This is a genomic window from Pseudomonas sp. R3.Fl, assembly GCF_023516765.1.
In the GTDB taxonomy this organism is placed as follows: domain Bacteria; phylum Pseudomonadota; class Gammaproteobacteria; order Pseudomonadales; family Pseudomonadaceae; genus Pseudomonas; species Pseudomonas citronellolis.
This window is the reverse complement of sequence record NZ_JAMGSO010000001.1, coordinates 5,060,714-5,116,999: the sequence shown is the minus strand read 5'-3', so window position 1 is coordinate 5,116,999 and position 56,286 is coordinate 5,060,714. Positions and strand designations below refer to the sequence as shown.

Annotated in this window: 50 protein-coding genes (1 of these 50 running past the window's edge); 26 read left to right on the top strand and 24 right to left on the bottom strand. The window is 68.3% G+C overall.

Annotated features, from left to right (window positions below; genetic code table 11):
• The 6 genes from M8R19_RS22605 to M8R19_RS22580 all read right to left on the bottom strand — a co-directional run.
• Window positions 1-938, bottom strand: partial view of a molybdopterin molybdotransferase MoeA gene (locus M8R19_RS22605; RefSeq protein WP_249918976.1) — the 5' portion only. The gene continues 298 nt to the left of window position 1, outside the view; only the first 938 of its 1,236 coding nucleotides appear in the window; it begins with the start codon at window positions 936-938; its stop codon lies beyond the left edge, outside the window.
• Window positions 935-1,507 carry a molybdenum cofactor biosynthesis protein B gene (gene moaB / locus M8R19_RS22600; RefSeq protein ID WP_043273106.1) on the bottom strand — a complete coding sequence of 191 codons (573 nt, stop codon included), beginning with the start codon at window positions 1,505-1,507 and terminating at the stop codon, window positions 935-937. The genes M8R19_RS22605 and moaB overlap by 4 nt, the downstream gene beginning before the upstream one ends.
• A gap of 83 nt (window positions 1,508-1,590) precedes the next feature.
• A complete protein-coding gene (gene moaE, locus M8R19_RS22595) occupies window positions 1,591-2,043 on the bottom strand; it encodes a molybdopterin synthase catalytic subunit MoaE (RefSeq protein ID WP_249918975.1) in 453 nt (150 codons plus the stop codon).
• Between the two features lie 4 nt (window positions 2,044-2,047).
• On the bottom strand, window positions 2,048-2,296 hold the full coding sequence (locus M8R19_RS22590; protein ID WP_009616093.1) for a MoaD/ThiS family protein: 249 nt from the start codon (window positions 2,294-2,296) through the stop codon (window positions 2,048-2,050).
• Entirely contained in the window at window positions 2,293-2,769 is a 477-nt protein-coding gene (gene moaC, locus M8R19_RS22585; protein ID WP_009616092.1) for a cyclic pyranopterin monophosphate synthase MoaC, read from the bottom strand. The genes M8R19_RS22590 and moaC overlap by 4 nt, the downstream gene beginning before the upstream one ends.
• Before the next feature lie 508 nt (window positions 2,770-3,277).
• Window positions 3,278-4,669: a PhoH family protein gene (locus M8R19_RS22580; protein WP_009616091.1), complete on the bottom strand. Its 1,392-nt coding sequence runs from the start codon at window positions 4,667-4,669 to the stop codon at window positions 3,278-3,280.
• 407 nt (window positions 4,670-5,076) lie between these two features.
• Between M8R19_RS22580 and yaaA the strand changes: the two genes are divergently transcribed.
• From yaaA to M8R19_RS22515, 13 genes are all read left to right on the top strand, one after another.
• Window positions 5,077-5,856 carry a peroxide stress protein YaaA gene (gene yaaA, locus M8R19_RS22575; RefSeq protein WP_249918974.1) on the top strand — a complete coding sequence of 260 codons (780 nt, stop codon included), beginning with the start codon at window positions 5,077-5,079 and terminating at the stop codon, window positions 5,854-5,856.
• A gap of 822 nt (window positions 5,857-6,678) precedes the next feature.
• Window positions 6,679-7,989, top strand: a complete 1,311-nt coding sequence (gene algD, locus M8R19_RS22570; protein WP_074984571.1) for a GDP-mannose 6-dehydrogenase — start codon at window positions 6,679-6,681, stop codon at window positions 7,987-7,989.
• 144 nt (window positions 7,990-8,133) lie between these two features.
• Window positions 8,134-9,615: a mannuronan synthase gene (gene alg8, locus M8R19_RS22565; RefSeq protein ID WP_249918973.1), complete on the top strand. Its 1,482-nt coding sequence runs from the start codon at window positions 8,134-8,136 to the stop codon at window positions 9,613-9,615.
• A gap of 58 nt (window positions 9,616-9,673) precedes the next feature.
• A complete protein-coding gene (locus M8R19_RS22560) occupies window positions 9,674-10,843 on the top strand; it encodes an alginate biosynthesis protein Alg44 (RefSeq protein WP_249918972.1) in 1,170 nt (389 codons plus the stop codon).
• Window positions 10,844-10,853: 10 nt separating this feature from the next.
• The gene (algK, locus tag M8R19_RS22555) at window positions 10,854-12,251 is read left to right on the top strand and encodes an alginate biosynthesis TPR repeat lipoprotein AlgK (protein WP_074984579.1); all 1,398 of its coding nucleotides are present in this window, start codon (window positions 10,854-10,856) and stop codon (window positions 12,249-12,251) included.
• Window positions 12,252-12,334: 83 nt separating this feature from the next.
• Complete coding sequence (locus tag M8R19_RS22550; protein ID WP_436278227.1) at window positions 12,335-13,768, top strand: alginate export family protein; 1,434 nt, start codon at window positions 12,335-12,337, stop codon at window positions 13,766-13,768.
• Between the two features lie 185 nt (window positions 13,769-13,953).
• Window positions 13,954-15,564 carry a mannuronan 5-epimerase AlgG gene (algG, locus tag M8R19_RS22545; protein WP_074984581.1) on the top strand — a complete coding sequence of 537 codons (1,611 nt, stop codon included), beginning with the start codon at window positions 13,954-13,956 and terminating at the stop codon, window positions 15,562-15,564.
• Between the two features lie 11 nt (window positions 15,565-15,575).
• On the top strand, window positions 15,576-17,009 hold the full coding sequence (locus M8R19_RS22540) for an alginate O-acetyltransferase (RefSeq protein ID WP_249918971.1): 1,434 nt from the start codon (window positions 15,576-15,578) through the stop codon (window positions 17,007-17,009).
• A 57-nt stretch (window positions 17,010-17,066) separates the two neighbouring features.
• Window positions 17,067-18,140: a mannuronate-specific alginate lyase gene (locus M8R19_RS22535; protein ID WP_249920211.1), complete on the top strand. Its 1,074-nt coding sequence runs from the start codon at window positions 17,067-17,069 to the stop codon at window positions 18,138-18,140.
• A gap of 379 nt (window positions 18,141-18,519) precedes the next feature.
• Window positions 18,520-20,082 carry an MBOAT family O-acyltransferase gene (locus M8R19_RS22530; RefSeq protein ID WP_116422852.1) on the top strand — a complete coding sequence of 521 codons (1,563 nt, stop codon included), beginning with the start codon at window positions 18,520-18,522 and terminating at the stop codon, window positions 20,080-20,082.
• A gap of 13 nt (window positions 20,083-20,095) precedes the next feature.
• Window positions 20,096-21,286, top strand: a complete 1,191-nt coding sequence (locus tag M8R19_RS22525) for an alginate O-acetyltransferase (RefSeq protein ID WP_083426847.1) — start codon at window positions 20,096-20,098, stop codon at window positions 21,284-21,286.
• Between the two features lie 29 nt (window positions 21,287-21,315).
• Complete coding sequence (gene algF / locus M8R19_RS22520) at window positions 21,316-21,993, top strand: alginate O-acetyltransferase AlgF (RefSeq protein ID WP_099049081.1); 678 nt, start codon at window positions 21,316-21,318, stop codon at window positions 21,991-21,993.
• Window positions 21,994-22,338: 345 nt separating this feature from the next.
• Window positions 22,339-23,784, top strand: coding sequence for a mannose-1-phosphate guanylyltransferase/mannose-6-phosphate isomerase (locus M8R19_RS22515; protein ID WP_116422850.1), 1,446 nt, complete (start codon window positions 22,339-22,341; stop codon window positions 23,782-23,784).
• A gap of 717 nt (window positions 23,785-24,501) precedes the next feature.
• On the opposite strand, the gene codA is transcribed toward M8R19_RS22515, so the two are convergent.
• Genes codA through codB form a run of 3 tightly spaced genes read right to left on the bottom strand, consistent with a single transcriptional unit; the run spans window position 24,502 to window position 28,225 of the window.
• Window positions 24,502-25,743 carry a cytosine deaminase gene (codA, locus tag M8R19_RS22510; RefSeq protein ID WP_249918970.1) on the bottom strand — a complete coding sequence of 414 codons (1,242 nt, stop codon included), beginning with the start codon at window positions 25,741-25,743 and terminating at the stop codon, window positions 24,502-24,504.
• Window positions 25,743-26,969, bottom strand: coding sequence for a PucR family transcriptional regulator (locus M8R19_RS22505; RefSeq protein WP_249918969.1), 1,227 nt, complete (start codon window positions 26,967-26,969; stop codon window positions 25,743-25,745). Before M8R19_RS22505 ends, codA begins: the two co-directional genes overlap by 1 nt.
• Window positions 26,966-28,225: a cytosine permease gene (gene codB / locus M8R19_RS22500; RefSeq protein ID WP_249918968.1), complete on the bottom strand. Its 1,260-nt coding sequence runs from the start codon at window positions 28,223-28,225 to the stop codon at window positions 26,966-26,968. The genes M8R19_RS22505 and codB overlap by 4 nt, the downstream gene beginning before the upstream one ends.
• 312 nt (window positions 28,226-28,537) lie before the next feature.
• Between codB and M8R19_RS22495 the strand changes: the two genes are divergently transcribed.
• The 6 genes from M8R19_RS22495 to M8R19_RS22470 all read left to right on the top strand — a co-directional run bounded on the left by M8R19_RS22495 (window position 28,538) and on the right by M8R19_RS22470 (window position 32,294).
• Window positions 28,538-29,002, top strand: coding sequence for a multidrug transporter (locus tag M8R19_RS22495; protein WP_249918967.1), 465 nt, complete (start codon window positions 28,538-28,540; stop codon window positions 29,000-29,002).
• A 72-nt stretch (window positions 29,003-29,074) separates the two neighbouring features.
• Window positions 29,075-29,905, top strand: coding sequence for an SDR family oxidoreductase (locus M8R19_RS22490; protein WP_249918966.1), 831 nt, complete (start codon window positions 29,075-29,077; stop codon window positions 29,903-29,905).
• 2 nt (window positions 29,906-29,907) lie between these two features.
• Window positions 29,908-30,285: a hypothetical protein gene (locus M8R19_RS22485; RefSeq protein WP_249918965.1), complete on the top strand. Its 378-nt coding sequence runs from the start codon at window positions 29,908-29,910 to the stop codon at window positions 30,283-30,285.
• A gap of 97 nt (window positions 30,286-30,382) precedes the next feature.
• Window positions 30,383-31,063, top strand: coding sequence for a dual specificity protein phosphatase family protein (locus M8R19_RS22480; RefSeq protein WP_249918964.1), 681 nt, complete (start codon window positions 30,383-30,385; stop codon window positions 31,061-31,063).
• Window positions 31,064-31,126: 63 nt separating this feature from the next.
• Entirely contained in the window at window positions 31,127-32,014 is an 888-nt protein-coding gene (locus M8R19_RS22475) for a TIGR01459 family HAD-type hydrolase (RefSeq protein WP_249918963.1), read from the top strand.
• A gap of 31 nt (window positions 32,015-32,045) precedes the next feature.
• Window positions 32,046-32,294, top strand: a complete 249-nt coding sequence (locus M8R19_RS22470) for a hypothetical protein (protein ID WP_009616070.1) — start codon at window positions 32,046-32,048, stop codon at window positions 32,292-32,294.
• 146 nt (window positions 32,295-32,440) lie between these two features.
• Here M8R19_RS22470 and M8R19_RS22465 read toward each other — a convergent pair whose 3' ends face one another.
• The 7 genes from M8R19_RS22465 to M8R19_RS22435 all read right to left on the bottom strand — a co-directional run bounded on the left by M8R19_RS22465 (window position 32,441) and on the right by M8R19_RS22435 (window position 38,571).
• Window positions 32,441-32,656 (bottom strand): hypothetical protein, encoded by a 216-nt coding sequence (locus tag M8R19_RS22465; RefSeq protein WP_249918962.1) that lies wholly within the window; start codon window positions 32,654-32,656, stop codon window positions 32,441-32,443.
• Window positions 32,657-32,949: 293 nt separating this feature from the next.
• Window positions 32,950-33,909 (bottom strand): FecR domain-containing protein, encoded by a 960-nt coding sequence (locus M8R19_RS22460; protein WP_249918961.1) that lies wholly within the window; start codon window positions 33,907-33,909, stop codon window positions 32,950-32,952.
• Window positions 33,906-34,415: a sigma-70 family RNA polymerase sigma factor gene (locus M8R19_RS22455; protein WP_074984611.1), complete on the bottom strand. Its 510-nt coding sequence runs from the start codon at window positions 34,413-34,415 to the stop codon at window positions 33,906-33,908. The genes M8R19_RS22460 and M8R19_RS22455 overlap by 4 nt, the downstream gene beginning before the upstream one ends.
• Window positions 34,416-34,742: 327 nt before the next feature.
• The gene (locus tag M8R19_RS22450) at window positions 34,743-35,876 is read right to left on the bottom strand and encodes an ABC transporter permease (protein ID WP_069863458.1); all 1,134 of its coding nucleotides are present in this window, start codon (window positions 35,874-35,876) and stop codon (window positions 34,743-34,745) included.
• A gap of 9 nt (window positions 35,877-35,885) precedes the next feature.
• A complete protein-coding gene (locus M8R19_RS22445) occupies window positions 35,886-37,058 on the bottom strand; it encodes an ABC transporter permease (RefSeq protein WP_024128467.1) in 1,173 nt (390 codons plus the stop codon).
• Window positions 37,040-38,011, bottom strand: coding sequence for an HlyD family secretion protein (locus M8R19_RS22440; RefSeq protein ID WP_249918960.1), 972 nt, complete (start codon window positions 38,009-38,011; stop codon window positions 37,040-37,042). Before M8R19_RS22440 ends, M8R19_RS22445 begins: the two co-directional genes overlap by 19 nt.
• Before the next feature lie 86 nt (window positions 38,012-38,097).
• Window positions 38,098-38,571 carry a phosphate-starvation-inducible protein PsiE gene (locus M8R19_RS22435; RefSeq protein WP_009616066.1) on the bottom strand — a complete coding sequence of 158 codons (474 nt, stop codon included), beginning with the start codon at window positions 38,569-38,571 and terminating at the stop codon, window positions 38,098-38,100.
• A 168-nt stretch (window positions 38,572-38,739) separates the two neighbouring features.
• Between M8R19_RS22435 and M8R19_RS22430 the strand changes: the two genes are divergently transcribed.
• Window positions 38,740-39,018, top strand: coding sequence for a DUF3509 domain-containing protein (locus tag M8R19_RS22430; RefSeq protein WP_249918959.1), 279 nt, complete (start codon window positions 38,740-38,742; stop codon window positions 39,016-39,018).
• A 240-nt stretch (window positions 39,019-39,258) separates the two neighbouring features.
• A complete protein-coding gene (locus tag M8R19_RS22425; protein ID WP_009616064.1) occupies window positions 39,259-39,516 on the top strand; it encodes a YebG family protein in 258 nt (85 codons plus the stop codon).
• A 302-nt stretch (window positions 39,517-39,818) separates the two neighbouring features.
• Here M8R19_RS22425 and M8R19_RS22420 read toward each other — a convergent pair whose 3' ends face one another.
• Window positions 39,819-40,847, bottom strand: a complete 1,029-nt coding sequence (locus M8R19_RS22420) for a Glu/Leu/Phe/Val dehydrogenase family protein (RefSeq protein ID WP_043273133.1) — start codon at window positions 40,845-40,847, stop codon at window positions 39,819-39,821.
• A gap of 173 nt (window positions 40,848-41,020) precedes the next feature.
• Between M8R19_RS22420 and M8R19_RS22415 the strand changes: the two genes are divergently transcribed.
• Window positions 41,021-41,830, top strand: coding sequence for a SirB1 family protein (locus tag M8R19_RS22415; protein WP_249918958.1), 810 nt, complete (start codon window positions 41,021-41,023; stop codon window positions 41,828-41,830).
• Window positions 41,831-42,069: 239 nt separating this feature from the next.
• On the opposite strand, the gene M8R19_RS22410 is transcribed toward M8R19_RS22415, so the two are convergent.
• The 3 genes from M8R19_RS22410 to M8R19_RS22400 all read right to left on the bottom strand — a co-directional run bounded on the left by M8R19_RS22410 (window position 42,070) and on the right by M8R19_RS22400 (window position 47,899).
• Entirely contained in the window at window positions 42,070-44,589 is a 2,520-nt protein-coding gene (locus tag M8R19_RS22410) for a LuxR C-terminal-related transcriptional regulator (RefSeq protein ID WP_249918957.1), read from the bottom strand.
• Window positions 44,590-44,747: 158 nt separating this feature from the next.
• Window positions 44,748-46,118: a DUF1329 domain-containing protein gene (locus tag M8R19_RS22405; protein ID WP_074984631.1), complete on the bottom strand. Its 1,371-nt coding sequence runs from the start codon at window positions 46,116-46,118 to the stop codon at window positions 44,748-44,750.
• Window positions 46,119-46,141: 23 nt separating this feature from the next.
• The gene (locus tag M8R19_RS22400; protein WP_249918956.1) at window positions 46,142-47,899 is read right to left on the bottom strand and encodes a DUF1302 domain-containing protein; all 1,758 of its coding nucleotides are present in this window, start codon (window positions 47,897-47,899) and stop codon (window positions 46,142-46,144) included.
• A 228-nt stretch (window positions 47,900-48,127) separates the two neighbouring features.
• Between M8R19_RS22400 and M8R19_RS22395 the strand changes: the two genes are divergently transcribed.
• From M8R19_RS22395 to M8R19_RS22380, 4 genes are all read left to right on the top strand, one after another.
• A complete protein-coding gene (locus M8R19_RS22395) occupies window positions 48,128-48,934 on the top strand; it encodes an AraC family transcriptional regulator (RefSeq protein ID WP_043300115.1) in 807 nt (268 codons plus the stop codon).
• Window positions 48,935-49,158: 224 nt separating this feature from the next.
• A complete protein-coding gene (locus M8R19_RS22390; RefSeq protein WP_249918955.1) occupies window positions 49,159-50,580 on the top strand; it encodes an NAD(P)/FAD-dependent oxidoreductase in 1,422 nt (473 codons plus the stop codon).
• A 41-nt stretch (window positions 50,581-50,621) separates the two neighbouring features.
• Entirely contained in the window at window positions 50,622-50,966 is a 345-nt protein-coding gene (locus M8R19_RS22385) for a cupin domain-containing protein (RefSeq protein ID WP_009616056.1), read from the top strand.
• A 306-nt stretch (window positions 50,967-51,272) separates the two neighbouring features.
• Entirely contained in the window at window positions 51,273-52,415 is a 1,143-nt protein-coding gene (locus M8R19_RS22380) for an IS481 family transposase (RefSeq protein WP_116425595.1), read from the top strand.
• Window positions 52,416-52,578: 163 nt separating this feature from the next.
• Here M8R19_RS22380 and M8R19_RS22375 read toward each other — a convergent pair whose 3' ends face one another.
• From M8R19_RS22375 to M8R19_RS22360, 4 genes are all read right to left on the bottom strand, one after another.
• The gene (locus M8R19_RS22375; RefSeq protein ID WP_249918954.1) at window positions 52,579-53,346 is read right to left on the bottom strand and encodes a crotonase/enoyl-CoA hydratase family protein; all 768 of its coding nucleotides are present in this window, start codon (window positions 53,344-53,346) and stop codon (window positions 52,579-52,581) included.
• 115 nt (window positions 53,347-53,461) lie between these two features.
• Window positions 53,462-54,373, bottom strand: coding sequence for an SDR family oxidoreductase (locus M8R19_RS22370; protein WP_009616054.1), 912 nt, complete (start codon window positions 54,371-54,373; stop codon window positions 53,462-53,464).
• Window positions 54,374-54,494: 121 nt separating this feature from the next.
• The gene (locus M8R19_RS22365; RefSeq protein ID WP_249918953.1) at window positions 54,495-55,391 is read right to left on the bottom strand and encodes an alpha/beta fold hydrolase; all 897 of its coding nucleotides are present in this window, start codon (window positions 55,389-55,391) and stop codon (window positions 54,495-54,497) included.
• The gene (locus M8R19_RS22360) at window positions 55,391-56,167 is read right to left on the bottom strand and encodes a class II aldolase/adducin family protein (protein ID WP_249918952.1); all 777 of its coding nucleotides are present in this window, start codon (window positions 56,165-56,167) and stop codon (window positions 55,391-55,393) included. Before M8R19_RS22360 ends, M8R19_RS22365 begins: the two co-directional genes overlap by 1 nt.
• Window positions 56,168-56,286 lie beyond the last annotated feature (119 nt).

Genomic DNA, 56,286 nt, shown 5'->3' with positions numbered 1-56,286 from the left:
AGGGCGGTGACCAGCGCCGCCGCCGGGTTGCCCGGCAGGCCCAGCCAAGGCTTGCCGGCCACGCTGCCAAAGGCCAGCGGCTTGCCCGGCTGCATCGCCAGGCGCCACAGGTGCAGCTCGCCGAGGGCGCCGACCGCCTGCTTGAGGTGGTCGCGCTCGCCCACCGAGACGCCGCCGCTGCTGATCAGCACGTCGCACTCGGCGGCGGCCAACTCCAGGGCGTCGCGGCTGGCGGCCAGGGTGTCGACCAGCACTTCGTATTCCTGTACGTCCAGGCCCCATTGGCGCAACAGGGCGCCGAGGCTGAAGCGGTTGGCGTTGTAGATCTGCCCCGGCGCCAGCGCCTGGCCGGGCTCGCGCAGCTCGTCGCCGCTGCTCAGCAGGCACACGCGCAGGCGCCGGTACACCGGCACCCGGGCCTGGCCCACGGCGGCCAGCAGGCCCAGTTCCTGGGGCCGCAAACGGTACCCGGCGCGCAACAGCGGCGCGCCCTGGAGCAATTCCTCGCCACGGCGGCGCACATGGCTGCCCAGCGTGACCGCCGGCAACCACACGCGGTCGCCTTCGGCCCGGCAATCCTCCTGGGCCACCACGCTGTCGGCCCCCGGCGGCAAGGGCGCGCCGGTGAAAATGCGCACGGCGCAACCCGCCGGCAACGCCTGGTCGCCCGCCTCGCCGGCGGCGATGCAGCCGGCCAGCGCCAGGCTGCCGCCGCCCGCCGGCACGTCGGCCGCGCGCAGGGCGTAGCCGTCCATCGCGCTGTTGTCCCAGTGCGGCAGGTCGCAGGGGGCTACCAGGTCGCTGGCCAGCACCCGGCCGAGGGCATCGGCCAGGGCCACGGATTCCACCGCCGGCGGCGCCGGGGCGCGCGCCAGCAGCTCGGCCAGGGCCTCGTCCACCGGTTTCAGGCCGTGGCCGTCACAGCCGCAGCCGCTCATGACCGGCTGCCGCAGGCACAGGCGCCGCCGCCGCAGCCACCCTCGGGCCTGGGCGGGGTCTTCAGGTGCGGCACGAAGCTGCATGGCCGGGTGCGGCTGTCCAGCTGCGCGGCGAGGATTTCCCGCCAGGCGGTGCGGCAGGCGCCGGGCGAGCCGGGCAGGCAGCAGACCAGGGTGCCGTTGGTGACGCCGGCCAGGGCCCGCGACTGGATGCTGGAGGTGCCGATCTCGCCCAGGGAGACCTGGCGGAAGAGTTCGCCGAAGCCCTCGACGCGCCGCTCCAGCAGCGGCTCGACGGCCTGCGGGGTGTTGTCGCGGGCGGTGAAGCCGGTGCCGCCGGTGATCAGCCCGACCTGGATGCGTGGGTCGGCGATCCAGGCGCAGACCACCGCGCGGATCTGGTGGATGTCGTCCACCACCAGGCGCCGCTCGGCCAGCACGTGGCCAGCCTCGCGCAGGGCGTCGGCCAGGCTCTGGCCGGAGTCGTCGGTTTGCAGGGTGCGGGTGTCGCTGACGGTCAGCACGGCGATCTGCAGGCTCTGGAAGTCCTGCGTGGCCAGGTGGCTCATGGCTGCCTCCGGGGAAGGATGAGACTGCGGCCAGCCTGCGCCTCGGCGGCTGGCCTGCCCATTCCTCGGAAGAGGTAGCGCGACTATTTGTCCCAGCGTTGCGCCGCGGCCTGGTCGCTGCAGCGGCCTTCCACCCAGCGCGGGCCTTCGGCGGTGTCTTCCTTCTTCCAGAAGGGCGCGCGGGTCTTGAGGTAGTCCATGACGAAGTTGCAGGCGTCGAACGCCGCCTGGCGGTGGGCGCTGGCGGTGCCGACGAAGACGATGGGCTCGCCCGGCTCCAGGCGGCCGATGCGGTGGAGGATCTCCAGGCGCAGCAGCGGCCAGCGCTCCCGGGCTTCGTCGGCGATCTTCTCCAGGGCCCTCTCGGTCATGCCCGGGTAGTGTTCGAGGAACATGCCGCCGACCTCGCGGCCGTCGTTGAAGTCACGCACGTAGCCGACGAAGCCGACCACCGCGCCGATGCCGACGTTGGCGGCATGCAGCGCGTTGACCTCGGCGCCGGGGTCGAAGGGGCTTTCCTGGACGCGCACGGCCATGGCCTCAGCCTCCGGTGACGGTGGGGAAGAAGGCCACCTCGTCGCCATCGGCGAGGGGCTCGTCGAGGGCGCACAACTCCTGGTTGCGCGCGCACATCAGGTTCTGCTCGGCCAGCACCTGCCAGGCGCCGCCGCGTTGCAGCAGGTGCTCGCGCAGGCCGTCGACGCTGGCGAAGGCCTCGCTCCAGCCCAGCTGCTCGCCGTCCAGGCCGAGGGCCTCGCGGTAACGGGCGAAGTATTGCACGCGGATCATCGGCCCTCCTCCGCACGGTAGTGGCCGCTCTTGCCGCCGAGCTTCTCCAGCAGGCGCACGCCCTCGATGGTCATGCCCTTGTCCACGGCCTTGCACATGTCGTAGATGGTCAGCGCGGCGACGCTGGCGGCGGTCAGCGCTTCCATCTCCACGCCGGTCTGCCCGGCCAGCTTGCAGCGCGCCTCGATGCGCACGGCGTCCTCACCATCGGCCTGCAGCTCGACCTTGACGCTGGTGAGCAGCAGCGGGTGGCACAGCGGGATGAGTTCATGGGTGCGCTTGGCCGCCTGGATGCCGGCGATGCGCGCCACGGCGAAGACGTCGCCCTTGGGGTGGCCGCCGTCCTGGATCAGGCGCAGGGTCTCCGGGCGCATGCGCACCCGCGCTTCGGCCACGGCTTCACGGGAGGTCACCGCCTTGTCGGTGACGTCGACCATGTTGGCGCGGCCCTGGGAATCGAGATGGGTGAGCAAGGAAGGTCTCCGGGTAGAACGAGCGATGGCAACCAGTGTACGCCCTGGATGGGCCGTGGGGGGCCTGGCGGATGGTGAAAAAGGAGGGGGATTGTATACAGAAAGAGGTAGGGCGGGTTCGCGAGCAAGCTCGCTCCTACGAAGAGCGGGGGGATGGTGCTTTTTTGCTTGCGAATGGGAGTTGCCAGCTGTCCGTTACCCTCTCCCAGAGGGAGAGGGGGCCGTTCGGCGTGGACGGAAAGTTCGGCCTCAACCTGTAGGAGCGAGCTTGCTCGCGAACAGGACCCGCCGGCTGACTGCATGGCCTCCCGTTCTGCCCAACGGTCCCCTCTCCCGCTTGCGGGGGAGGGTTAGGGTGGGGGGGCGAGTTCAGGCCGAGCACTGGAGCAGCGGCGAAGTCCGTAACCCTCTCCCCAGCCCTCTCCCTGAAGGGAGAGGGGGTTGTCTGTGCATCGGGGAAGACTCGCGTACTCCGGCCAGCCCAGCAGGAGCCCAGCCGGGCCCGCGTTTACAGATGCGCCTCGGCGAACTCCGCCAGCACCGAGCGCGGTACCCCTTGCAGGGTCACGTGCACGCCGTGGGGGAAGTCCTTGAAGCGTTCGGTCAGGTAGGTCAGGCCGGAGCTGGTGGCCGACAGGTAGGGGGTGTCGATCTGCGCCAGGTTGCCCAGGCAGATCACCTTCGAGCCATTGCCCGCGCGGGTGATGATGGTCTTCATCTGGTGCGGGGTGAGGTTCTGGCACTCGTCGATGAGGATCAGGCTCTGCTGGAAGCTGCGGCCGCGGATGTAGTTCAGCGATTTGAACTGCAGCGGCACCTTGCTGAGGATGTAGTCGACGCTGCCGTGGGTGCATTCGTCGTCCGAATGCAGGGCTTCCAGGTTGTCGGTGATGGCCCCCAGCCAGGGCTCCATCTTCTCGGCCTCGGTGCCGGGCAGGAAGCCGATGTCCTCGTCCAGGCCCTGCACGCTGCGGGTGGCGATGATGCGCCGGTAGCGCTTGGTGACCATGGTCTGCTCGATGGCCGCGGCCAGGGCCAGGATGGTCTTGCCCGAGCCGGCGGCGCCGGACAGGTTGACCAGGTGGATGTCCGGGTCGAGCAGCGCGTACAGCGCCAGCGACTGGTACAGGTCGCGCGGGCGCAGGCCCCAGGCTTCCTGGTGCAGCAGCGGCTCCTGGTGCAGGTCGAGGATCAGCAGTTCGTCCTGCTGGATGCCCTTGATCCAGCCGACAAAGCCCTGCTCGTCGACGATGAACTCGTTGATGTGCACCGCCGGCAGGTTGTCGGTGAGCTGCACGCGGTGCCAGGTGCGGCCGTGGTCCTGGCGCGTCTCGACCTTGCTGACGCGGTCCCAGAACGAGCCGTTCAGCGAGTGGTAGCCGCGCGGCAGCAGGGCCACGTCGTCGATCAGCTGGTCGGTGTGGTAGTCCTCCGCCGCCACCCCGCAGGCGCGCGCCTTCAGGCGCATGTTGATGTCCTTGGTGACCAGCACCACCCGGCGGCTGCTGTTGCGGCTCTGCAGCTCGACCAGCTGGTTGATGATCTTGTTGTCGTTGAGGTGCTCCGGCAGCCAGGTGATCGGCTCGGCGCGCTTGCTCATGAGGATCGACAGGCTGCCGCAGGGGCCGCTCTTGCCACGCTGGATGGGAACGCCGTCCTCCACCTGCTCCGGGCTCGCCTCGCCCAGCACCTGGTCGATCAGGCGGATGGCCTGGCGGCATTCGGCGGCGACGGAGTGTTTACCGGTCTTGAGCTTGTCGAGTTCCTCCAGCACCGTCATCGGGATGGCGACGTGGTGTTCCTGGAAGTTGAGCAGGGCGTTGGGATCGTGGATCAGAACGTTGGTGTCGAGGACGTAGAAGATCGGCTGGGTGGTGCTGGAACGTCCGTGGTCATCCATACGCGTGTCACCTCATTCTGGGGGCGTTACGACGGAATGCCGTGACAGCGCTCCGCCGTGCGGTGAGACGCCGACTCTCGATGCCGGGGCTCGAGAGGGGTGCAAGCAAGGGACGGGCCGGGGCCGCCACCTGTCTGCAGGGTTCGGCGGTCTACGGCTCCAGAAATACAGGAAAAATTGTGACGGTAGAAAGTCTTTTTCCTTATCAGGCGAATTTTTTTCGCCGGCTGACGAAATACCTTGGCGCGGCTGCGTTACGGCGCTAATTTTATTAATCCGATCATCGGCTTATCCGCACCCGATCGCCCTCCCGCGCCCCGCCTCATTGGCCCCGCCTATCGTCCCCATGGGTGGAGCCGGCCCCGGCAACTCCCTACAATCGCCCGACGCTTCGAGGAGACCGCACGATGCTGATGGTGATTTCCCCCGCCAAGACCCTGGACTACGAGACCCCGCCGGTCACCGACCGCCACACCCTGCCGCTGCACCTGGACGATGCACAGGAGCTGATCGGCGTGCTGCGCGAGATGACCCCGGCGCAGATCGGCAGCCTGATGAGCCTGTCGGACAAGCTCGCCGGCCTGAACGCCGCGCGCTACGCCAGCTGGCACCCCGACTTCAGCCCGGCCAACGCCAAGCAGGCGCTGCTGGCCTTCAAGGGCGACGTCTACACCGGCCTTGCCGCCGAGGACTTCGACGCCGCCGACTTCGACTTCGCCCAGCGCCACCTGCGCATGCTCTCCGGCCTTTATGGCGTGCTGCGGCCGCTGGACCTGATGCAGCCCTACCGCCTGGAGATGGGCACCAGGCTGGCCAACGCCCGCGGCGCCAACCTCTATGAGTTCTGGGGCGAGCGCATCAGCGCCTGGCTGAATCAAGACCTCGCCGAGCAGGGCGACGCCGTGCTGCTCAACCTGGCCTCCAACGAATACTTCGGCGCGGTGAAGCGCAAGGCGCTGGACGCCCGCATCATCGACACCGAGTTCAAGGACCTGAAGAACGGCCAGTACAAGATCATCAGCTTCTACGCCAAGAAGGCCCGCGGCCTGATGGCGCGCTACGTGATCAAGGAGCGCCTGACCGACCCCGAGGGCCTGAAGGACTTCGACTACGCCGGCTACCGCTTCGATGCCAAAGCCTCCTCCGCCGACCGCCTGGTGTTCCTCCGCAACCACCCCGAAGCCTGACCTGCCCCGAAAAGCGGCGGCCGCCCGGCCGCCGCCCGCCCCGCTTCCCGCCTTCTTACCCACACGCCGAAAACGGGTACTGCTACCGTTCGTCGGCAACCGCGCTGGCTTTGCAAAAATTTTTCTCGCCCCCGCGCGCCATCACCACGGCAGAAAAGCGCCTTTTTTGCCATCGCGCATGTAATCCATTGGCCATTAAAAGCACCCCGCCATTACATGCAATTCACGATTGCAAGTTGCACGAAATACCTTGAAACACCCTCCCCGACATCCTGAACGGCAGCTGAACGAAGTGTAAAACGGCTGAATCACCGCGGAACTTTTTCCAATCCTTGCATTTTGCAAGTCCGCCAAAAACGACAATCGTGTTTCAGCTTGATATCAAAAGCGCCTTATTTGATGGCGATTGGATATTTAATTCCGATTACCCCTCAGGATGGGTGGCAGGAACTATCGAGCGGCCTCGAACATCCTACTTCCGCAACGCCCATCATGGGTTTGTTGCCCATAACCAGGTTTTTCGAAAACGCATCGAGCGCTGCTCGAGGGACTCGTTCAACCTGAATAATTTCAATGAGTTATGAAATTAATGCAGAACTCCAAGGCAAACTTTAGCGCATCAGAAGAGTGCAATTAGTTCTAACTTTGCAATCACCCTGAAACATTAAAGTGCATACCGCGGAATTCTGCCCGAATTGAGTGCAGAAAATTCGAGTCACTCACGGACTGCCTGAAGCGGCGCGCCTGACAGGGGCGCCGCAGCAAAAGGGAATTGGCCAGAAGGCCAACTTTTAACAGCTCGACAAAGCAGAGGTGAATACGATGCGTATCAGCATCTTTGGTCTTGGCTACGTCGGTGCAGTATGCGCCGGTTGCCTGTCCGCCCGTGGTCACGAAGTGATCGGCGTGGACGTTTCCACCACCAAGATCGACCTGATCAACCGCGGCAAGTCGCCCATCGTCGAACCGGGGCTGGAGCCCCTGCTGGAACAGGGCATCCGCACCTCGCGGCTGTCGGGCACCACCGACTTCAAGCAGGCGGTGCTGGACAGCGACGTCTCCTTCATCTGCGTCGGCACCCCGAGCAAGAAGAACGGCGACCTAGACCTGGGCTACATCGAGAGCGTCTGCCGCGAGATCGGCTACGCCATCCGCGAGAAGGCCGGCCGCCACACGGTGGTGGTGCGCAGCACCGTGCTGCCGGGCACCGTGAAGAACGTGGTGATCCCGATCATCGAGGACTGCTCGGGCAAGAAGGCCGGGGCCGACTTCGGCGTGGGCACCAACCCTGAGTTCCTGCGCGAGAGCACCGCGATCAAGGACTACGACTTCCCGCCCATGACCGTCATCGGCGAGCTGGACGCGCAGACCGGCGACCTGCTGGAGGAAATCTACCGCGAGCTGGACGCGCCGATCATCCGCAAGTCCATCGAAGTCGCGGAGATGATCAAGTACACCTGCAACGTCTGGCACGCCGCCAAGGTCACCTTCGCCAACGAGATCGGCAACATCGCCAAGGCTGTCGGCGTCGACGGCCGCGAGGTGATGGACGTGGTCTGCCAGGACCGCAAGCTGAACCTGTCGCGCTACTACATGAAGCCCGGCTTCGCCTTCGGCGGTTCCTGCCTGCCCAAGGACGTGCGCGCCCTCACCTACCGCGCCGGCCAGCTGGACGTCGAGCACCCGATGATCGGCTCGATCATGCGCAGCAACGCCTACCAGGTGCAGAAGGCCTTCGAGATCATCACCGCCCACGGCAGCCGCAAGGTCGGCCTGCTCGGCCTGTCGTTCAAGTCCGGCACCGACGACCTGCGCGAGAGCCCGCTGGTGGAGCTGGCCGAGATGCTCATCGGCAAGGGCTACGAGCTGCAGATCTTCGACCGCAACGTCGAGTACGCCCGCGTCCACGGCGCGAACAAGGAGTACATCGAGTCGAAGATCCCCCACGTCTCCTCGCTGCTGGTCTCCGACCTCGACCAGGTGGTGAAGACCTCCGACGTGCTGGTGCTGGGCAACGGCGACGAGCTGTTCGTCGACGTGGTGAACCAGGCGCCGCAGGGCAAGAAGGTGGTCGACCTGATCGGCTTCATGTCCCACGGCTCCGACGAGCGCGCCGAAGGCATCTGCTGGTAAGCGCTGCCGGCTCTTCGTAGGAGCGAGCTTGCTCGCGAACGCTCCTCCCGGCGGTACCGGTGCCGGGGCGGTTCGCGAGCAAGCTCGCTCCTACGGGAGCCCACCTGTTCCCACGAAGCCAAGACGCGACTGACGGACCTGACCATGGACGCATACAAACGAGCCCTCGGCGAAGCCACCGGCTGGCTGGCCTTCCTCTGCCTGCTGATGGGCCTGGCGCTGATCGTGCCCCCCACGGTGTTCGACCCCAATGCCCGCGACTTCCTGCTGATCATCGGCGCGGTGGGCATCTGGCGCTATTCCATGGGCGGTCTGCACTTCCTGCGCGGCATGCTCTTCCTGCACGTCGTCTACCCGCACTACAAGCGGCGCCTGCGCAAGCTCGGCAAGGCGGCGGACCCGTCCCACGTCTACCTGATGGTCACCAGTTTCCGCATCGACGCCATGACCACCTCCATGGTCTACCGCTCGGTGATCCAGGAGGCCATCGCCTGCGGCTACCCGACCACCGTGGTCTGCTCCATCGTCGAGATGTCCGACCAGGTGCTGATCAAGCAGCAGTGGCAGAAGCTCAACCCGCCCACCCACGTGAAGCTGGACTTCGTGCGCATCCCCGGCACCGGCAAGCGCGACGGCCTGGCCCACGGCTTCCGCGCCATCTCCCGGCACATGCCCGACGAAGGCTCGGTGGTGGCGGTGATCGACGGCGACACCGTGCTCGAACCCGGCGTGGTCCAGGCCACGGTGCGCTGGTTCAAGCTGTTCCCCCAGGTCGGCGGCCTGACCACCAACGAATTCTGCGAGGTGCAGGGCGGCTACGTGATGAGCCAGTGGCACAAGCTGCGCTTCGCCCAGCGCCACATCAACATGTGCTCCATGGCCCTGTCCAAGCGCGTGCTGACCATGACCGGGCGCATGTCGGTGTTCCGCGCCGCCGTGGTCACCGACCCCGACTTCATCGCCGACGTCGAGGCCGACCACCTGGACCACTGGCGCCTGGGGCGCTTCCAGTTCCTCACCGGCGACGACAAGTCCAGCTGGTACAGCCTGATGCGCCTGGGCTACGACACCTTCTACGTGCCGGACGCAGCCATCAACACCGTCGAGCACCCGCCGGAGAAGAGCTTCGTCAAGGCCAGCCGCAAGCTGATGTTCCGCTGGTACGGCAACAACCTGCGGCAGAACTCCCGCGCCCTGGGCCTGGGCCCGCGGCGCCTGGGCTGGTTCACCACGGTGGTGCTGTTCGACCAGCGCCTGTCCATGTGGACCTGCCTGCTGGGCCTGGTGGCGGCGATCATCGCCAGCATCAAGTACAGCATCACCTTCCTGCTGGTGTACCTGCTGTGGATCGGCATCACCCGCCTGATCCTCACCCTGCTGCTGTCGCTGTCCGGCCACCCGATCGGCCCGGCCTACCCGCTGATCCTCTATTACAACCAGATCGTCGGCGCCCTGGTGAAGATCTACGTGTTCTTCCGCCTCGACCAGCAGTCCTGGACGCGCCAGAGCACCAAGCTCGACCGCGGCCTGAACAGCTACCAGCGCTGGTTCAACACCTGGTCCTCGCGCGCCATGACCTTCTCTGCCGCCAGTGTGTTCGTCGCCGTACTCCTGACGATCGTATGACCCCTTGAGCAACCGGCCCGCGGCCGATCCGACCCGTTTCGAACATAGGACCGACTTCATGAATACCGCCGTCAACGTCAACGTCGTGCACGAATCCGAAGCCCAGCGCCAGCACGCGCGGGTCAAGCTGCCCGCGCGCATCCGCTACATCGGCGCCAACCGCGAGGGCGTCGACGCAAGGCTGCTGGACCTTTCCGCCGGCGGCTTCGCCTTCACTGCCAGCGGCGCGCCTATCCAGGTCGGCGACCTGCACAAGGGCAAGCTGCTGTTCCAAATCGACAGCATCAGCTTCGCCCTGGAAGTGGAGTTCCAGGTGCGCTCCTTCGACCCGGACAGCCGCCGCACCGGCTGCGAGTTCCAGCACCTGAAGCCGCGCGAGGTCGCCGCCCTGCGCTACCTGATCACCGCGTACCTGGCCGGCGAGGTGGTCAGCGTCGGCGACATGCTCAACACCCTGCAGCGCGAGAACTTCACCAAGGCCCGCAAGCACGGCGGCGCCGGCGGCGGCATGGGCTTCTTCGGGCGCATCCGCGCGGTGACCCTGAGCACCGCCATCTTCGTGGTCGGCGTCGGCGCCTTCGCCTTCATCCTCAACCAGCTGTACAACCTGTACTTCGTCACCCATGCCGACTCCGGCGTGGTCAACATCCCCGCCCAGCAGATCACCATGCCCCGCGAGGGCACCGTCGACAGCCTGGTGCAGATGGACGCCGAAGTGGCCAAGGGCGCGCCCATCGCCACCTTCTCCACCAGCCTGCTGGACCTGCTCAAGGGCAACCTGTCCGACGAGCAGCTCAACCCCGGCAACATCGAGAAGCTCTTCGGCCACCAGCTCAAGGGCACCCTCACCAGCCCCTGCGACTGCCGGGTGATCGAGCAGCGCGTCGCCAACGGCCAGTACGCCAACAAGGGCGACGTGATCTTCACCCTGGCCCCGCGCGAGGCCAGCGCCACCGTCGAGGCGCGCTTCGCCTACCGCAACGCCGCCGAACTCTCACCGGGCACCCAGGTGCACTTCCAGATCGCCGGCGACAGCGAAGTGCGCAGCGGCCGCATCCTGCGCACCGCGCCGGTGGACGGCGACCTGTCGTCGGAAATCCGCGCGCAGATCCAGCCCGACCAGCCGCTGGACAGCCAGCTCGCCGGGCGCCCGGCGGAAGTCAGCATCGGCGGCCTGCCCGGCCGCACCCTGCTGAACAAGGCCATGGCCATGGCCACCGCGCGCTGAGGACCCAAGCATGAACGCCATCGCCCACCATCCGCTGCGCGGCGCCGCCCTGGCCCTGGCCATCGGCCTGGCCGCCGGCTGCGCCGGCCTGCCGGACCAGCGCCTGGCCGACGAAGCCATGGCCCGCGGCGACATCGCCACCGCCCAGGCCAACTACCAGGCCCTGGCCACCCTCGGCTACACCGACGCGCAGATCGGCCTGGCCGACATGCAGGCCGCCAGCGGCGACAGCGCGGCCCAGGCCAAGGCAGAGAAGCTCTACCGCGACGCCGCCGAGACCTCGCCGCGGGCCCGCGCGCGCCTGGGCAAGTGGCTGGCAGCCAAGCCCGGCGCCACCGACGCCGAGCACCGCGAGGCCGAGCAACTGCTCAACCGCGCCTTCAACGAAGGCGAGGACAGCGCCCTGGTGCCGCTGATCGTGCTCTACCTGCAGTACCCGCAGGCCTGGCCGGGGGTCAACCCGCAGCAGCGCATCGACCAGTGGCGCGCCCAGGGCCTGCCCCAGGCGGACCTGGCGCAGATCATCCTGTACCGCACCCAGGGCACCTACAACCAGCACCTGGGCGAGATCGAGCAGGTCTGCCAGCGCTGGCTGACGCGCATGGACGTGTGCTGGATGGAGCTGGCCACCGTGTACCAGGTGCAGGGCGACGCGGACAAGCAGAAGGCCCACCTCGACCGCCTGCGCGCCGCGTACAAGGCCGGCCGGGTGCCGCCGGAGCGGGTGGAATCGGTGGCCCAGGTGCTGGCCGACGCCGACCTCGGCAAGCCCGACCCGCAGACCGCCCAGGCCCTGCTCGGCGAACTGGCGCCGACCTACCCCGCGGCCTGGGTCGACCTCGCCAAGCTGCAGTACGACTACCCCGAGCTGGGCGACGTCGAGCAGATGCTCGACTACCTGAAGAAAGCCCAGGACGCCGCCCAGCCGCGCGCCGAGCTGCTGCTCGGGCGCCTGTACTACGACGGCAAGTGGATGCCCCAGGACCCGCAGAAGGCCGAGCAGCACCTGCTCAAGGCCGCCGCCAGCGAACCCCAGGCGCACTACTACCTGGGGCAGATCTACCGCCGCGGCTTCCTCGGCAAGGTCTACCCGCAGAAGGCCGCCGACCACCTGCTGATCGCCGCCCGCGCGGGCCAGGCCAGCGCCGACATGGCCCTGGCCCAGCTCTGGTCGCAAGGCCGCGGCGTACAGCCCAACCGCGTCAACGCCTACGTCTTCGGCACCCTGGCGCAGCGCCAGCAGATACCCCAGGCCGGCGACCTGATGAGCGAACTGCAACCGCAGCTGCAGCCGGCCGAACTGAGCCAGGCGCAGCAGCTGCTCAAGCGCGAGGAACAGGCCCGCGGCGCCAACTGGCAGGCCACCGTCAGCCTCATGCAGAACGAACAGGAACAAGAAAGCCTATGAAGCGCCCCGACCCGACCTCCGCCCCGCTGTTCCAACCGATCCGCCTGGCCCGCGCCATCCGCCGCGCCCGGCTGTTCCCGGCGATGCTCGGCGCCGGCATGAGCCTGGCCGGCACCCTGTTCGCCGCCGGCGCCTGGGCCGACGACACGCCGCCCAAGAACTACGGCATCGACATCAAGATCACCGCCGAGTCCGAGGACGATCGCGACCTGGGCACCGCCCACGGCGGCGACCTCAACGGCATCGGCATCGACCTGCGGCCCTGGGCCTTCGGCCAGTGGGGCCAGTGGAGCGCCTACGTGATGGGCCAGGCGGTGGCCGCCACCGACACCATCCAGACCGACACCCTGCAGTCCGACGAAGTCGACGCCAGCGGCCGCGACAGCAGCGACCACAAGCGCGAGCCCGACGACGCCTACCTCGCCCTGCGCGAGTTCTGGGTGGACTACGCCGGCCTCACCCAGTACCCCGGCGAGCACCTGCGCTTCGGCCGCCAGCGCCTGCGCGACGACAGCGGCATGTGGCAGGACACCAATATCGAGGCGCTGAACTGGACCTTCGACACCACCCTGCTGCGCGCCCACCTGGGCGCCGCCCAGCGCTTCTCCGAGTACCGCACCGACATCACCGACCTGGCGCCGGAAGACGAGGACCGCACCCACGTCTTCGGCGACATCTCCACGCAATGGGCGCCACACCACTGGGTGGGCCTGCGCCTGCACCACAGCGATGACAGCGGCAACCTGCCGGATGCGGGCGAGACCATCGACTCGCTGGACAAGCGCTCCACCGGCGACCTCACCTGGGTCGGCATCGAGGCCAACGGCGACGGCTACAACTACCGCTCGCAGATGCCGCTGAACTACTGGGCCAGCGCCACCTGGCTGACCGGCAACCGCGACCGCCTGACCAGCGCCGCGGTGGACGGCGAGCGCGTGGCCACCGGCAAGCAGAGCGGCGACGTCAACGCCTACGGCGTCGACCTGGGCCTGCGCTGGAACATCGACGAGCAGTGGCGCGCCGGTGTCGGCTACGCCCGCGGCAGCGGCGGCGGCCACGACGGCGAAGACCAGTACGAGCAGACCGGCCTGCAGAGCAACCGCTCCAACTTCACCGGCACCCGCGCCCGCGTGCACCGCTTCGGCGAGGCCTTCCGCGGCGAGCTCTCCAACCTGCAGGACGCCACCGTGTTCGGCGCCTGGCAACTGCGCGACGACTACGACGCCAGCGTCGTGTACCACAAGTTCTGGCGCGTGGACGGCGACTCGGACATCGGCAACAGCGGCATCACCGCGCCCCTGGAGAACAACTCCAAGGACATCGGCCAGGAAGTCGACCTGGTGGTCACCAAGTACTTCAAGCAGGGCCTGCTGCCCGCCTCGATGAGCCAGTACATCGACGAGCCCTCGGCCCTGGTGCGTTTCCGCGGCGGCGTCTTCAAGCCCGGCGACGCCTACGGCAGCCACGTCGACTCGACGATGCACCACGCCTTCGTCGATTTCATCTGGCGCTTCTGAGGATCAGGGCGATGCGAGCTGGCAGTCACTGGTTCCCCGCGTTCGCGGGGATGACGGAAAACCCCTCCCGCGTGCGAACGGGCACGGGGAGCGCGGGGGTTCGCATCCCCCGCCCGGCGACCGTCACTCCCGCGCACGCGGGAGCCCAGCGCCTTCCGGCTCCACGCCCACAGGGAGAACCCACCATGAACCGCCATCCGCTCCCCCTGGCCGCCCTGCTGCTCGGCGGCCTGCTGGTCGCCACGGGCCCCGCCTGGGCCTCGACCCCGGCGGCCAACGCCAAGGACGCCGAGGCCAGCGAGCAGCCCTCGCCGGCCAACCAGCCCGGCCACGTCCAGGGCCTCAAGGAAACCGGCAACTACACGGTCACCGCGCTGCCCGAGGGCCCGCTGCACCTGGACCCGCCGAAGCTGCCCGACCTCTCCGGCTACACCGCCGAGGCGGTGGCGAAGAAGATCGTGCGCAAGCCCGGCGGCAAGGCCGTGGTGCAGCGCATGGTGCAACAGCAGCCGCTGAAGGAGTTCACCGGCGGGCAGAACCGCCTGGCCGAGTGGGTCAAGCGCCAGCGGCAGATGCCCCAGGCGATCTTCATCGAGGGCGGCTACGTCAACCTCGCGCAGCTGGCCGGCAAGCTCGGCAAGGCGCTGGAGCAGGTCGAGCCCGGCGTGTACGTCGCCCGCCTGCCCATCGTGGTCAGCCAGGGCGCGACCCTGGAGGTCGACGGCAAGGTCAAGGAACTGCGCCTGTCCCAGGACCGCGGCGCCTTCCTGGTCAACGACGGCAAGCTGTTCATCCGCGACACCAAGGTCACCGCCTGGAACGAGGCGAAAGGCGAGCCGGCCTGGTTCAAGAGCCCCAACGAGTTCCGCCCCTTCCTGATCTCCTGGGGCGGCGCCGAGGCCTACCTGGTCGACAGCACCTTCCAAAGCTTCGGCTACAACGCCTCCAAGGCCTACGGCATCTCCATCTCGCAGTACAGCCCGGGCATGGACAAGACCATGAAGCGCCCGCGGCCCAAGGGCTGGGTGATCGGCTCGACCTTCGTCGACAACTGGTACGGCTTCTACTGCTACGAGGCCGACGACCTGGTGGTGCGCGGCAACACCTACCGCGACAACGTCATCTACGGCATCGACCCGCACGACCGCTCGCACCGCCTGATCATCGCCGAGAACACCGTGCACGGGACGAAGAAGAAGCACGGCATCATCGTCTCGCGCGAGGTCAACGACAGCTGGATCTTCCACAACAAGACCTACGACAACCACCTCTCCGGGATCGTCCTGGACCGTAATTCCGAGCGCAACCTGGTGGCCTACAACGAGGTGTACCGCAACCACTCCGACGGCATCACGCTGTACGAGAGCGGCGACAACCTGATCTACGGCAACCAGGTGCTGGGCAACCGGCGCCACGGCATCCGCATCCGCAACAGCGTGAACATCCGCCTGTACGAGAACCTCGCCGCCGGCAACAAGCTGATCGGCGTGTACGGGCACATCAAGGACCTGTCCAACACCGACCGCAACATCGACCTCGACCCCTTCGACACCAAGGTGTCGCTCATCGTGGTCGGCGGCAAGCTGGTGGGCAACGGCTCAGGTCCCTTGTCGGTGGATTCGCCGCTGTCGCTGGAACTCTACAAGGTGGCCATGCTCGGCCCGACCAAATCCTCGGGCATCAGCTTCAACGGCGTGCTCGGCGAGAAGCAGGACCAGATCCTCGACCTGCTCGTGCGCCAGCAGCGCGCCGTGCTGATCGACCCCGTGGAAAGCCAGGCCGAACTGCAGAATTGAGGACCCGTACCATGACCATCCGCCCCCATCGTCTGCTGCGCCTGTCGACTCTGGCCGCCGGCCTGCTGCTGGCCCACGGTATTCTTGCTGCGGGCGCCGCCGACGCCGGCGCGCCGACCTACAGCGCCCTGCCCGCCGCCGGCCTGTGCCCGGCCGCGGCCGACGACAAGGCCTACAACACCAAGTACCTGGGCTTCTTCACCCACCTGGTGCCGGCCCAGGAAGACTGGCTGTTCCGCACCACCTACGACCTGCGCACCGACTTCGGCACCACGCCCGAGGGCTGGCGCGAACTCAAGGCGCTGAACGAGGCGTTGCAGCGCCGCGGCGTCGAGCTGATGGTGGTCTACCAACCCACCCGCGGCCTCATCAACCGCGAGAAGCTCACCCCCGAGGAGAAGGCCGCGTTCAACTACGAACTGGCGAAGAAGAACTACCTGGCGACCATCGCCAAGTTCCGCGAGGCCGGCATCTACACCCCGGACTTCTCGCCGCTGTTCGACGAGAAGGAAGCCCACCCCTACTACTTCAAGGGCGACCACCACTGGACGCCCTACGGCGCCATGCGCAGCGCGAAGATCGCCGCCGAAACCCTGAAAGAGATGCCCGCCTACGCGGACATCCCGAAGAAGGAATTCGAAAGCAAGCGCGTGGGCCTGCTGTCCAAGCTCGGCACCTTCCACAAGGCCGCCGCGCAACTGTGCGGCAGCAGCTACGCGCCGCAGTACGTCGACCGCTTCGAGACCGAGCCGGTGGGCGACAGCGGCGGCGGCGACCTGTTCGGCGACGGCGGCGACCCGCAGGTGGCGGTGGTCGGCACCTCCAACAGCGGCCCGGCGTACAACTTCGTCGGCTTCCTGGAGCAGTACGGCAAGGTCGACATCCTCAACAACGCCGTCTCCGGCGGCGGCTTCGACAGCTCGCTGCTGGCCTATCTGACCAGCAAGGAATTCCACGACAAGCCGCCGAAGATCCTGGTCTGGGAATTCGCCACCCACTACGACATGGCGCAGAAGAGCTTCTACCGCCAGGCCATGCCCCTGGTGGCCAACGGCTGCGCCGAGCAGAAGGCCGTGCTCAGCCGCAAGGTCAAGCTGCACGCCGGGCGCAACGAGGTGCTGCTCAACAGCGGCGCGCTGCCGATCCGCAGCGGCAGCTACACCGCCGACGTCACCTACAGCGACCCGGGCATCCACGAGCTGAAGAACACCGTCTGGTACATGAACGGCCGCCGCGAGCAGCTGAAGATCGAGCAGTCCAAGGCCGTCGACACCGGCGGGCGCTACGTCTTCGAACTGCGCAACGACGAGGACTGGCCGGACCAGCAGTTCCTCTCCCTGGAGATCGAGGCGCCGGACGACATGCCGGCCGGCCTCGAGGTCGAGGCGAAGCTGTGCCAGACCCCGCAGATCAAGGCCACCGCCAGTACCGTGGCCGGGAGGTAATCCATGTCCATCCAGCGACTTTCCCGCAACAAGGGCCTGCGCCTGCTGTGGCCGGCCATGGCCCTGAGCAGCCTCGGCGCCCTCTACGGGCAGAGCAGCCAGGCCGCCGACCTGGTGCCGCCGCCGGGCTACTTCGCCGCGGTCGGCGAGCGCAAGGGCGACGCCGACAGCTGCCCGGCGGTGCCCGCGCCCTACACCGGCTCGCTGCAGTTCACCAGCAAGTACGAGGGCTCGGACTCGGCGCGCGCCACCCTCAACGCCGCCGCCGAGGGCAAGTTCCGCGAGCAGATCAAGGACATCACCGAGATGGAGCGCGGCACCACCAGGCTCATCACCCAGTACATGCGCAGCGGCCACAAGGGCGACCTGGACTGCGCGCTGAACTGGCTGACCACCTGGGCCCGGGCCGACGCCCTGGAAAGCGCCGACTTCAACCACACCGGCAAGTCCATGCGCAAATGGGCCCTGGGCAGCCTGTCCTCGTCCTACCTGCGCCTGAAGTTCTCCAGCAGCCGCCCGCTGGCGGCCTACCCGCAGCAGTCGGCGCAGATCGAGCAGTGGTTCGGCAAGCTCGGCACCCAGGTGGTCAGCGACTGGAGCAACCTGCCGCTGAAGCAGATCAACAACCACAGCTACTGGGCCGCCTGGTCGGTGATGTCCACCGCCGTGGTGACCAACCGCCGCGACCTGTTCGACTGGTCGGTGCGCGAATTCAAGGTGGCGGCCAGCCAGGTCGACGCCCAGGGCTACCTGCCCAACGAACTCAAGCGCCGCCAGCGCGCCCTGTCCTACCACAACTACAGCCTGCCGCCGCTGGCGATGATCGCCGCCTTCGCCCAGGTCAACGGCGTGGACCTGCGCCAGGAAAACAACGGCGCCCTGCAGCGCCTGGCCGAAAGGGTGATGCAGGGGGTGGACGACCAGCAGGACTTCGACCGCCGGACCGGCAACGACCAGGACATGACCGACCTGAAGGAAAACAGCAAGTTCGCCTGGCTGGAGCCCTACTGCGCGCTCTACAGCTGCGCGCCGAAGACCCAGGACTGGCGGAAGAAGATGGAGCCGTTCAACAGCTTCCGGCTCGGCGGGGATGTGACGAAGGTGTTCAACCGCGGGAATGGCGGGAGCTGATGCGCTCAATGGGAGTGGGGTGCAGGCCGGCAAGTCCGCCCCCTCTCCCCAGCCCTCTCCCTGAAGGGAGAGGGAGCAGTACGTGCCGGCTGACACAACGGTTTCCACCTGCACCGAACAGTCCCCTCTCCCTTCAGGGAGAGGGTTAGGGAGAGGGAAAGAACCTCCCCGCAACACCGAAACACCCGGCTGAACCCCGCAACGAATACGGACCCAGCCACCCCCGACCCAAGCGCAATAAAGACGCCAGGCGGGCGCACCACCTTAGCGACAAAACGGGGAGGAACTGGCGGGTGACACCGGCCTTTTCCTTGCGCGCCACGCGGCGCCGGAAGGGCTGGAGCCACCCAGGGTACGAAGCTCCAGAGCGAGACGGGCAATGGTCTTTTCTTCCAACGTGTTCCTGTTCCTGTTCCTGCCGATCTTCCTCGGCCTGTACTACCTGAGCGGGAACCGCTACCGCAACCTGCTGTTGCTGGTGGCCAGCTACGTCTTCTACGCCTGGTGGCGGGTGGACTTCCTCGCCCTGTTCGCCGGCGTGACCCTGTTCAACTACTGGATCGGCCTGCGCATCGGCGCCGCCGGCGTGCGCACCCTGGCGGCCAAGCGCTGGCTGATCCTCGGCGTGGTGGTCGACCTGGCCGTGCTGGGCTACTTCAAGTACGCCAACTTCGGCGTCGACAGCCTCAACCAGATCATCACCTCGTTCGGCATGCAGCCCTTCGTGCTGACGCACATCCTGCTGCCCATCGGCATCAGCTTCTACACCTTCGAGTCGATCAGCTACATCATCGACGTGTACCGCGGCGACACCCCGGCCACGCGCAACCTCATCGACTTCGCGGCCTTCGTGGCGATCTTCCCGCACCTGATCGCCGGCCCCGTGCTGCGCTTCCGCGACCTGGTGGACCAGTTCAACCACCGCACCCACACCCTGGACAAGTTCGCCGAAGGCTGCACCCGCTTCATGCAGGGCTTCGTCAAGAAGGTGTTCATCGCCGACACCCTGGCGGCCCTGGCCGACCACTGCTTCGCCCTGCAGGACCCGACCACCGGCGACGCCTGGCTCGGCGCCCTGGCCTACACCGCGCAGCTGTACTTCGACTTCTCCGGCTACAGCGACATGGCCATCGGCCTGGGCCTGATGATGGGCTTCCGCTTCATGGAGAACTTCAACCAGCCCTACATCAGCCAGTCCATCACCGAGTTCTGGCGACGCTGGCACATCAGCCTGTCCACCTGGCTGCGCGACTACCTGTACATCAGCCTGGGCGGCAACCGCGGCAGCACCTTCCAGACCTACCGCAACCTGATCCTGACCATGTTGCTGGGCGGCCTGTGGCACGGCGCCAACGTCACCTACATCATCTGGGGCGCCTGGCACGGCGTGTGGCTGGCCATCGAGCGCGCCCTGGGCGTGAACGCCGCGCCGCGGGTGCTCAACCCGCTGAAGTGGGCCTTCACCTTCCTGCTGGTGATCGTCGGCTGGGTGATCTTCCGCGCCGAGAACCTGCACGTGGCCTGGCGCATGTACGCAGCCATGTTCAGCTTCGGCGACTGGAGCCTGTCCGAGCAGAGCCGCGCCAGCCTCACCGGCCTGCAGGTGGGCACCCTGGTGGTGGCCTACGTGGTGCTGGCCGTCTTCGGCCTGCGCCAGTTCTACAACCAGCCGCTGCAGAGCAAGGCGCCCAAGGCCGCGGCCAGGACCGACGACGTCGCCGCCGACGGCCCGGCCAGCGCCCAGCCGCGCAGCCCACAGGATGCCGAGAGCGACCCGGCGGCCATCGCCTACTCGCGCAGCGGCGCGGCGGTGTACCGCCCGCACTGGCTCACCCAACTGCCCGTGCTGGCCACCCGCGTGGCCCTGCTGGCGCTGTTCGCCGCCTCGGTGCTGAAGCTCTCGGCGCAGAGCTACTCGCCCTTCCTCTACTTCCAGTTCTGAGCGAGGCCGGACCATGCAACCGACTCCTTACGTTTCCAAAATCAGCAAACCCCTGCAATACGCCTACGTCGCCGCCTTCGGCGGGATACTGCTGGGCCTGGCCGGCTGGTCGCTGAAGGCCTTCCCCAGCTTCGCCGCCGCCGAGGGCACCACGGTGCTCAACGGCAAGCTGGCCCACGCCTTCGAAGGCCACTACGACGACCAGTTCCCCATCAAGCGCCTGGGCACCAACCTCTGGGCCGCGCTGGACTACGCCCTGTTCGACGAAGGCCGCCCGGGCGTGGTGATCGGCAAGGACGGCTGGCTGTACACCGACGAGGAATTCAAGCCGGCGCCCAGCCAGACCCAGCTGGACGACAACTGGGCCCTGGTGCGCGGCGTGCAGCAGGAGCTGGAACGCCGCGGCGTGAAGCTGGTGCTGGCGATCATCCCGGCCAAGGCGCGCATCTACCCCGAGTACATCGGCAAGGAACAGCCGGCCCAGCTGCACGTCGGCCTGTACGACGAATTCCTGCAGCGCGCGCGCCAGGCCGGCATGGCCGCGCCCAAGCTGCTGGACACCCTGGAGCAGGCCAAGGACAACGGCCAGGTGTTCCTGCGCACCGACACCCACTGGACGCCGCTGGGCGCCGAGGCCGTGGCCCAGCGCCTGGCCCAGAGCATCCGCGAGGGGCAGAACCTCGACCTGCCGCAGCAGACCTTCATCACCGACGCCAGCAAGGCCACGCCGCACAAGGGCGACCTGCTGACCTTCCTGCCCCTGGACCCGCTGTTCAGCGAACTGCTGCCGGCGCCGGACCAGCTGCAGGCGCGCCAGACCCACCCGGCCGAAGACAACGCGGCGGCCGGCGGCGACCTGTTCGGCGACAACGCCGAGCCGCAGGTGGCCCTGGTGGGCACCAGCTACAGCGCCAACCCCCACTGGAACTTCGCCGGCGCGCTCAAGCAGGCGCTGTCCACCGACCTGATCAACTACGCCAAGGAAGGCAAGGGCCCCCTCGAACCCATGCTCGAACTGCTCAAGGACCCGGGCTTCCAGCAGAAGCCGCCGCGCCTGCTGGTGTGGGAATTCCCCGAACGCTACCTGCCGATGCACAGCGACCTCAGCCAGTTCGATGCGAACTGGCTGGCCCAGCTGCGCGCGGCCGGCAACCGTGACGAACGCCTGGCGGCCAACCCGCCGGGCCTGACCGCGGCGCACTGAGCGCCACGCCAAGGGCGCCAGCGCGCCCCATGAAAACAGTGAAGACGGAGGTACACCCCATGACTCGTTCCAAGACCCTCGGCTGGAAATCCCCCGCCCTGGCACTGGCCCTGGGCCTGGCCGCCTTCGGCGCCCACGCCGGCGAAGCCGCGCTCTACGGCCCCCAGGCGCCCAAGGGTTCGGCCTTCGTGCGGGCCTACAACGCCGGCAACAGCGAACTCTCGGTGAGCGTCGGCAACGCCCAGCTCAACGACGTATCGCCCCTGGGCTCCAGCGACTTCAAGTTCCTCCCGCCGGGCAACTACACCGCCAAGGTCGGCAGCCAGAGCCTGCCGGTGAAACTCGACCCGGACGCCTACTACACCCTGGTCAGCCAGCCCGGCGGCCAGCCCAGACTGGTGCCCGAGCCGCCCTTCAAGAACAAGCAGAAGGCCCTGGTGCGGGTACAGAACCTCAGCGGCCAGGCGCTGACCCTGAAGACCGCCGACGGCAAGACCGAAGTGGTCGGCAACGTCGCCCCGCAAAGCCACGGCGACCGCGAGATCAACCCGGTGAAGGTGAACCTGGCGCTGTTCGAGGGCGGCAAGAAGGTCAGCGACCTGAAGCCCGTCACCCTGGAACGCGGCGAGGTGGTGTGCCTGTACGTCACCGGCGAGGGCGGCAAGCTGTCGCCGGTGTGGGTCAAGCGGCCGGTGAAGGCGGATTGAGGCTCACTCCATGACACCCCGGCGCGAAGCCCTAGCCCTCTCCCCCCGCCCTCTCCCTGAAGGGAGAGGGAGCTGTCCGTGCAAGCGGAAAGCTCCGCGCAAGCCGGCGAGCGAGGTGGCGCCCCTTCACGTCGAACAACCCCCTCTCCCTTCAGGGAGAGGGCTGGGGAGAGGGGCTCTTACCCCCCACACCCAATCACCAAAACGAACACCACAAAAAGACCGGCCACACCGGCAGAAAAAACCAGCGAGCTGCCAAGACGGCCCGCACGGAGAGGTCACCCGAAACGGTAACGGCGCCCGGCGCCCCACAGAACGCATGAACGCTTTAAGGAGAAACCCCACATGATTCCCGTCATTCTTTCCGGTGGTAGCGGCTCGCGACTCTGGCCCCTTTCCCGCAAGCTGTATCCCAAGCAGTTCCTGGCCCTGGCCGGCGAGCACACGCTGTTCCAGCAGACCCTCGAGCGCCTGGCCTTCGAAGGCATGGAGCCGCCGCTGGTGGTGAGCAACAAGGAACACCGCTTCATCCTCCAGGAACAGCTCGAACAACTGAAGCTCAAGACCCAGGGCATCCTGCTCGAACCCTTCGGCCGCAACACCGCCCCGGCCGTGGCCATCGCCGCCATGAAGCTGCTCGCCGAAGGCCGTGACGAACTGCTGCTGGTGCTGCCGGCCGACCACGTGCTGGAAGACCCGCGCGCCTTCCAGCGCGCCCTGGCGCTGGCCACCGTGGCCGCCGAGAAGGGCGAGATGGTGCTCTTCGGCGTACCCGCCAGCCGCCCGGAAACCGGCTACGGCTACATCCGCGCCAACGCCGACGACAAGCTGCCCGGCGGCGTCGCGCGGGTCGAGCGCTTCATCGAGAAACCCGACGAGGCCCGCGCCCGCCAGTTCGTCGAGGAAGGCGGGCACTACTGGAACAGCGGCATGTTCCTGTTCCGCGCCAGCCGCTTCCTGGAAGAACTCAAGCGCCACGACGCCGACATCTACGACACCTGCCTGTTGGCCCTGGAACGCAGCCAGCACGAAGGCGACCTGATCAACATCGACCCGGCCACCTTCGAATGCTGCCCGGACAACTCCATCGACTACGCGGTGATGGAAAAGACCCAGCGCGCCTGCGTGGTGCCCCTGGCCGCCGGCTGGAACGACGTGGGCAGTTGGTCGTCGATCTGGGAAGTGCACGACAAGGACGCCAACGGCAACGTCACCAAGGGCGACGTGCTGGTGCACGACAGCCGCAACTGCCTGGTGCACGGCAACGGCAAGCTGGTCTCGGTGGTCGGCCTGGACGACATCGTGGTGGTGGAAACCAAGGACGCCATGATGATCGCCCACCGCGACCACGTGCAGGACGTGAAGAAGGTGGTCAACGAACTGGACGCCGCCGGCCGCAGCGAAACCCAGAACCACTGCGCCGTGTACCGCCCCTGGGGCAGCTACGACTCGGTGGACATGGGCGGCCGCTTCCAGGTCAAGCACATCACCGTCAAACCCGGCGCGCAGCTCTCGCTGCAGATGCACCACCACCGCGCCGAGCACTGGATCGTGGTCTCCGGCACCGCCCAGGTGACCTGCGACGACAAGGTGTTCCTGCTCACCGAGAACCAGTCCACCTACATCCCCATCGCCTCGGTGCACCGCCTGGCCAACCCCGGAAAGATCCCGCTGGAGATCATCGAAGTGCAGTCCGGCAGCTACCTGGGCGAAGACGACATCGAACGTCTGGAAGACGTCTACGGTCGAACCGAAGAGAGCGGCATCCGCGCGCAGGTAGCCGCTCGCTAGTTGAAGGACGGCGTCTCCCCATCGATGCCAATTGCCCCCAGGCCTTGTGCCTGGGGGTTTTTCTTTGTGCGCAGATCCCATTGCGCCGAAATGCTTTTCGTAGGATGGGTTGAGCTTGCGAAACCCATGCTGCCATGGCGATGGGTATCGCTTCGCTCAACCCATCCTACGGGGCTGCCTTGCCGGCCACGCCGGGAGGCTCTTCGGAGCGGACCTTGTCCGCGATAGCCGGACATATCGGCGCGATTCGCGGATGAGATCCGCTCCTACGCCGCCCCACCCACGCCACTCCCCTGTAGGAGCGCGCCCTGCGCGCGAATCGCGGGCAGGGCCCGCTCCTACAGCAGAGAACATAACGCCAACGGTTCCCGGGAAGCACAGTCGTAGGAGCGGACCTTGTCCGCGATAACCGGACATATCGGCGCGATTCGCGGATGAGATCCGCTCCTACGCTGCCCCACCCACGCCATTCCCATGTAGGAGCGCGCCCTGCGCGCGAATCGCGGGCAGGGCCCGCTCCTACAGCAGAGAACATAACGCCAACGGCTCCCGGGAAGCACGGTCGTAGGAGCGGACCTTGTCCGCGATAGCCTGACATACCGGCGCGATTCGCGGATGAGATCCGCTCCTACGCCGCCCCACCCACGCCATTCCCCTGTAGGAGCGCGCCCTGCGCGCGAATCGCGGGCAGGGCCCGCTCCTACAGGTATCCCGGTATCAGCCTTCCAGCAACTCCACGCTCTCCGGCGCGCGGCGCATCAGCACGCGGCCGTGGCGGATGGAATACAGCGCCCTGGTCTGCTGGCGCACCGCCTCGTAGTCGCTGTCCACGCCCAGCACCAGCAGGTTGGCCGGGCGGCCGGCGGCGATGCCGTAGCGCTCGCCCAGGTTCAGCGCGCGGGCGCTGTTGTCGGTGACCAGGTCGAGGCTGCGCTGCAGGTCCTCGAAACCCATCATGTGGCAGATGTGCAGGCCGGCGTCGAGCACGCGCAGGATGTTGCCGTTGCCCAGCGGGTACCACGGGTCCTTGATCGAATCCTGGCCGAAGCACACGTTCATCCCGGCGCGGTCGATCTCCGCCACGCGGGTCACGCCGCGGCGTTTCGGGAAGCTGTCGAAGCGCCCCTGCAGGTGAATGCTCTCGGTCGGGCAGGAAACGAAGCTGATGCCCGAACGCTTGAGCAGGCGGAACAGCTTCGAGCAATAGGCATTGTCGTAGGAGCCCATGGCCGTGGTATGGCTGGCGGTCACCCGCGCCCCCATGCCACGCACCCGCGCCTCTTCGGCCAGCACTTCGAGGAAGCGCGAATTGGGATCGTCGGTCTCGTCGCAGTGCACGTCCACCAGGCAGCCGGTGCGCTCGGCCAGGTCCATGAGGAACCTGATCGAGCTGACGCCCTGCTCGCGGGTGTTCTCGAAATGCGGGATGCCACCGACCACGTCCGCGCCCAGGCGGATCGCCTCTTCCATCAGCTCGCGACCGCCGTCGTAGGACTCGATGCCCTCCTGCGGGAAGGCGACGATCTGCAGGTCCACCAGGTGCTTCGCCTCCTCCTTCACTTCCAGCATCGCCTTGAGCGCGGCCAGCGTGGGATCGGTGACGTCCACGTGGGTGCGCACGTGCTGGATGCCGTGGGCGGCCAGCATGCGGATGGTGGTGTGGGCGCGGGCCTTGGTGTCTTCGTGCGTGATGGTTTCCTTGCGCTGCGCCCAGCGCTCGATGCCCTCGAACAGGGTGCCGCTCATGTTCCACTCCGGCTCGCCGGCGGTGAGGGTGGCGTCGAGGTGGATGTGCGGCTCCACCAGCGGCGCGATCACCAGTTGCCCGGCGGCGTCGAGGTCATCGCCGGTGGCGGCGACGCTGGCCGCCTGGGGCAGCACCTCGGCGATGGTCTCGCCCGCGCAGCGGATGGTGAACAGGCCGGTTTGCTTGCGCAGCTTGGCGTTGACGATCTTCATTAGCGTGGCTCCTCAGGCTGGGCGCTGGACATGCGGCGGATGAGCAGCGCCATGGATGCGTTCAGGCGGAACTGCGGGTCGTCGAGGGACTGGCCGCTCAACGACTCGATGCGCGCGATCCGCTGGTTCAGGGTGTTGCGATGGATGCCCAGGCGCTGGGCGGCGCGCAGTGCGTTGCCCCCCTCCTGGAGCAGGGCGTCGAGGGTGTCGACCAGCAGCTGCGGCTGCTTGCGCCCGGGCGCCAGCAGGGTGCCGAGGGTGTCGTGGAGGAACTGCTCGATCACCGTGCGATCGGGAATCGCCCGCAGCAGGCGCAGCACGCCCAGCTCGCGGTAGTCGCAGAGGCCGCCCGGCGGGCGCAGGCCCTCGGCCACCTCCAGCGCCTGGCGCGCCTGCAGCAACGCGCGGGGGAAGTCGGCGCAGTCCGCGGCGGGCGCCGACAGGCCGAGGTAGGCGCACAACGGTAACTCCCGCGCCAACGTCGCCGCCAGCCCTTGCAGGGCGTCGCGCCCGCAGGCCTGCTCGCAGTCGGCCAGCAGCAGCACGAACAGGTCGCCCTGGACGATGGTCGGCAGCGCGTCCGGCAGGTTGCGCTGCCAGTCCTCCAGGCGGTCGAGCAACTGCTGGCGGTACAGGTGCAGGCGGCGCTCGGCCTCCTCCGGGGCGTGCTCGCGGAACAGCCCGTCGATGCCCGCCAGGCGCAGCGCCACCAGGCGCCGTGGCGCGTCCAGCGGCAGCTGCAGGTGCTCGGCGCGGCGGCGGACGATGGCCAGGCTCGGGCAGTCGCCGCTGAGCAACTGGCCGAGGATGTCGCGCCGCGAATGCTTCACCTGGGTCATCTGCACCAGCGCCGTGCCGATCAGGTGGGTGACGATCACCATCTTCAGCGCGTAGGGCTGCTCGATCAGCGGCAGGCCCTCGGCCTCGGCCAGTTCCACCAGCGCCTCGGGGATGCGCTGGATGAACTCGTCGCCGGTGAGGATCACCAACCCGGCGATGCCGCTGGCGATGCCCTCGCGGGCCAGGCGCAGCAGGTTGGCCTCGTCGCGCGGGTGGTTGATGCCGGTGACGAACACCAGCTCGCCGCCCATCACCCACTCGGCGATGCCTTCGTTCTCCGCCACGTAGGACCAGCGCACGCTGCGCTGCAGGTTGCGCGCGCCGGCCCGCAGGGTCAGGGTCTCCAGGCCCGGCAGGCGGAGGATTTCCTCGACGCTCAGGCTCAAGCGCGCGGCTCCGCCACGCCGGCGCGGGCACGGGCGATTTCGCCGAGCACGATGTAGCAGGCCGCCGAGGCGCCGATGCCTACCAGCGGGGCGATCCACGGCGAGGCATAGGCCAGCGCCGCGCCCACGGCGTAGGACACCAGGCCGGCGACGTTGAACGCCGGGATGTGCGGGCCGACCAGCGCCGGGTAGTTGCCGCGGTGGCGGTGCCAGAAGTCGGCCATGATCACCCCGCCCAGCGGCGGGATGATCGAACCCAGCAGCACCAGGAAGGGAATCAGCCACTCGTACATGCCGCCGATGGCCAGGATGATGCCCACGCCCGCGGCGAGCAGCGTCGTGCTGCGCCGGCGTTCGCTGCGCACCAGGTGGCAGGCCGCGGCGGAGACGTTGTAGATGGTCGGGCCCTGGATGGTCCACAGGTTCAGGCAGAGCATGATCACCGCAGCGAACGACAGGCCCTGCAGGACCATGACTTCGACGATGTCGGCGTTCTGGTAGACGATGGCGCACCAGGCGCCGGCGACGATCATCAGGCCGTTGCCGACGAGGAAGCTGATGACGCTGGCGGCCACGGCGATGCGCCCGCTGCGGGCCATGCGCGTCCAGTTGGTGGCCTGGGTCGCGCCGCTGGCGAAGGTGCCGAAGACCATGGTCACGGCGGCCGAGAAGGTCATGCCGGTGCTCGGCTGCACCGCCAGCAGCCCGGCCCAGCCGCCGGCCTTGTGGGTGGCGATGACCATGGAGGCCACCAGCAGCACGAACATCAGCGGCACCGACACCCGCGACAGCAGGTCCAGGCCCTTGAAGCCGATGATCGCGGTGATGCTGAAGCCCAGGCCGAACAGCACCATCAGCGGGATGGTCAGCCAGCCCGGCAGGGCCAGCATCTTCACCAGCACGATGGCCACGGTGGCGGTGCCCCAGGCGTACCAGCCCAGCTCGGCGAAACCGAGGAGGAAGTCGGACAGCTTGCTGCCGCGCTCGCCGAAGCAGAAGCGCCCCATGAGCACGGTGTTCAGCCCGCTGCGCGAGGCGATCAGGCCCAGGGCGGCGGCGTAGACGGCCAGCAGCGTGTTGCCGACGACGGCGACCCAGAGCATGTCGACGAAGTCGAAGGCCATGCCGATCTTGCCGCCGGCGAACATGGTGCCGGTGAAGAAGGTGAAGCTGAACAGGACCATGGCGATGGGCAGCAGCCCTTTGCGCCCTTCCCTGGGCGTGGCGCTCAGGGGGAATTCACTGGGGGAACTCATGGATGTCTCCGCGAGGTGGATGGGGTGTCTGTCGGCCTGGAGCAAGGAGCGGGCCGGAAAAGCCGACGGGGAACGACGCGGAAACTTTTGAGCATGACGAACATCGATAAATGTTCAGAATGCACACTTCCTATGGGAAATATGCCGCCGCGTGCCTGCTCAAATGTGCATTATGCGGCTTTTCGAGGCAGAAGGCAGCGCCCGGCGCACCAAATCCGCGCAACCTTGACCCAGGTCGCCAGCGCGTATCGGAATCGTTCGAGAAGCGGCGGATTTGCTAGGCTGCTGCCCAGGCCCACCCCGGACGCATCCATGTTCTTCGGCATCCTCCTCATCGTCACCTGGATCATCCTCCTGCTGCGCTACCCCGCCCGCGCCCTGCCGATCTCGGCCGCGGCCCTGGTCGGCCTGGGCCTGGTGGTGGCCCTGGCGATCTGGCAGGACAGCCTCGACCAGCGCCGCCTGGAGCGCCTGGAACTGAGCATCCGCTACGCGCCGACGCTGTGCCCGGCCGACCGCCCGCTGCGCGTCGACCTGAAGAACGGCAGCGACGCGCCGCTGCTGGAACTGCGCTGGAAAGTCGCCGCCTACCGCCCCGGCGACACCACGGACCTGGCCGAGAACCTCTATGAGGCGCCGCGCTACCGTGGCCCCGGCGCGCTGCTCGGCGGCGATGCCTGGAGCGACTGCCTGCCGCTGCCGGCGCTGCGCCCGGGCTACCGCGCCAGCACCCTGGAGTTCCGCGCCGAGCGCATCGAAGGGCGCTTCGGCGACTGAGTTCACCCGCGCGGCGCAATCGGCTAGGGTAGGCGCCGAACACCCACGCGCCCCACGCCAAGGAAAGCCGCCATGCCCCAACCCGTCGCCCTCATCACCGGCTGCTCCAGCGGCATCGGCCGCGCCCTGGCCGAGGCCTTCCAGGGCGCCGGCTACAGCGTCTGGGCCACGGCCCGGCGCGACGAAGACGTGGCCGCCCTGGGCCAGGCCGGTTTCCGCGGCGTGCGACTGGACGTCGACGACGGCGCCGCCATCGCCCGCCTGGCCGAGCAGTTGCAGCGCGAGGCCGGCGGCCTGGACGTGCTGGTCAACAACGCCGGCTACGGCGCCATGGGCCCGCTGCTGGACGGCGGCGCCGAAGCCCTGCGCCGGCAGTTCGAGACCAACGTGTTCGCCGTGGTCGAGCTGACCCGCGCCTGCTTCGGGCTGCTGCGCGAACGCCGTGGGCTGGTGGTGAACATCGGCAGCGTGTCCGGCGTGCTGGTCACCCCCTTCGCCGGCGCCTACTGCGCCTCCAAGGCCGCGCTGCACGCGCTCAACGAGGCGCTGCGCCTGGAACTGGCGCCCTTCGGCATCGAGGTGCTGGAAGTGCAGCCCGGCGCCATCGCCTCCAGCTTCGGCGCCAACGCCGGGCGCACCTGGCAGGAACTGGTGGACGACCGCTCGCCCTGGTGGCCGCTGCGCGACTTCATCCGCGCCCGCGCCGGCGCCTCCCAGGACAAACCCACCCCGGCCGCCGAACTGGCCCGCCAGCTGCTCGCCGCGGTGCAGCGCCAGCCACGCCCGCGCCTGCTGCGCGTCGGCCACGGCAGCCGCGCCTTGCCGCTGCTGGCCCGCTGGCTGCCCACCGGCCTGCTGGACAAGGCCCTGAAGAAACGCTTCGGCCTGGACGGGAGCCTCTAGCCATGCCCATCCGCACCCGCTACTACGCCCTCGCCGGCATCCTCATCGCCATGCTCCTCAACGTGCTGCTGCGCACCCTGCTGCGCTATGGCCTGGTGCCGGTGAACCTGCTGGTGGCGCTGGCCATCGGCGCCGGCATGGCGTTCTTCTTCGCCCGCCGCGTGGGGCGCCTGCCCAGCGTCGGCGAGCGCTGGCGCCTGCTCGGCTTCTACGCCGCCGGCCTGGCCCTGCTGTACCTGGCGCTGGTGGCCCTGGCCGCCTGGCGCAACCCGCCGAGCCACGCCGCGCTGCTGCTGTACCTGGTGAACTACCTGGTCTACCCGCTGGCCGCCTGGTGGTTCTTCCGCCCGCCGGTGCAGGCGCGCTTCCTGCCCCGCTGATCGCCGCGGGGCGTCTTCACGCTTTTTTCACGATCTTTTCATCCGGCCTTTATCGCCCGCCGCCTACTGTCTGCGCTCCGCCAGTCAGGAGGCCTCCATGCGCCCCGTCCTGCCCTTCGCGGCCCTGCGCCGCTGCCTGCTCGCCCTTGCTGCCCTCGTTCTGGTCGCCGGGGCGGCCCACGCCGACGAGCGCCCCGCCGACTGGGCGCAGCCGGTGGACAAGTCGTTCAACCTCTACCGCATGTCGCCCACCCTCTACCGCAGCGCCCTGCCCGACGGCCAGGACCTGCCGCTGCTGCAGCGGCTCGGCGTGCACACGGTGCTGAGCTTCATCAAGGACGACGACAAGGCCTGGACCGGCGCCGCGCCGCTGCAGATCCTCAGCTTCCCGACCCACGCCGACCGCGTCGACGACGCCGACGTCATCCGCGTGCTCAACCTGCTGCAGGCCGCCCAGCAGCAGGGCCCGGTGCTGATGCACTGCAAGCACGGCAGCGACCGCACCGGGCTGTTCTCCGCCATGTACCGCACGGTGGTCCAGGGCTGGAGCAAGGAAGACGCGCTCAAGGAAATGCGCGAGGGCGGCTTCGGCAGCGCCGACGACATGGCCGACGCCATCCACTACGTGCAGAACGCCGACGTCGACGCCATCCGCCAGGCCATGGCCGAGGGCCGCTGCAGCCCCAGCCCGTTCAGCCTGTGCCACCTGCGCGGGCTGGTGGAAGTGCCGGTGGCCCCGGCGCCGGTGAGCGTCGCCCAGGCCCATCCGGCCAGCTGAAAGCATTCACCTGCCTGCCCGCGGTGCGCTAGGCTGGGGCTTTTCCCCCGCGACAGGCTTGCCATGACCTCCCCACGCTTCAGCGCCGTCACCCACACCCGCCTCATCGACCACGCCGGCCTGGATGCCTTCTGCGCCGGCTACGACGGCTTCCTCCTCGACCTCTGGGGCGTGCTGATCGACGGCGCCGAAGTGTTCCCCGGCGCCCTCGCCTGGCTCCGCCGCCGCGCCGCCGAGGGCCGCCCCGTGTGGTTCCTCAGCAACGCCTCGCGCAGCGTCGCGGAAATGGCCGACACCCTGGCCCGCCTGGGCGTGCCGCGCGAGCTGTACGCGGGCATCACCACCTCCGGGCAACTGGCCATCGACGCCATCGAGCACGACGCCCAGCTGCAGCGCGGCGGCATCTGCATCGCCGGCGTGGCCGACGCCCTGGGCACCTGGCCTGCGCACATCCGCGAGCGCTTTGGCACGGATATCCACAAGGCCACGCTGATCCTCGGCGTCGGCAGCTTCCCCCAGGACGAGCTGGAGGCGCGCTTCGAACCGCTGCGCCAGGGCCTGGACCTGCCCTTCCTCTGCGCCAACCCGGACCGCGTGGTGGTCTCCGCCGGGCGCACGGTGTTCGGCGCCGGCCGCCTGGCCGAAGCCTTCGCCGAGGAAGGCGGCGAGGTGCGCTGGTTCGGCAAGCCGGACCCGGCGGCCTTCCGCATCGCCGAACGGCAGCTGCAGGCGCGCGGGGCACAGAACATCCTGTTCGTCGGCGACTCCCTGGTGACCGACGTGCCCGGCGCCCTGGCCGCGCGCATCGACACCCTCTGGCTGGCCGCCACCGGTATCCACCGCCAGGCCCTGGGCGTGCCCTTCAACGGCGAGCTGGACGCCGACAAGGTGCAGGCGCTGCTCGACGGCTATGCAGTCAGGCCGCACTTCGCGGCGCCCGGGCTGGTCTGAAGCAAGGACGACAGCCGCGGGAAACCGCCCCATGCACGAACTCCTCGACCTGCTGCAATGGCCGGCGATGCTGGTCACGGTACTGGCCGCCTGGCTGGTCGGCTCCCGCGAGCGCCGGCGGCGCAAGCTCGGCTTCTGGACCTTCCTGGCCAGCAACGCCCTGTGGATAGCCTGGGGCCTGCCGGCCAAGGCCTACGCCCTGGTGCTGCTGCAACTGTGCCTGGCGGCGATGAACATCCGCGGCAGTTACAAGAACCGGCGCAAGGGGCGCGATGCCTGAGGCAAGGCTAGCCATGCGGGCGAGCCGGGGCGAAGGGGCTTTCGTAGGATGGGTTGAGCCTGCGAAACCCATGCGGCCATGGCGATGGGTATCGCTTCGCTCAACCCATCCTACGAGGGTTGTTCCCGCCGTCCGCGGGAGCTGCCCTACCGGTTGGTGGCGCGTTCGTACAGGCGGGTTGCATCCTCGACCAGCAACTGCACGGCGCTCAGGGCGTTGGCGAGGATTTCCGGCGCCGGGCTGCCGAGGTCCTGCGCGCCAGCGAGCACGCGCAGCAGGTCGCGGGCGGCTACCTGGCGACAGTAGGCGGCATCGAGCAGTTCGAGGTTGGAAACGGGTTTGGGAAGCAAGGTAATAGTCATAGGGTGAAGCCTCTGTTTGAAGAAGTACTTTGCCCTTCCTGACGCCAATCAGGGAGGACGGACCGTACAGGTTGGCGTGCCGGAACAGAGGAACCGGTGCATCCGAAGATGCCCTGCACGGCCGTCCATTACACAGATGCGGCCATGCGAGACCTCGGCCGGAGGGCCGAAATCTTCCACTGTTGCGGAACGCCAATCCCGCACCGCCCTGCTGGGCGGCGAAGCAACGGTATGGGCAAGGGCGGGCCGTGTCAATCGGTGGCCGCCCGATATGGCGGGGACGTCGCGGCGCGCTAGGCCGGCACCAACGTCACCCAGTAGCGGGTGCGGTACTGCGCGCGGACCGGCAGGCTGCGCTGCAGGGCGGCGATGGCCTGTTCCGGCTGGTCCAGCGGGAACACCCCGGAGATCGCCAGGCCGGCCACCGCCGGGTCGCAGCGCAGCACGCCCGGGCGGTAGCGCGACAGTTCCGTGCACAGGCGGCCGAGGGTCCATTGCCGGGCCACCAGGTAGCCGTCGCTCCAGGCCAGGGCGTCGGCGTCCAGGTCGGCGACGCCATACAGCCCCTGGCGGTCGAAGCGGACCTGCTGGCCGGCCTGGATGACGCCGGCGACGTGCTCGCCATCGCCCGGCGAGACCGCCACCGCGCCCTGTTGCACCGCCAGCAGCGCATCGTGGCTTTCCAGGCGCACGGCGAAGCGCGTGCCCAGGGCCTGCAGGCGGCCCTGGGCGGTGTCCACCCAGAAGCCGCGGCCGGCGGCGTCGTGGCCGGTCTGCACGAGGATTTCCCCGGCCAGCAGGCGGATGCGCCGGCTGTGGGCGTCGAAGGCCAGGTCGATGGCGCTGTCGGTGTTCAGTTGCAGCCAGCCGCCGTCGGGCAGCGCAATGCGCCGGCGCTCGCCGACGCCGGTGCGTTCCTGGGCCAGCCAGCGCGAATCGCGCAAGCCATAGGCGCCGCTGCCGAGCACCGCGGCGCAACCGGCCAGCAGCATCAGGTTCTTCAGCGCGCGGCGCCGCGTGGGGTCGAAGGCGGCCTGGCGCAGGGCGTTGCTGGCAGTTTCCGGCGCCACGCCAGCCAGGCGCCCGTCGAAGAAGTCCAGGCGCTGCCAGGCCTGCTCATGGCTCGGGTCGGCGGCGCGCCAGCGCTGGCAGGCGGCCTGTTCGTCGGCGCCGGCCAGGCCCGAGGCCAGGCGCACGCGCCAGCCGATGGCCTGCTCGACCACGCCGTGCTCCAGCGGCTGCGCCCGGCTCATGAATACAGCGCCTGGTAGCAGTGGGCGAAGGCCTGGGTCATGTACTGCTGCACCGAGCTGAGCGAAACACCCAGTTGCTCGGCGATCTGCGGGTAGGTCAGGCCGTCCAGCTGCGACAGCAGGAAGGCGCTGCGCACCTTGGGCTTGAGGCCGTCGAGCAGGCGGTCGATCTCCATCAGCGTCTCCAGCACCAGCGCGCGCGCCTCGGCCGAGGGCGCCTCGGCCTCCGGCTGCTGCGCCAGGCTGTCGAGCCAGGCGCGCTCCAGGCTCTGCCGGCGGAAGTGGTCCACCACCAGCCCGCGGGCCACGGTGGCGAGGAACGCGCGGGGTTCGCGCAGGCCCTTCAGTTCGCGGCGGCCGAGCAGGCGGACGAAGGTGTCCTGGGCCAGGTCGGCGGCCTGCTGGTGGCATTCCAGGCGGCGGTAGAGCCAGCCCAGCAGCCAGTGGTGGTGGCCGGCGTAGAGTTCGCCGACCTGGGAATGGGTGGAAGCGGACGGGGACGACACGGGAGCCCTCTGCGCCAGGGGCGCGTTGCACCGGGGGTGCGCCTGTGAACACCCCTCAAATGCGAAGCCTTATCATTTGCGCAAAGATGCCATGAGCGCGCCATCCCGGCAAGGGGCGGCGACGGGTGGGAAGGCGATTTCCGGCCCGCGCCAGCCCCGTAGGATGGGTCGAGCGAAGCGATACCCATCGCCATGGCCACAGCGAGATCCGCTCCCGCAGGCGGGCACGGCTTCTCGTAGGAGCGAGCTTGCTCGCGAACGGGCCCCCGCAGCGGAATCTGTTCGCGAGCAAGCTCGCTCCTACGAAGAGAAAGAGCGCTTCGGGGCTCACCAGCCCTTGAGCTGGTCCCAGCGCCAGTTGCGGAACTGGTAGATCAGCGTGCCCAGCAGGCCGTAGGCGGCGGCCATGCCCAGCAGCACGAGGATGCGGTCGGCCACCGCCGAGAGCGGCAGGTTCATCTGGTTCATCTCCACCACCGCGCGGATCGCCCAGGTGGAGGGGATGCCGTTGGCCAGCCACTGCACCCACTGCGGCATGGCCTGGGGCGGCCAGGTGAAGCCGGCCATGTAGAACAGCGGCAGGGTGATGAAGGTCATGGTCAGGTACACCGCCTCTTCCGAGGGCAGCAGCTCGGCGAGGAATTCGCTCAGGGCGATCACCGCCAGCAGGAAGGGCAGCACCAGGCCCATGAGCATGAAGAACGAGGCGGTCTGCCGGTAGCCCATGATCCACGGCCAGATCACGTAGAAGAGCATGGCCAGCACCGTCCAGATCAGCAACTGCGCGGCGTAGCGGCCGAAGCGCGTGGACGGCGGCTGGCGCAGCGAGCGCGGGGTGCCGCCGCGCAGGTTGAGGTTCACCCGCGTGCAGGACAGCAGCAGGCTGTGCTGCAGGATCAGCGTCACCAGCCCCGGCAGGACGATGGCGGCGAAGCTGGTGCCGGGGTTGAACAGGTCGGTCAGCTGGCCCACCACCGGGCTCAGCAGCACCTCGGCCTGGCTCGCGCTGAAGCCGTTGTGCAACAGCAGGTGGGCGTTGTAGCGCAGCGTCAGCTCGTTGTAGGTGGCGCTGATGTCCTGCTGGATCTGCCCGTTGGCCATGCGGTTGGTGGCGTCGCCGAAGATCGGCACGCTCACCGCCTCGCCGCGCAGCACGCGCTTTTCGAAGTCCACCGGGAGGATGACGATGCCGAACAGCCGGCGCCAGGCCAGGTCGTGCTGCGCCGTGGGCAGCTCGCTGTAGCTGCGCACCGCGATCTTGGGCGCGGCGTCGAGCAGGCGGATCAGCTCGCGGGAGGCGGCGCTGTGGTCCATGTCGATCACCGCCACCGGCAGGTCGTCCATGGTGCGGTGGGCGTAGGGCAAGGTGGTCAGCGCCACCGACAGCACGGTCAGCAGCCACAGCGGCTTGCCCAGCATGTTCTTCAGGGTCTGCCTGAGGACGCTCCAGAAGTTCTCCATGGCGCCTCCTCAGGCCGGGCTCAGGTCGAGGCGCCGGCGCAGGCGCAGCTTGGCGATCATGTAGGCCAGCAGCGGATAGACCAGCAGCCGGCAGCAGGCGTACAGCCCGGACTCCGGCGGGGCCTGGCGCAGGAACTGGTCGAACAGGCCGTGCAGGGTGTGCGTCAGCGGCTCGGCCAGGCTGATGAAGCGGGCGATCTCGGGCATCGCCAGGTCCGGCAGCAGCACCCCGGAATAGGTCTGCGCCACGCCGATCAGCAGGCCGATCAGCGAGTAGGCGCTGAAGCGGTTGGCGGTGAAGATGAACAGCACCAGGCCGACGCTCTGCGCCGCCATCACGTAGCACACGGTGATCGCCAGCATCCACAGCGGGCTGCCGTTGATCTTCGCGCCGTTGAGCGTCACCAGCAGGAACAGTTCCAGCATCAGCAACGCGCTGAACAGCAGCGTATAGGGCGCCAGCTTGCCCAGCAGGCGCACGCCCAGCGCCCGGGCGCGCAGGATGTGCGGCGAGGAGGCGCGCAGCTCCGGGGCCTCGCGGGCCAGCACGTGGACGGTGGCGACGATCACGAACAGCTGCAGCAGGTGCACGATGGCGGCGAACTGCTGGTAGTAGATGTAGTTGCCGCTGGCGTTGAACAGGCTCTCGTAGGCCACGCTGATGCTCGCCAGCTTCGGCAGCGGGGCGCCCGCGCCGGCGGCCAGGTAGGGGCGCAGGTCCTGGTTGACGCCGGCGACCAGGCCGCTGAAGTCCTGGGTGGAATAGAAGCCGGCGGAATAGAACAGCGAGTTGTAGTAGAGCACCGCGCGCGGCTGGCGCCCGGCCAGGGCGTCGGCCTCGAAGTCGCGGGGGATGTACAGCAGTGCGTAGTCGTCGGCCGCGCGCAGGCGCCGCAGGCCTTCCTGCAGGCCGCCGCCGAGCACCTCGACCTGGGCGTGGGAACCGGCGTCCAGCTCGCGCACCACGCGCCGCGACAGGTGGCTGTGGTCGGCGTCGACCACGGCCACTGGCATGTCCAGCAGGGTGCCGGCCTGGTAGATGCCGCTGATCAGGGTGAACAGCAGCAGCGGCCACAGCCAGCCGAGCCAGTGGATGGTCCAGCTGCGCACGGCGATGCGCGTCTCGGTGTTGAACGCCTGGGCGAAGCGCAGCAGGTTGCGCCTTATTGCTGCCATTGCCACAGCGCGCTCATCCCCGGACGCAGGCCCTGCACCGCTTGCAGCGGGTACAGGCGGACCTCGAAGGTCTTCAGGTCGAAGTCGCCGGTGGCGCGGGTGGCGCGCTTGGTGGCGAAGTCGCCCAGCGGGGCGATGTAGCGCACCTCGGCCTCCACCTCGGCGTCTTCCAGCGCCGGGATGCGCAGCTTCACCTTGTCACCCTTGCGCACCTTGGCGAGGATGTCCTCGCGCAGGTTGAACACCAGGTAGCTGTCGGACAGCCGCACCAGGGTCAGCAGCGGGCTGTAGGCGTTGATCAGCTCGCCCTCCTCCGCCGGGATCGGCCCGACCTCGCCGTCCACCGGGGCGAGCACGGCCAGGTCGTCGGTCTGCGCCTGCAGTTCGACGATCTGCGCGTCGGCGCGGCGCACCGCGGCCTGCAGCGCCTGGCGCACTTCCTCGCGGTCGCCGCGCTGGCCCTGGTCGAGGTTGGCCTGGGCCTCGGCCACCTGGTTGCGCGCCACGTCGCGGGCGCGGCGGGTGGTGTCGAGCTGGGCCTGGGAGACGAAGCCGCGGCCGGCCAGTTCCTCGTTGCGCTGGAAGTCCAGCTCGGCGTTGCGCAGCTCGGCCTGGGCCTGCTGCAGGCTGGCCTGGAGGGCGCGCAGGGTTTCCTCGCGGGTGCCGTGCAGGGATTCGTCGAGCTGCGCCTGCACCTGGCTGCGCGCGGCGCGCAGCGAGTCCAGCTGGGCCTGCAGCTCCGGGCTGCTCAGGCTTATCAACAGCTGGCCCTTCTGCACGTCGTCGCCACGCCGCACGTGCAACGTCTCGACGCGGCCCTTGGCCTTGGAGGCGACTATGACTTCGGTGGCGTCCGCCTCGCCTTGCAGCAGCAAGGGCTGGGTGTGCAGACGCAGGTACAGGGTGATGGAGATGATTACCAGGAGCAGCAGGGGTGCGAACAGCTTCCAGCCCTTCATCGTGCGGGTCTTCCCTCGGCGGCGCGAATTATTCCGATGTTAGTGCATCGCGGCCGCCAAGGGGGCCATTGCGGCTCGAACCGCCGTCAGCGCTCGTCGTCCTGCAGCAGCGCCTGCTCGCCCTTGCCCGACGGCGCCGAGGGGAAGCGCGAGGAGGCGTAGCGCACCACCAGGATGGCCAGGGCCAGCAGCAACAGGGCCACCGAGACCAGGATGATGCCGTCGTCGGGCACGTGGTTGTGCTGGATGTCGGCGATCATCAGGCGCGTCAGCGCGGTCATCGCCACGTAGATCAGGAAGCGCACCGGCATGTGGTTGGTCTTGAAGTAGATGCCGACCATGGCGCCCAGTTCGAGGTAGATGAACAGCAGCAGGATGTCGTCGATGCTCGCATGGCCCTTCTCGAACATCTCGACGAAGGCCACCGCCGCCGACCAGAACACGGTGCCGCCGATGGCGAACAGCGCCAGGTAGTGGAAGCCCTCCACCAGCAGGTTGCCCAGCGACTCGGCCATTCCGTGCATCTGTTGGCGCATGCGTTCGGCCCATTGCAGTTTCATCCGTCGACTCCCGGTTCGATAAAGCGATTGTTGGCTTGGTACGTGCAAGACACACGCCATTGACCCTGGGCAGCAATAGCCTGCCGAGGCTGCGGCAATATGAATGCGAACTTTGCTGACGCCTTCCAGTCCATGAAGGGTCACGCCACCACGCAGGCAGGATCGAAGATGGAAAGCCCCTTCCAGGTACTCACCGATGCATTCCAGGCCCAGTTCCGGGTCAATTTCAGCCTCGAACGGCCGGACGGCAGCATCGTGCTGACGCTTTCCACCGAAGCCGGCGTGGCGGCCAAGCGGCTCATCCGCAACGTCCAGCTGCAGGACGCCGAACAGCTGCAACGCCTGATCCAGAGCATCCGCTTCGGCATCGCCATCGAGCAGGGCGACAGCGCCCCGCGCCTGCTGGCGGACATGACCGCCGGCCGCGCCTTGCGCATCGCCTCCTGAACCTTCCTCCCGCGTGCCCGGCCAGTCTGCCGGGCGCCGCCGCCGCGCGCCATCCACCAGCCCCGCGCCAACTTGTCGCATGCCCTGCCATGGCCCCGCGTGCCCCGAAGCGGTTCGCCGGCCATACTGGCCTTCTGCAATTTCCCTCTTCCCAGGGGCCGGGCGATTGCCTTATGCTTAACTGTATAAATAAACAGTACTTATTCCCCCCAGACAGCAAGAAGGCATACGAGGTGATGAATGGCCGTCGAAGTGGTGTACCGCAGCAGCCGCGATCCGGAGCGCCTGTTCATGGATAAGGCAGAAGCCGACCGGCACGACAAGATGCTCGAACTGGCGGAGAACCTCGCCGCCGTCCTGCACAAGGCGGTGCCCTCGCTGAACGAGGAGCAGGTGGAGGAAGTGGGTATCTTCATGGCCCGCCACCGCGACACCTTCGCCCGCGCCTTCAAGAACCAGCCCGACGCCCTTGGCGAGTTGTTCGCGGAAGGGGAATGAGCAGCGCCCGAACAGCCATGCCAGGGTGCTCTACGTAGGATGGGTTGAGCTTGCGAAACCCATGCGGTGGTGGTGATGGGTATCGCTTCGCTCAACCCATCCTACGATGGTGCTTCCTTGGAACTGTAGGAGCGGACTCCGTCCGCGATCACCGGCACACACCGGCCTGCCGGCCGGATCGCGGATGAATCCGCTCCTACGATCTGGCCCCGCCGTGCCCCTGTAGGAGCGGGCCCTGCCTGCGATTTCGCGCGCAGGGCGCGCTCCTACAGGGCGTCTATCCCAATGCCCCCGGCAGCCTGTCATCCCCCATGCCCGTAGAGAATCCGCTCGGCAAGCATGTCGGCCACCCGCGCCGGCGAGCGGTGGTCGGCCTGGGCGTGGGCGAACACCTCGGTGAGGCGGTTGCCAATCTGCGCCAGGTGCGCGGTGATCGCCGGCAGCTCCTGGCCCTGGTGCTGCAGGGCGACGTAGATCAGCCCGCCGGAATTGATCACGTAGTCCGGCGCATAGAGGATGCCGCGGGCCTCCAGCTCGTCGGCCACGTCCGGGTGCGCCAGCTGGTTGTTCGCCGCGCCGGCCACCACCGCGCAACGCAGCTGCGCCACCACCGGCGAGCTGAGCACCCCGCCCAGGCCACAGGGCGCGAGGATGTCGCAGGGCGTGGTCAGCAGCGCCTCGTTGGCTATGGGCTGGGCGCCGAACTGGTCGACCGCCAGTTGCACCTTGCCCGGGTCCAGGTCACTGACCAGCAGTTCGGCGCCGGCGGCGTGCAGGTGTTCGCACAGGGCGTAGCCCACGTGGCCCAGCCCCTGCACGGCGATGCGCAGGTCCTCCAGGTCGTCGCTGCCCAGGCGCGCCTGGGCGCTGGCGCGGATGCCGGCGAATACGCCCAATGCCGTGTGCGGCGAGGGATCGCCGCCGCGGGTGGTGCTGGTGACGTGGTCGGTGTGCTGGGCGATGCAGTCCATGTCGGCGCTGGAGGTACCGCTGTCCACCGCGGTGACGTAGGCCCCGCCGAGGCTTTCGATGAAGCGGCCGAAGGCCTCGAACAGCGCGCCGCGGTTGTCCACATGGGGTGCGCGCAGGATCACCGCCTTGCCGCCGCCCTGGCGCAGGCCGGCCAGGGCGGCCTTGTAGCTCATGCCCTGGGCCAGGCGCGCGGCGTCGCGCAGGGCCGCCTCGTCGTTGGGATAAGGCAGGTAGCGGCAGCCGCCCAGGGCCGGGCCCAGGCGGGTGCTGTGGATGGCGATGACGGCCCGCAGCCCGGTGGCCGGGTCGTAGGCGAGGTGCAGTTTCTCTAGCCGGGTGGCTTCCATCATGTCGAACATGGCGGCGCTCCCTTGCTGGCGCGTGAGGGTCGGCCGGCGGCGCCTGCCGCGGCCGGCCCCTTCAGTATAGGCAGAGGCGCCGCGGGCCAGCGGCGGCGCCGACGACCAGCCACGGCGGCTCTGGACGGCGCCCCGGCGCTGCGGGTAAAACGCAGTATCAGCCGGAGAACGCCATGGACCCGCGCCAAGCCTGCCTCGCCTGCCTAGCCCAGGAGCCACCAGCGCTGTTCGAGGCGGCCCTGTGGATAGCCGCCGAGCACGAGCCGCACCTGCCGCCCGAGCAGGCCCTGCGCGTGCTCGACGAACTGCAGCGGCAACTGCAGGCGACGCTGCCCGTGGCCGCCGGCGACATCGAACGGGCCCAGTTGCTGCTGCGCCGGCTGAACGAGATGGGCTTCGCCGAGGACGACGACGTGCCCCTGCTGGCCCGCGCCGCCCTGCTGCCCCAGGTGCTGCAGCGCCGCCGCGGGCAACCGTTGTCGCTGGCGCTGATCGCCCTGGAGCTGGCGCGCCGCCAGGGTATCGCCCTGCAGGGGGTGAACTTCCCCGCGCGCTTCCTGCTGCGCGTGCCCGGCGCCGACCACCTGCTCGACCCCACCACCGGCCGCCGTCTCTACCCCCGCGACTGCCGCGACCTGCTGGCCCGTCACCTGGGCCCGAACGTGGAGCTGAGCGCCGCCTTCCTGCGCAACGCCGAGCCGCGCGAGATGCTCCAGCGCCTGTCGCGCAACCTGCGCCAGCTGCACCAGACCGCCGGCGACCACCTGGCGGCCCTGAAGGATGCCCAGCGCGTACTGGAACTGGGCGCCGCCAGCGCCGCCGACCACCTGGCCCGCGCCGACCTCTACCACCACCTGGAATGCCCCCAGGCCGAACGCTACGACCTGGAGCGCGCCCTGCTGCTCAGCGACGACCCGGCCGAGCAACTGCGCCTGGGCCAGCGCATCGAGGCGATCGCGGTGCAGAAGAAGGCGTTGCACTGAACGGGGGCTTAGGCGTGTAAGCGTGATGGGTATCGCTTCGCTCAACGCCATCCTACGAAAAGCGCTTCGGCACCCACCTGTAGGAGCGCGCCCTGCGCGCGAATCGCGGGCAGGGCCCGCTCCTACAATTTGCTGTGAGGTATGGAGTTTCCTCGTAGGAGCGAGCTTGCCCGCGAACAGATTCCGCAGCGGGGTTCGTTCGCGAGCAAGCTCGCTCCTACGAAGAGCATCGTGGGGCGTCAGGCTTTGAGCAGCCCCAGCTCCTTGGCCCGGGCCACGGCCTGGGTGCGGCGTTCGACGCCGAGCTTGCCGTTGATGCGCCGGGCGTGGGTTTTCACGGTGTGCAGGGAGATGAACAGGCGCTCGCCGATCTCCAGGTTGGAGCAGCCGCGGGCGATCAGTTCCAGCACCGACAGCTCGCGCAGGCTGAGCAGCGGCGCCGGGCGTTCGCCAGCCTGTTCGGCCAAGCGTTCCGGCAGGCGCTGGCGGGCGTCTTCCAGTATCGCCTCCAGGCCGTGGCGGCGGGCCAGTTCCAGGCCTTCCTGCCAGCAGTCGCGGGCCTGTTCGTCGGCGCCGGCGGCGGCATGGGCCAGCGCCAGCCCCAGCCGGACCTCGCAGACCAGGGCCATGCGCCCCTGCCGCTGCATTTCCGCCAGCAGGATCGACAAGCGCTCCAGCGCCCGTTGCGCCTGGCCGTCCTGGATGTCGGCCATGGCCAGTTGGCATTCCACCCGCAGCAGCAGGTCGACCGCCGAGGCCGGCGCGCTGCGGCCTTCCTCGCGGTAGCGGCTCAGCACCCGGGTGAAGATTTCCCGGGCCTGGGTGGTCCGCCCCTGGCGCAGGCCGAGGGTGCCGCCGGCCAGCAGCAGCGGGCCGCGGTAGACCGCTTCGGGAATGTGCTGCAGCTGCATCTGCCGCTCGGCTTCGAGCAGGCGGTTGAAGGCCACGTCGAACTGGCCCTGGCGCGCATCCAGCATCGCCAGGCCGATGTAGCCGTACAGGGCGCAGGGGTCGAGGCTGCGCTGCGCGCCGCGCAGGCCGTCCTGCAGCAATTGGCGCGCCTCGGCCGGGCGGCCCTGGTGGTAGCACAGCCAGCCCAGGCGCAACTGCGCGCGGCAGGCCACCGGGCAGCCGCTCTGGTGCCGTTCGGCCAGGGTGTCGAGCATGCGCCGCAGCAGGGCTTCGGCGCGCGGCAGCTCGCCGCGCTGGGCCAGCAGGTAGGCGTGGTCGATCTCCAGGTAGACCTCGAAGATGGCGCTGCCACGGGCGCGGGCCAGCTTCAGGGCGTCACGGTTGAGCAGCCGGGCCTCGTCCAGGCGGCCGTCGATCAGCGCCAACTGGCTGAGCGCGGACAGGCTGATCAGGCGCTGCGCCCAGGCTTCGTCCGGCAGGTCGTCCAGGGCGGCCTGCAGCAGCGGCGCGGCCTCGCGGCGGCCACGGGCGTGGGCGAGCATGCCGGCCAGGCCCAGCCACTGCGCCACCAGCGCCCGCTGACGCGCTTCGCCGGGCAGCGGCAGGAAGCGCGAGAAGTCCTGCAGCTGCGTCTCGACCTCGTCCAGGCGCCCGCCGAAGAGCAGCGCCCAGGCGTTAAGGATCAGCAGGCGCGGCGTGCTCGCCAGCAGTTCCTGCGGCAGCGCCTCGCGCAGGCGCAGCACCCGCGCCACGTTGTGCCCCTGCAGCAACTGCTCTTCGGTCAGGCGCTGCAACAGGCTGGCGGCGACGTCGGGTTGCTCGGCGCGCAATGAGTGTTCGAAGGCGGCATGGATGTCGCCCTGCTGGCTGTACCACTGGCAGGCCCGGCGGTGCAGGCTGCAGGGCGAGCCGTGGCCCATGTCGGCGAGTTCGTCGGCCAGCAGCGGCGGCAGGCGGTACCAGGCGCCGGCGCCCTCCTCGCGCTGCAGGCCGACGCCGCGTTCGAGCAGGGCTTCGAGAACGCCGGGCTGTTCCTCGAAGAGGTATTCGGCCAGGGAGGTGCAGCAGCGGGTGAGCCGCGCCAGGTCGCAGAGCACCTCCGCCAGCGGCGCCGGCAGGGCATCGAGGATTTCCCGCTGCAGGTATTCGCGCAGCAGCGGCCGGCCGGCCTCGGCCAGTTGCCCGGGCGAGGGCGTGCCCGCCTCGGCCGGCCAGCCGAGCAGGCGCAGGCGGATGCCGGCGCACCAGCCGTCGGTCTGCTCCAGCAGCGCCAGGCGCAGTTCCTCCGGCCAGTCGCGGCCGTTGCGCAGCAGGAAGGCTTCCAACTCGGCGGCGTCGAAGCCCAGTTCCGCCGCGCCCAGTTCCAGCAGTTCGCCCTCCAGCAGCAGGCGCGCCAGGTTGCACGCCGGGCGCCGCCGGCTGGCCAGCCACCAGGACACCCAGGGCGAAGCCTGGGCCAGCAGGCGGTCGAGGCAGGCGTCCAGCGCGGCATCGGGTTCGCGGGGGTAGTCGTCGAGCATGATCCACAGCGGCTCGCGGCAGTCGCGCAGGCGGCCGAGCACTTCGACCTCGCCGACCGGCCCCAGGCCCAGGGCCTCGCCCAGGCGCCGGCACAGGGCCGCGGCGTCCAGGGCCTCGCCGCCCAGCGCCAGCCAGGCGACGCGGGTGCCCGCCGGGGCGGCGCGCGCGCATTCTCCCAGCAGCACGGTCTTGCCGTGCCCCAGGGGCGCGAGCAGCAGGCGCAGGCGGTGTTCCTCGTGCAGCAGGGCCTGGCGCAGGCGCGCGCGCGGCAGGTGCTGCGGTGGCAGGCGGGGCAGTGAAGACTGGGGGGTGGCAGCGTCGATCATGGGCAGGGGTCCGACCGATCCTGACGTTCGAGACTAGTCAGGAGGCGGCCCCCGGGGAAGGGCTATCAGCCGGATGTATGTAGCGACATATCACCCTTTAGCATTACAGGAAGGTACATGACCGGCGACAGCCCTCGCCGCCGCCGGCCATGCCCGGTTCAGCGCACGCCTTCGTTGCGCAGCGCCGCCGGGGTGTAGTCGGCCATGCTGGCCTTGATGCCGAAGCGGTAGCCGCTCTTCTCTTCGTTGAACAGGCCCAGGGCCAGGTAGCGGCCGGCGATCACGTCGTAGATCACCTCCGGCACGTAGCCGCCGGCCTGGTGCGCGTAGTTGAACATCTGGTGGCCTTCGGAAACGCGCCACAGCTGGCCGCGGCCGTCGTAGTGGTCGACCTCGGCGATCTGCCAGCTGTCCTCGTCGATGTACATGTGGCGCTTGGCGTAGATGTGCCGCTCGCCCGGCTTCACGGTGCCCACCACTTCCCACACGCGGTGCAGCTCGTAGCGCGTCAGGTCCTGGTTGAGGTGGCCGGCCTTGACGATGTCGTCGTACTTGTAGGTCGGCAGGCCCAGCTTGTAGCTGTTGTAGGGGATGTACAGCTCCTTCTTGCCCACCAGTTTCCAGTCGTAACGGTCCGGCGCGCCGGAGAACATGTCGAAGTTGTCCGAGGTGCGCAGGCCGTCGGCGGCGGTGCCGGGGCCGTCGTAGGCCACCTGCGGGGCGCGCCGCACGCGGCGTTGGCCGGCGTTGTAGATCCACGCCAGGCGCGGCTCCTTGACCTGGTCGAGGGTCTCGTGCACCAGCAGCACGTTACCGGCCAGGCGCGCCGGCGCCGTTACCGACTGCTTGAAGTACAGCAGGATGTTACTGACCTTGGCGAGGTCCACGTCGCCCATGTTCTGCGGGAAGGCCACGGTCTCCTCGAAGCGGATCGGCGTGTAGCTGCCGTTGGTCTGCGGGGTGACCTGGACCACGGTGCGCGCCAGGTTGCCGCCGCGGTAGCGGGTGATGTGGTTCCACAGCACCTCGACGCCGTTCTTCGGCAGCGGGAAGGCGTAGTAGCGGCTCTTGTCGAAGTTGGCCAGGCCGTTGCCGTCGTTGATCGGCTGCACGTTCACCGCGCTGGTCTTGACCGCCTGGTAGATCTCCGCCGGCTGCGAGAAGGTGCGGTGGGTCTTGTACACCGGGATGCGGTAGGTGTCCGGGTAGCGCTTGAACAGCGCCACCTGGCCGTCGGTGAGCTTGTCCCTGTACTGGTCGACGTTCTGCGCGGTGATGGTGAACAGCGGCTTCTCGCCGGCGAAGGGGTCGCTGAGGAAGCCGCGGGCGTCCTCGCTGCCGGCGCTCTTGTCGATGCCGCCGGTCCAGGCCGGGATGCTGCCGTCGGCGTTGCCTTCCTTCTGCGCGCCCATGGGCGTGAGGCTGGTGCCGAGCTTGGCCGCCTCGTCCGCGGACACCGCCGCCATCACGGCGCCGGAGAGCAGGCTCAGGGCCAGGGCGCCGCATTGCAGGATTCGTATCTTGTTCATCTTTCCTGTCCTTGACTGACCGATCAGAAGTTCACACCGAAGCTGACGGCGATGAAGTCGCGATCGTTGATCGGGTTGTAATCGCCACCGAAGAAATCGGTATAGCTGATGCTGGCGGTATAGGTGTTCTGGTAGTCCGCATCCAGGCCGACGCTGACCGCCTTGGCGCCTTCGCTGAAGTTCGGGCCGTAGCCGTGCACGTCGTGGGACCAGGCCAGGTTCGGCTTGAAGTTGATGCCGGCGATGACGTTGGGATAGTCGAGGATGCCGCGCACGCGGTAGCCCCAGCTGCTGCTGGTGTAGAAGCCCTTGTTGTTGCACTCGCCGGGATTGGCGGTGTTCAGCAGGCCCTGGCACAGGGAGTTGTTGGACAGCTCGCCGATGCCCCAGATGGAGTCGCGGCCGAAGCGCAGCTCGCTGTCGTCGATGCCGCTGATGTGGTTGTAGCCCACCTCGCCGACCACTGTCAGGCGTTCGGCGGCCAGCACCTGGTCGAAGAACTGCGTCACCGTCACCTGGGCCTGGGTCACCGGCTTGCGTACGTAGCCGTGGATCACCTCGCCGGCGCTGGGCGTGGCGAAGCCGCTGGAGTAGATGGGGTTGCCGAACAGGGTGGTCGGGTAGAGCGCGGCCACGGTCAGGTCGGTGCTGTTGAGCTGCAGCGGCATGTTCGGCCGGTAGCTGACCTCGCCGGCCACCGAGGTGCCGCCGATGTTGGTCTGGAAGCTCAGGCCGTAGAGGCGGATGTCCTCCGGGTACTCGATCAGGTACTGCGCGCTGGCCTCGCCGGTGGCGGCGTTGGCGGTGGCCAGGCCTTGTCCGGCGATGGTGCTGAAGACCGGGTTGCGGCTGTGGTAGTTCATCACGTAGGCGCCGAACTCGGTGTCGTTCAGCTCCGCCGCGTACCAGCGCAGGGCCAGGCCCCACTGGCCGCCGTCGCGGGCGGTGTTGTCGCCGGAGCGCGCCAGGTAGCGGTAGCCGCTGGCCGGGTCGGTGTCGAAGTCGCTGCCGGCGTAGACCAGGCGGTTGCAGCCGTTGGCCGCCACGTCGGTGGTGGAGAAGAAGGTGCCGCAGTTGTCGACCACGGTCTTCTCCCACTTCAGCTGGTAGAAGCCCTCGGCGGTGAGGCTGTCGGTCAGGCCCTGGGACATGTAGAACATGCTCACCGGGATCAGGCCTTCCTTGATCTCCGCGCCGGGGCGGCGGAAGGCGGCGACGTCGACCGGGTTGATGCTGTTGATGGAGTTCTGGATGAAGGTGCTCTCGCCCCAGCTCACCACCTGCTTGCCCAGGCGCACGGTGCCGGGCAGGTCGCCGATGCTGTACTTGTGGTAGATGAAGGCGTCCAGCAGTTCGGCGCCGGAGGAGCGCGCGCCCATGCTGCGGCCCTGGTCGCTGATGTCGTACAGCTCGCGATGCTCGTCCTTCAGCTCGAAGTCGTACCAGTACTTGCCGCGGACGAAGACGCCGGTGTCGCCGTACTTCAGCTCCAGGTCGTGGATGCCCTTGAAGATCTTCGAGAAGGTCTCGCCCTTCTTGAAGTTCAGGCGGCCGTCGTCGGAGGTCTGCGACGAGGCGCGGCCGCCGTTGCGGGCGCCGACGTATTCCGAGTCGGCGTCGCGCAGCCCCCAGCTGGCCCCCACGGACAGCGTCGAATCCAGCTGCCCCTCGATTTCCCCGATGTTGAACGAGACGGCCCCGGCCTGGGTGGCGCAACCCAGGGCTACAGCAGCGGCCAGCAGTTTCGGTTGGAACGATGCGCGCCTTGTTTTTGTTGTCATTCGGCACTCCTGACGGTGTCTAGGCGGCTACACGCTACTCAGCCGGCCCGGTCGCGACCAAGCGCACCAAGGAGGTATTTGCACTGTCAGCCGAAAGAGTGAATCCCCCCTCTGCGACGGCCCCGGGCGGCCACCATTGACGCCGGGCATGGCCCATCATGCAGTGCCTGGATGATAGCGGGGCCTCCCCCCTACCCGAGCGCGCCGCTCTGCGGCATCCTGTGCGCCATGCGAGCGACCCACCCGACCCCGGCCGACAGCCACCTCACCCCGAGCACCCGCGACGTGGTGCAGCGCTACCATGACAGCTGGAAGCGCCGCGACCTGGACGCGGCGCTGGCGCTCTACCATCCCGAGGTGGAATACAACGACTACTTCCAGAACCGCCGCATGGGCCTGGCGGACCTGCGCGAGTACGTCACCCAGACCATGCCCAGCCGCCCGGACGAGTTCCTCGACCACATCGACCGCATCCGCGTCGACGGCGACACGGCCTTCATCCAGTACCGCACCGCCATCACCCTCAGCGGGCGCCTGGCGGTGTTCCACTCCAGCGAAGCCATCAGCGTGCGCGACGGGCTGATCTGGCGCATCAACGAATACGCCACCCTGGTCCGCGAGGACGCCCCGGGCGCCGCACGCGCCTCCGGCGACAGCCGCCCGCCGGCCAGCCGCCTGGGCCTGTCGCCGCGCCAGCTCAGCCAGCTGGCCGCGGACCTGGAGGAATACTTCCACAAGGCCCAGCCGTACCTGGCGCCGGACCTGGACCTGTCCCAGGTGGCCGGCGCCACCGGCTACACGCGCAACCAGATTTCCTACCTGCTCAACCAGGTGATGGGCCTGAGCTTCTACCAGTACGTCAACCAGAAGCGCCTGCAGCACCTGCTGGAACAGTTGCGCCCGGCCACCTCGGCGCGCATCGACGAGCTGGCCTTCTCCGCCGGCTTCAATTCGCTGTCGGCCTTCTACCGCTGCTTCCGCCAGCAGACCGGTCTGTCGCCGCGGGAATACCTCAAGCGGATGGAAAACCCGTAACGCCGAGGCGCTCCTGCGCACCGCTTTTCGTAGGAGCGAGCTTGCTCGCGAATGGGCCCCGCAGCGGAGTTTGTTCGCGAGCAAGCTCGCTCCTACGAAGAGCACCCTGGCGCAGCTGGCAAGACATCGCCCATTTCCCCGCGTACCCGCGCGCACGACAGGAATGCCGGGCGCTTCTAGGCTTGCGCACATTCCCGATCACCCTTCTGCCCGGAGTCGCCCCTATGTCGGCATGGCGCCATATCAGCCTGTGGATGAACCAACTGGACGACGACTTCATCGTCCGCCCGGCCCTGGAAGGCGCCCTGGAGGTCGACGTGGCCATCGTCGGCGCCGGCTACACCGGGCTGTGGACGGCTTATTACCTGAAAACCCGCGCGCCGCAATTGAAGGTCGCCATCCTCGAGGCCGAGACCGCCGGCTTCGGCGCCTCCGGGCGCAACGGCGGCTGGCTGATGGGCGCGCTGCTGGGCGAGGACCGCCTGGTGGGCCGCATGCCCGAGCCGCGCCGCCGCGAGACCTGGGACCTGCTGCACGGCATCCCCGACGAAGTGGCCAGGGTGCTGGAACGCGAAGGCATCGACTGCGACTACCGCAAGGGCGGCGTGCTCTATTGCGCGGCGCGCTACCCGGAGCAGGAACGCCGCCTGCGCCAGTACCTGGCCGACCTGCGCCACGAGGGCCTGGGCGAGGACGACTACCGCTGGCTGTCGAAGGCCGAACTGGACGGCCAGCTGCGCATCCCCAGCGCCCTGGGCGCGCTCTACACCCCGCACTGCGCCACCATCGACCCGGCCAAGCTGGCCCGCGGCCTGGCCCGCGCGGTGGAACGCCTGGGCGTGCAACTGTTCGAGAAGAGCCGCGTCAGCCACTGGCAGCCCGGCCTGCTGCGCACCGACAAGGGAAGCGTGAAGGCCCACTGGATAGTGCCGGCGGTGGAAGGCTACGCCGCCGCCCTGCCGCCCCTGGGCAACTACCAGTTGCCGGTGCAGAGCCTGCTGGTGGCCACCGAGCCGCTGCCCGAGTCGGTATGGGCGGAGATCGGCCTGGAGCACGGCCAGGCCTTCAGCGAGTTCAGCCGCCAGGTCACCTACGGCCAGCGCACCCGGGACAACCGCCTGGCCTTCGGCGCCCGCGGCGGCTACCGCTTCGGTGGCAAGCTGCGCAGCGATTTCAGCCTCGACGACGACGAGGTCGGCCTGCGCCGCTACCTGTTCGGCGAGCTGTTCCCGCAGCTCAAGGACGTGAAGATCACCCACACCTGGGGCGGCAACCTGGGCATGTCGCGGCGCTTCCACCCGCACATGCTGATCGACCGCCGCAACGGCATCGCCCTGTCCGGCGGCTACGGCGGCGAAGGCGTGGGCGCCACCAACCTGGGCGGGCGCACCCTGGCCGACCTGATCCTCGGCAACGACAGCCTGGAAACCCGGCAGAACTGGGTGATCCACGACCGCGCCATGACCGACGCCCTGCGCGCCTGGGAGCCCGAGCCGTGCCGCTGGCTGGGCTACAACGCGATCATCCGCAGCTTCGTCCACGAGGACGAGGTGCTGGCCAACCCCAACACCCCGGCCTGGCGCCGGCAGCTGGCGGAAAGACTCGCCGCCGGCATGGAAGGCCTGATGACCTGGAAGGTCGGCTGAAGCCGCCTCCCCCTTTGCACCGACAACCCACTGGAGCCCCGATGAAGATCACCCACCTCAAGGACACCCCCAACGCGCCCCTGGGCGAAGCCAGCCCGGTCGGCGTACCGCTGGGCGAGCCGGTCTCGCACACCCGCGTGGCCGAAGTGGAACGCCCCGACCAGGTCGACACCGGCATCTGGGAATGCACTCCGGGCCGCTGGCGCCGGCAGATCGTCGAGCAGGAGTTCTGCCACTTCATCAGCGGCCGCGGCACCTTCACCCCGGACGACGGCGAGCCCATTGCCTTCCAGGCCGGCGACGCCTTCCTACTGCCGCAGAACAGCCTGGGGGTGTGGGACATCCAGGAGACGGTGCGCAAGACTTACGTGATCATCAAGCGCTGAGGCCAAGGCCCTTCGTAGGAGCGAGCTTGCTCGCGAATGGAGTTTCCCTGAGGCGCCGCTGCATGAGGGAAGCGCCTTTCCCTCTCCCTAACCCTCTCCCTGAAGGGAGAGGGGACTGTCCTCTGCCTGCTGCGGGTTCGGCGTAATCCTGTAAGCATGGCGTATCAGGAGTAGGCCTGGCTTCCAACTCGCTCCGAACGGCCCCCTCTCCCTTCAGGGTGTATGGACCGGAGACATGGTGAACAGGTGTTCGGAGACATGGTGAACACATCATGCTGAGGCATCGAAACGCATGAGGAGCGTGAGATGCCCTGGCAGGAGGTGTCCAAAATGCAGGTACGCGAGGAATTCGTTGCCTTGGCCAGCACGCCGGGTGCCAACCTCCGCCAGCTTTGCCGGCGCTTCGGAATCAGTCCGAATACCGGTTACAAATGGCTGAAGCGAGGTCAGGCGGGCGAGGGGCTGGAGGATCGCTCACGACGTCCAAAGCGCTCTCCGGGCCGTTCGCCGGAAGATCTCGAAGCGCACGTCGTGGCTCTGCGCCAGGAGCATCCGAGCTGGGGCGCACGCAAGTTGCGGCAACTCTTGCTCAATCAGGGGGTGGATGCTCCAGCGGTAAGCACTGTGCATGCGATCCTGCTCCGCCATGATTGCATTCAACCGGAGGCTGGCGAGCGCTGCCAGCCGTGGCAACGCTTCGAACATGTTGCTCCGAACGATCTGTGGCAGATGGACTTCAAGGGGCACTTTCCCCTCGCCAAAGGGCGTTGCCATGCCCTGACGATCCTTGATGACCACTCCCGCTATGCCCTATGCCTACAGGGTTGTAGCGATGAGCGACGGGAAACCGTGCAGGCACACCTCATTGCGACCTTCAGGCGCTATGGGCTACCGCGGCGTATGACCATGGACAATGGCAGCCCCTGGGGTGATACCGAAGCCCATTACACGGCCCTGGATGTCTGGTTGATGCGCCAGGGTATCCGGACCAGCCACTCCAGCCCTTACCACCCGCAAACCCAAGGCAAGGATGAGCGCTTCCACCGCACGCTCAAGGTCGAGTTGCTGCAAGGACGAGTTTTTGATGACCTGATCCACGCCCAGGCAGCGTTTGATCGTTGGCGCGGGCTTTACAATCAGCAGCGTCCGCACCAGGCACTGGACATGCAGGTTCCGCAACAGCGTTATCAACCGAGCCCGCTTGAATATCAGGAGCATCCACCCGCTCCGCAGTACGATGAGCTGGACCTGGTGCGCAAGGTCCAGGGCAAAGGTGAAATTTACTGTCAGGGGCGGCCGTACCAGGTAGGCAAGGCATTCATCGGTGAGTCGGTCGCTATACGGCCGACTACCGAAGAGGGACAGTACAACGTGTACTGGAGCACGCACCGTATTGCCAGGATCGACCTGCGCGAGCAGCTATGCATCGCTGGCAAACGGCTTCCCTAACCTGTTCACCCTGTCTCCGAACAGGTGTCTACCATGTCTCCGGTCCATACACAGGGAGAGGGCTGGGGAGAGGGTGCGGAGTCAACCCGAAACACCGTAGTCACCGGAAGGCGCCATTCGCGAGCAAGCTCGCTCCTACGAAAAGCAGGCCCTGCGCCGCCTCTCAAAACTTCCCATGCCGCCCCTCCCCCCGCGCGAAGCGCTGCGCCCCGGCCTGGGTCTCGCCGCTGAGAATCACCATCAGCCCACCCTGGAATTCATTCGCCATGGCCACGTCGAACGACTGGTTCCACTGCGCGTAGACGCTGCCGCGGTCGGCCAGCATGCAGGCCTGGGGGAAGTCGGCGATCTGCCGGGCCAGGTCCTCGGCGGCGGCGCGGGCTTCGCCCTTGGCCACCACGCGGTTGGCCAGGCCCATGCCCAGGGCTTCCTGGGCGGAGACCGGGCGGCCGGTGAGGATCAGGTCCAGCGCCCGGCCCTGGCCGATGATGCGCGGCAGGCGCACGGTGCCGCCGTCGATCAGCGGCACGCCGAAGCGCCGGCAGAACACCCCGCACACCGCGTCCTCGGCCATCACCCGCAGGTCGGCCAGCAGCGCCAGCTCCAGGCCGCCGGCCACGGCGTAGCCCTCGATGGCGGCGATCAATGGCTTGTTCAGGTGCATGCGGCTGGGGCCCATGGGGGCGTCGCCTTCCATTTCCAGGCGGTTGCGCCGCTCGCTGTCCTCGGCCACCGCGGCGAGGTCCGCGCCGGCGCAGAAGGTGCCGCCGGCGCCGGTGAGCACCGCCACCTTCGCCTGCTCGTCGGCCTCGAAGGCGCGCAGGGCCTCGGCCAGGGCGTCGGCGGTGGGCCGGTCGACGGCGTTGCGCGCCGCGGGGCGATCGATGATCAGGGTGGTTACCGGGCCGTTGTGCTCGACGATCACGCTCATGCTGGACTCCAGGCTGACGGAAAGGACGAAGGCCGACTTGCGCCGGCCTTCCACCTTACTGCGTCACGGAGCGCGGAGCAGCACCCTGGCCGTTCCGCCCGTCAGGCTGGCCGCTTCAGCCGACGTATTTCTGCAGGTTGGCCATCATCTCGCGCAGGGCCTCGACGTTGTCCGCCGGGTGCACGGCGTTCTCGAAGCTGCTGATCTGCTGCCAGTGCGCCGCCACGTCCTCGGCGTCGAAGCCTTCGCGCGGGTCGAAGCCGAAGCCCAGGCTGCGCTCCCAGCGCACCTTGCCCATCCAGCCGCCGCCCACTTCATAGAGGCCGGAGGTGTCCTGGCAGGCCTCGCTGCCCAGGTAGACCACCAGCGGGCTGACCAGCTCCGGCTTGAGCTGCTCGAACACCTGCGGCGGGATCAGTCCCTCGGTCATGCGGGTGCCGCCGGTGGGGGCGATGGCGTTGACCAGGATGTTGCTCTTGCGCCCTTCCAGGGCCAGGGTGCGGGTCAGGCCGTAGAGGCCGAGCTTGGCCATGCCGTAGTTGCTCTGCCCGAAGTTGCCGTAGATGCCCGAGGTGGAGGCGGTGAAGATCACCCGCCCGTAGCCCTGCTCGCGCATCAGCGGCCAGGCGGCGCGGGTCACCTTGTAGGCGCCCTCGACGTGGACCTTGTAGACCAGGTCCCAGTCGGCGTCTTCCATCTTGTGGAAGGTCTTGTCGCGCAGGATGCCGGCGTTGTTCACCACCACGTCGACGCGGCCGAAGGCCTCCACGGCCTCGCGCACGATGTTCTCGCCGTCGGTCACCGAGTCGTGGTTGGCGATGGCGGTGCCGCCGGCGGCGCGGATCTCCGCCACCACGCGGTCGGCCGCCGAGGCGTTGGCGCCTTCGCCATGGGTGCTGCCGCCCAGGTCATTCACCACCACCTTGGCGCCATGTTTGGCGAACAGCAGGGCGTGGGCACGGCCGAGACCGCCGCCGGCACCGGTGACGATCACGACCTTGTCGTCGAAACGAACGGCATCACTCATGGTTGGTACTCCCAGGCAGGTTGATGGCTACGGAGTGTCAAACAGACGTTTGACGGTCACAACCAAGACGCCGGACCTGAATATGCTCCGATAAGGTCCGGGGATGATGCCGGCGGCCCGTTCAGGCCGCCGGCTGCACCTGCCCCGCCAGGCGCGCGCGGAACGCCAGGTAGTGCGCCAGCACCTGCTCCGGCGCCTCGGTCTGCGGGTAGTGGCCGATGCCGTCGAGCATCACCGTGTCCGGCCGCGGGATCAACTGGCGGTAACGCTCGACCATGTGCGCGCCGGAGATCGGGTCCACGGGCCCGTCGATCAGCCGCAACGGCACGGACGTGCGCTGCATGGCGCCCACCCAGCGCTCGCGGTGTTCGCGGCGGTCGAGGATGTAGTGGATCAGCCGGTGCATCACCTTCGGCCCGTCGTTGCAGGCGATCAGGCTCCAGAAAGCGTCCAGCTCCTCCTCGCTCGGCCGGGTGCGCGGGCCGAACACCTTGGCGAAGTTGGCGGCCAGCTTGCCACGGTCGAAGAAGCGCCCGAAGAAGCCGCCCAGCGGGCTGAGCAGCAGCTTCTGCGAGAGCACCGGGCGGTGCGTCTCGGGGAACAGCCCGCCATTGAGGAACACCAGCGAGGCCAACTGGATTTGTCCTTCCAAGTGCCGCGCCAGCAGCTCCTGGCCGACGCTGTTGCCGTAGTCGTGGACCAGCAGGTGCACGGGCTCGCGCACCGCCAGATGCTCCAGCAGCGCCTGCTGCAGGTCGGCCTGTTCAAGGATGCGGTAGGCGTGGTTGCGCGGCTTGGCCGAGTCGCCGAAGCCGAGCATGTCGCAGGCGATCACCCGGTAGCGCCCGGCCAGCGGCTGCCACAGCTTGTTCCAGTCCCAGGAGGCGCTGGGGAAGCCGTGGATCAGCAGCAGCGGCTCGCCCTCGCCGGCCTCCCAGTAACGGATGGCGTGGCCGTTGAAGTCGAAGGTGCGCCCCTGCGCGCGCCAGTCGCGCAGGGGGATGGCGATGCCGGCCATCAGTCGCGGTAGCCGGGGTTCTGCAGGTCGAGCTTGCGCAGCAGCGCCGGCCAGGCCAGCGCCCCGCCCATGCCCTGGGAGGTCTTCATCACCCCGGCGACCATCGCCCGGGCGCCGTCGAGGATCTGCTGCGGGATGTGGATCAGCTCGCCACCGCCGCTCTGCGCCATCACCTGCGCCTCGCAGGCGCGCTGCAGGGTGAACATGCCGAGGAAGGCGTCGGCGACGGTGCCGAAGGCGGTGAGCAGGCCGTGGTTGGGCAGGATCATGAAGTGCTTGTCGCCCAGGTCGGCCTGCAGGCGGGCCTTCTCGTCGTGGTTCAGGGCCACGCCCTCGTAGCCGTGGTAGGCCAGGCTGGAGAGCACGAACAGCGACTGCTGCGACAGCGGCAGCAGGCCGTTCTTCTGCGCCGACACGGCGATCCCGGCGGGGGTGTGGATGTGCAGCACGCAACCGACGTCGTGGCGCACCTCGTGCACGGCGCTGTGGATGGTGTAGCCGGCGGGGTTGATGTCGTAGGGGCTGTCCATCAGCTTCTTGCCGGCCAGGTCCACCTTCACCAAGCTGGAGGCGGTGATCTCGTGGAACATCATGCCGTAGGGGTTGATGAGGAAGTCCTCGGTGCCCGGGACCTTGGCCGAGATATGGGTGAAGATCAGGTCGTCCCAGCCGTGCAGGGCAATCAGCCGGTAGCAGGCGGCGAGGTCGACGCGGGTCTGCCATTCGGCCTCGGAGACCTGGTCTTTCACGGAAGGTGCGGGAGCGGCGGCGTTCATGGGGCGGTCCTCATCGTTGTTGTTGTTCGATGGGGCCAGTCTAGTCAGGCGAAGGCCGCGGGACTGTCGGAGGTCTGACAGTCCTCTCCTACACAGCAAATGACGACACCCATCCTACG

Bases quoted from the DNA above. Each gene is read 5' to 3' on its own strand.
- moaB (WP_043273106.1), bottom strand. From the start codon at position 1,507: ATGAGCCACCTGGCCACGCAGGACTTCCAGAGCCTGCAGATCGCCGTG.
- moaE (WP_249918975.1), bottom strand. From the start codon at position 2,043: ATGGCCGTGCGCGTCCAGGAAAGCCCCTTCGACCCCGGCGCCGAGGTC.
- M8R19_RS22590 (WP_009616093.1), bottom strand. From the start codon at position 2,296: ATGATCCGCGTGCAATACTTCGCCCGTTACCGCGAGGCCCTCGGCCTG.
- M8R19_RS22580 (WP_009616091.1), bottom strand. From the start codon at position 4,669: ATGGATGACCACGGACGTTCCAGCACCACCCAGCCGATCTTCTACGTC.
- yaaA (WP_249918974.1), top strand. From the start codon at position 5,077: ATGCTGATGGTGATTTCCCCCGCCAAGACCCTGGACTACGAGACCCCG.
- algD (WP_074984571.1), top strand. From the start codon at position 6,679: ATGCGTATCAGCATCTTTGGTCTTGGCTACGTCGGTGCAGTATGCGCC.
- alg8 (WP_249918973.1), top strand. From the start codon at position 8,134: ATGGACGCATACAAACGAGCCCTCGGCGAAGCCACCGGCTGGCTGGCC.
- M8R19_RS22560 (WP_249918972.1), top strand. From the start codon at position 9,674: ATGAATACCGCCGTCAACGTCAACGTCGTGCACGAATCCGAAGCCCAG.
- algK (WP_074984579.1), top strand. From the start codon at position 10,854: ATGAACGCCATCGCCCACCATCCGCTGCGCGGCGCCGCCCTGGCCCTG.
- M8R19_RS22550 (WP_436278227.1), top strand. From the start codon at position 12,335: ATGCTCGGCGCCGGCATGAGCCTGGCCGGCACCCTGTTCGCCGCCGGC.
- algG (WP_074984581.1), top strand. From the start codon at position 13,954: ATGAACCGCCATCCGCTCCCCCTGGCCGCCCTGCTGCTCGGCGGCCTG.
- M8R19_RS22540 (WP_249918971.1), top strand. From the start codon at position 15,576: ATGACCATCCGCCCCCATCGTCTGCTGCGCCTGTCGACTCTGGCCGCC.
- M8R19_RS22535 (WP_249920211.1), top strand. From the start codon at position 17,067: ATGGCCCTGAGCAGCCTCGGCGCCCTCTACGGGCAGAGCAGCCAGGCC.
- M8R19_RS22530 (WP_116422852.1), top strand. From the start codon at position 18,520: ATGGTCTTTTCTTCCAACGTGTTCCTGTTCCTGTTCCTGCCGATCTTC.
- M8R19_RS22525 (WP_083426847.1), top strand. From the start codon at position 20,096: ATGCAACCGACTCCTTACGTTTCCAAAATCAGCAAACCCCTGCAATAC.
- algF (WP_099049081.1), top strand. From the start codon at position 21,316: ATGAAAACAGTGAAGACGGAGGTACACCCCATGACTCGTTCCAAGACC.
- M8R19_RS22515 (WP_116422850.1), top strand. From the start codon at position 22,339: ATGATTCCCGTCATTCTTTCCGGTGGTAGCGGCTCGCGACTCTGGCCC.
- codA (WP_249918970.1), bottom strand. From the start codon at position 25,743: ATGAAGATCGTCAACGCCAAGCTGCGCAAGCAAACCGGCCTGTTCACC.
- codB (WP_249918968.1), bottom strand. From the start codon at position 28,225: ATGAGTTCCCCCAGTGAATTCCCCCTGAGCGCCACGCCCAGGGAAGGG.
- M8R19_RS22495 (WP_249918967.1), top strand. From the start codon at position 28,538: ATGTTCTTCGGCATCCTCCTCATCGTCACCTGGATCATCCTCCTGCTG.
- M8R19_RS22490 (WP_249918966.1), top strand. From the start codon at position 29,075: ATGCCCCAACCCGTCGCCCTCATCACCGGCTGCTCCAGCGGCATCGGC.
- M8R19_RS22485 (WP_249918965.1), top strand. From the start codon at position 29,908: ATGCCCATCCGCACCCGCTACTACGCCCTCGCCGGCATCCTCATCGCC.
- M8R19_RS22480 (WP_249918964.1), top strand. From the start codon at position 30,383: ATGCGCCCCGTCCTGCCCTTCGCGGCCCTGCGCCGCTGCCTGCTCGCC.
- M8R19_RS22475 (WP_249918963.1), top strand. From the start codon at position 31,127: ATGACCTCCCCACGCTTCAGCGCCGTCACCCACACCCGCCTCATCGAC.
- M8R19_RS22470 (WP_009616070.1), top strand. From the start codon at position 32,046: ATGCACGAACTCCTCGACCTGCTGCAATGGCCGGCGATGCTGGTCACG.
- M8R19_RS22465 (WP_249918962.1), bottom strand. From the start codon at position 32,656: ATGACTATTACCTTGCTTCCCAAACCCGTTTCCAACCTCGAACTGCTC.
- M8R19_RS22460 (WP_249918961.1), bottom strand. From the start codon at position 33,909: ATGAGCCGGGCGCAGCCGCTGGAGCACGGCGTGGTCGAGCAGGCCATC.
- M8R19_RS22450 (WP_069863458.1), bottom strand. From the start codon at position 35,876: ATGGAGAACTTCTGGAGCGTCCTCAGGCAGACCCTGAAGAACATGCTG.
- M8R19_RS22440 (WP_249918960.1), bottom strand. From the start codon at position 38,011: ATGAAGGGCTGGAAGCTGTTCGCACCCCTGCTGCTCCTGGTAATCATC.
- M8R19_RS22435 (WP_009616066.1), bottom strand. From the start codon at position 38,571: ATGAAACTGCAATGGGCCGAACGCATGCGCCAACAGATGCACGGAATG.
- M8R19_RS22430 (WP_249918959.1), top strand. From the start codon at position 38,740: ATGGAAAGCCCCTTCCAGGTACTCACCGATGCATTCCAGGCCCAGTTC.
- M8R19_RS22425 (WP_009616064.1), top strand. From the start codon at position 39,259: ATGGCCGTCGAAGTGGTGTACCGCAGCAGCCGCGATCCGGAGCGCCTG.
- M8R19_RS22420 (WP_043273133.1), bottom strand. From the start codon at position 40,847: ATGTTCGACATGATGGAAGCCACCCGGCTAGAGAAACTGCACCTCGCC.
- M8R19_RS22415 (WP_249918958.1), top strand. From the start codon at position 41,021: ATGGACCCGCGCCAAGCCTGCCTCGCCTGCCTAGCCCAGGAGCCACCA.
- M8R19_RS22410 (WP_249918957.1), bottom strand. From the start codon at position 44,589: ATGATCGACGCTGCCACCCCCCAGTCTTCACTGCCCCGCCTGCCACCG.
- M8R19_RS22405 (WP_074984631.1), bottom strand. From the start codon at position 46,118: ATGAACAAGATACGAATCCTGCAATGCGGCGCCCTGGCCCTGAGCCTG.
- M8R19_RS22400 (WP_249918956.1), bottom strand. From the start codon at position 47,899: ATGACAACAAAAACAAGGCGCGCATCGTTCCAACCGAAACTGCTGGCC.
- M8R19_RS22395 (WP_043300115.1), top strand. From the start codon at position 48,128: ATGCGAGCGACCCACCCGACCCCGGCCGACAGCCACCTCACCCCGAGC.
- M8R19_RS22390 (WP_249918955.1), top strand. From the start codon at position 49,159: ATGTCGGCATGGCGCCATATCAGCCTGTGGATGAACCAACTGGACGAC.
- M8R19_RS22385 (WP_009616056.1), top strand. From the start codon at position 50,622: ATGAAGATCACCCACCTCAAGGACACCCCCAACGCGCCCCTGGGCGAA.
- M8R19_RS22380 (WP_116425595.1), top strand. From the start codon at position 51,273: ATGCCCTGGCAGGAGGTGTCCAAAATGCAGGTACGCGAGGAATTCGTT.
- M8R19_RS22375 (WP_249918954.1), bottom strand. From the start codon at position 53,346: ATGAGCGTGATCGTCGAGCACAACGGCCCGGTAACCACCCTGATCATC.
- M8R19_RS22370 (WP_009616054.1), bottom strand. From the start codon at position 54,373: ATGAGTGATGCCGTTCGTTTCGACGACAAGGTCGTGATCGTCACCGGT.
- M8R19_RS22365 (WP_249918953.1), bottom strand. From the start codon at position 55,391: ATGGCCGGCATCGCCATCCCCCTGCGCGACTGGCGCGCGCAGGGGCGC.
- M8R19_RS22360 (WP_249918952.1), bottom strand. From the start codon at position 56,167: ATGAACGCCGCCGCTCCCGCACCTTCCGTGAAAGACCAGGTCTCCGAG.